Annotated in this window: 66 protein-coding genes and 1 riboswitch (2 of these 67 cut by a window edge); of the genes, 3 read left to right on the top strand and 63 right to left on the bottom strand. The window is 36.3% G+C overall.

The genetic code is table 11. The features are described from left to right. The 27 genes from ACSKT4_RS11400 to prsW all read right to left on the bottom strand — a co-directional run. Positions 1-185, bottom strand: the 5' end (the start) of a protein-coding gene (locus tag ACSKT4_RS11400; RefSeq protein WP_186869780.1) for a DUF2487 family protein. 274 nt of this gene lie to the left of the window's left edge; 185 of the gene's 459 nt are visible here — the first part of the coding sequence; it begins with the start codon at positions 183-185; its stop codon lies beyond the left edge, outside the window. An 88-nt stretch (positions 186-273) separates the two neighbouring features. Next, positions 274-849 carry a ReoY family proteolytic degradation factor gene (locus ACSKT4_RS11395; protein WP_186869781.1) on the bottom strand — a complete coding sequence of 192 codons (576 nt, stop codon included), beginning with the start codon at positions 847-849 and terminating at the stop codon, positions 274-276. 30 nt (positions 850-879) lie between these two features. Then, entirely contained in the window at positions 880-2,127 is a 1,248-nt protein-coding gene (locus ACSKT4_RS11390; protein ID WP_366481021.1) for a tetratricopeptide repeat protein, read from the bottom strand. 87 nt (positions 2,128-2,214) lie between these two features. Further along, on the bottom strand, positions 2,215-3,291 hold the full coding sequence (aroB, locus tag ACSKT4_RS11385; protein ID WP_186869782.1) for a 3-dehydroquinate synthase: 1,077 nt from the start codon (positions 3,289-3,291) through the stop codon (positions 2,215-2,217). After that, on the bottom strand, positions 3,291-4,457 hold the full coding sequence (aroC, locus tag ACSKT4_RS11380; RefSeq protein WP_186869783.1) for a chorismate synthase: 1,167 nt from the start codon (positions 4,455-4,457) through the stop codon (positions 3,291-3,293). The genes aroB and aroC overlap by 1 nt, the downstream gene beginning before the upstream one ends. 102 nt (positions 4,458-4,559) lie before the next feature. After that, positions 4,560-5,336 carry a CheR family methyltransferase gene (locus ACSKT4_RS11375; RefSeq protein ID WP_186869784.1) on the bottom strand — a complete coding sequence of 259 codons (777 nt, stop codon included), beginning with the start codon at positions 5,334-5,336 and terminating at the stop codon, positions 4,560-4,562. Between the two features lie 88 nt (positions 5,337-5,424). Further along, a complete protein-coding gene (gene ndk / locus ACSKT4_RS11370) occupies positions 5,425-5,871 on the bottom strand; it encodes a nucleoside-diphosphate kinase (RefSeq protein WP_186869785.1) in 447 nt (148 codons plus the stop codon). Positions 5,872-5,954: 83 nt separating this feature from the next. Continuing rightward, positions 5,955-6,926 carry a heptaprenyl diphosphate synthase component II gene (gene hepT / locus ACSKT4_RS11365; protein ID WP_186869786.1) on the bottom strand — a complete coding sequence of 324 codons (972 nt, stop codon included), beginning with the start codon at positions 6,924-6,926 and terminating at the stop codon, positions 5,955-5,957. A gap of 35 nt (positions 6,927-6,961) precedes the next feature. Beyond that, the gene (gene menG / locus ACSKT4_RS11360; RefSeq protein WP_425516475.1) at positions 6,962-7,669 is read right to left on the bottom strand and encodes a demethylmenaquinone methyltransferase; all 708 of its coding nucleotides are present in this window, start codon (positions 7,667-7,669) and stop codon (positions 6,962-6,964) included. Further along, complete coding sequence (locus ACSKT4_RS11355) at positions 7,669-8,379, bottom strand: heptaprenyl diphosphate synthase component 1 (protein ID WP_186869787.1); 711 nt, start codon at positions 8,377-8,379, stop codon at positions 7,669-7,671. Before ACSKT4_RS11355 ends, menG begins: the two co-directional genes overlap by 1 nt. Positions 8,380-8,506: 127 nt before the next feature. Further along, positions 8,507-8,722, bottom strand: a complete 216-nt coding sequence (mtrB, locus tag ACSKT4_RS11350; protein WP_186869788.1) for a trp RNA-binding attenuation protein MtrB — start codon at positions 8,720-8,722, stop codon at positions 8,507-8,509. 104 nt (positions 8,723-8,826) lie between these two features. Continuing rightward, complete coding sequence (locus tag ACSKT4_RS11345) at positions 8,827-9,099, bottom strand: HU family DNA-binding protein (protein ID WP_010095921.1); 273 nt, start codon at positions 9,097-9,099, stop codon at positions 8,827-8,829. 342 nt (positions 9,100-9,441) lie between these two features. Next, positions 9,442-10,920 carry a stage IV sporulation protein A gene (gene spoIVA, locus ACSKT4_RS11340; protein WP_186869789.1) on the bottom strand — a complete coding sequence of 493 codons (1,479 nt, stop codon included), beginning with the start codon at positions 10,918-10,920 and terminating at the stop codon, positions 9,442-9,444. Between the two features lie 337 nt (positions 10,921-11,257). Next, on the bottom strand, positions 11,258-11,980 hold the full coding sequence (locus tag ACSKT4_RS11335; protein ID WP_186869790.1) for a hypothetical protein: 723 nt from the start codon (positions 11,978-11,980) through the stop codon (positions 11,258-11,260). 18 nt (positions 11,981-11,998) lie between these two features. Beyond that, the gene (locus ACSKT4_RS11330) at positions 11,999-12,196 is read right to left on the bottom strand and encodes a DUF2768 domain-containing protein (RefSeq protein WP_186869791.1); all 198 of its coding nucleotides are present in this window, start codon (positions 12,194-12,196) and stop codon (positions 11,999-12,001) included. Between the two features lie 245 nt (positions 12,197-12,441). Further along, positions 12,442-12,702, bottom strand: a complete 261-nt coding sequence (locus tag ACSKT4_RS11325; protein WP_186869792.1) for a stage VI sporulation protein F — start codon at positions 12,700-12,702, stop codon at positions 12,442-12,444. Positions 12,703-12,762: 60 nt separating this feature from the next. Continuing rightward, positions 12,763-13,800: an NAD(P)H-dependent glycerol-3-phosphate dehydrogenase gene (locus ACSKT4_RS11320; RefSeq protein WP_186869960.1), complete on the bottom strand. Its 1,038-nt coding sequence runs from the start codon at positions 13,798-13,800 to the stop codon at positions 12,763-12,765. Positions 13,801-13,815: 15 nt separating this feature from the next. After that, positions 13,816-15,126 (bottom strand): ribosome biogenesis GTPase Der, encoded by a 1,311-nt coding sequence (der, locus tag ACSKT4_RS11315; RefSeq protein ID WP_186869793.1) that lies wholly within the window; start codon positions 15,124-15,126, stop codon positions 13,816-13,818. A 196-nt stretch (positions 15,127-15,322) separates the two neighbouring features. Next, positions 15,323-15,508 carry a capping complex subunit for YIEGIA gene (locus tag ACSKT4_RS11310; protein WP_186869794.1) on the bottom strand — a complete coding sequence of 62 codons (186 nt, stop codon included), beginning with the start codon at positions 15,506-15,508 and terminating at the stop codon, positions 15,323-15,325. A 1-nt stretch (position 15,509) separates the two neighbouring features. Next, the gene (locus tag ACSKT4_RS11305; RefSeq protein ID WP_186869795.1) at positions 15,510-16,397 is read right to left on the bottom strand and encodes a YIEGIA family protein; all 888 of its coding nucleotides are present in this window, start codon (positions 16,395-16,397) and stop codon (positions 15,510-15,512) included. A gap of 9 nt (positions 16,398-16,406) precedes the next feature. Then, on the bottom strand, positions 16,407-16,991 hold the full coding sequence (locus ACSKT4_RS11300; RefSeq protein WP_186869796.1) for a YphA family membrane protein: 585 nt from the start codon (positions 16,989-16,991) through the stop codon (positions 16,407-16,409). Positions 16,992-17,239: 248 nt separating this feature from the next. Further along, on the bottom strand, positions 17,240-18,364 hold the full coding sequence (gene rpsA, locus ACSKT4_RS11295) for a 30S ribosomal protein S1 (protein WP_186869797.1): 1,125 nt from the start codon (positions 18,362-18,364) through the stop codon (positions 17,240-17,242). A gap of 137 nt (positions 18,365-18,501) precedes the next feature. After that, on the bottom strand, positions 18,502-19,176 hold the full coding sequence (gene cmk / locus ACSKT4_RS11290; RefSeq protein WP_186869798.1) for a (d)CMP kinase: 675 nt from the start codon (positions 19,174-19,176) through the stop codon (positions 18,502-18,504). Positions 19,177-19,215: 39 nt separating this feature from the next. Continuing rightward, positions 19,216-19,878, bottom strand: a complete 663-nt coding sequence (locus ACSKT4_RS11285; RefSeq protein ID WP_186869799.1) for a flagellar brake protein — start codon at positions 19,876-19,878, stop codon at positions 19,216-19,218. A 96-nt stretch (positions 19,879-19,974) separates the two neighbouring features. Then, positions 19,975-21,315: a germination protein YpeB gene (gene ypeB, locus ACSKT4_RS11280; protein ID WP_186869800.1), complete on the bottom strand. Its 1,341-nt coding sequence runs from the start codon at positions 21,313-21,315 to the stop codon at positions 19,975-19,977. An 11-nt stretch (positions 21,316-21,326) separates the two neighbouring features. Then, entirely contained in the window at positions 21,327-22,241 is a 915-nt protein-coding gene (sleB, locus tag ACSKT4_RS11275) for a spore cortex-lytic enzyme (RefSeq protein WP_186869801.1), read from the bottom strand. A 156-nt stretch (positions 22,242-22,397) separates the two neighbouring features. Further along, entirely contained in the window at positions 22,398-23,036 is a 639-nt protein-coding gene (gene prsW, locus ACSKT4_RS11270; RefSeq protein ID WP_186869802.1) for a glutamic-type intramembrane protease PrsW, read from the bottom strand. Between the two features lie 90 nt (positions 23,037-23,126). Here prsW and ACSKT4_RS11265 point away from each other — a divergent pair, with 90 nt between their 5' ends. Beyond that, positions 23,127-24,098: an asparaginase gene (locus ACSKT4_RS11265; protein WP_186869803.1), complete on the top strand. Its 972-nt coding sequence runs from the start codon at positions 23,127-23,129 to the stop codon at positions 24,096-24,098. A gap of 249 nt (positions 24,099-24,347) precedes the next feature. On the opposite strand, the gene ACSKT4_RS11260 is transcribed toward ACSKT4_RS11265, so the two are convergent. The 8 genes from ACSKT4_RS11260 to ACSKT4_RS11225 form a co-directional block, all read right to left on the bottom strand. Beyond that, positions 24,348-25,403, bottom strand: coding sequence for an LLM class flavin-dependent oxidoreductase (locus ACSKT4_RS11260; protein WP_186869804.1), 1,056 nt, complete (start codon positions 25,401-25,403; stop codon positions 24,348-24,350). Between the two features lie 20 nt (positions 25,404-25,423). Further along, on the bottom strand, positions 25,424-26,404 hold the full coding sequence (locus ACSKT4_RS11255; protein WP_186869805.1) for a YpdA family putative bacillithiol disulfide reductase: 981 nt from the start codon (positions 26,402-26,404) through the stop codon (positions 25,424-25,426). Between the two features lie 86 nt (positions 26,405-26,490). Further along, positions 26,491-27,771 (bottom strand): Glu/Leu/Phe/Val family dehydrogenase, encoded by a 1,281-nt coding sequence (locus ACSKT4_RS11250; protein WP_186869806.1) that lies wholly within the window; start codon positions 27,769-27,771, stop codon positions 26,491-26,493. A 154-nt stretch (positions 27,772-27,925) separates the two neighbouring features. Then, positions 27,926-28,504, bottom strand: coding sequence for a genetic competence negative regulator (locus ACSKT4_RS11245; protein WP_186869807.1), 579 nt, complete (start codon positions 28,502-28,504; stop codon positions 27,926-27,928). 161 nt (positions 28,505-28,665) lie between these two features. Continuing rightward, entirely contained in the window at positions 28,666-28,974 is a 309-nt protein-coding gene (locus ACSKT4_RS11240; protein WP_186869808.1) for a hypothetical protein, read from the bottom strand. 1 nt (position 28,975) lies between these two features. Beyond that, the gene (locus ACSKT4_RS11235; RefSeq protein WP_186869809.1) at positions 28,976-29,551 is read right to left on the bottom strand and encodes a CPBP family intramembrane glutamic endopeptidase; all 576 of its coding nucleotides are present in this window, start codon (positions 29,549-29,551) and stop codon (positions 28,976-28,978) included. A gap of 1 nt (position 29,552) precedes the next feature. After that, the gene (locus tag ACSKT4_RS11230; RefSeq protein ID WP_465823407.1) at positions 29,553-31,082 is read right to left on the bottom strand and encodes a RecQ family ATP-dependent DNA helicase; all 1,530 of its coding nucleotides are present in this window, start codon (positions 31,080-31,082) and stop codon (positions 29,553-29,555) included. Further along, entirely contained in the window at positions 31,075-32,142 is a 1,068-nt protein-coding gene (locus tag ACSKT4_RS11225; RefSeq protein ID WP_186869811.1) for a YpbB family protein, read from the bottom strand. Before ACSKT4_RS11225 ends, ACSKT4_RS11230 begins: the two co-directional genes overlap by 8 nt. Before the next feature lie 125 nt (positions 32,143-32,267). On the opposite strand from ACSKT4_RS11225, the gene ACSKT4_RS11220 reads away from it, so the two are divergent. Then, the gene (locus tag ACSKT4_RS11220) at positions 32,268-32,522 is read left to right on the top strand and encodes a ferredoxin (RefSeq protein WP_186869812.1); all 255 of its coding nucleotides are present in this window, start codon (positions 32,268-32,270) and stop codon (positions 32,520-32,522) included. A gap of 23 nt (positions 32,523-32,545) precedes the next feature. Here the strand turns inward: ACSKT4_RS11220 and ACSKT4_RS11215 are convergent, their stop codons facing one another. The 13 genes from ACSKT4_RS11215 to ACSKT4_RS11155 all read right to left on the bottom strand — a co-directional run bounded on the left by ACSKT4_RS11215 (position 32,546) and on the right by ACSKT4_RS11155 (position 44,720). Beyond that, positions 32,546-33,064, bottom strand: coding sequence for an ECF transporter S component (locus tag ACSKT4_RS11215; RefSeq protein WP_339214822.1), 519 nt, complete (start codon positions 33,062-33,064; stop codon positions 32,546-32,548). After that, positions 33,061-33,501 (bottom strand): DUF4430 domain-containing protein, encoded by a 441-nt coding sequence (locus tag ACSKT4_RS11210; protein WP_186869813.1) that lies wholly within the window; start codon positions 33,499-33,501, stop codon positions 33,061-33,063. Before ACSKT4_RS11210 ends, ACSKT4_RS11215 begins: the two co-directional genes overlap by 4 nt. 159 nt (positions 33,502-33,660) lie before the next feature. Next, positions 33,661-33,844, bottom strand: a riboswitch (cobalamin riboswitch). A gap of 45 nt (positions 33,845-33,889) precedes the next feature. Then, positions 33,890-35,659: an ATP-binding protein gene (locus ACSKT4_RS11205; RefSeq protein ID WP_186869814.1), complete on the bottom strand. Its 1,770-nt coding sequence runs from the start codon at positions 35,657-35,659 to the stop codon at positions 33,890-33,892. Further along, positions 35,659-36,375, bottom strand: a complete 717-nt coding sequence (locus tag ACSKT4_RS11200) for a response regulator transcription factor (protein ID WP_186869815.1) — start codon at positions 36,373-36,375, stop codon at positions 35,659-35,661. Before ACSKT4_RS11200 ends, ACSKT4_RS11205 begins: the two co-directional genes overlap by 1 nt. 107 nt (positions 36,376-36,482) lie before the next feature. Continuing rightward, positions 36,483-37,676, bottom strand: a complete 1,194-nt coding sequence (gene ccsB / locus ACSKT4_RS11195; protein ID WP_186869816.1) for a c-type cytochrome biogenesis protein CcsB — start codon at positions 37,674-37,676, stop codon at positions 36,483-36,485. Positions 37,677-37,696: 20 nt separating this feature from the next. Further along, positions 37,697-39,412, bottom strand: a complete 1,716-nt coding sequence (resB, locus tag ACSKT4_RS11190; RefSeq protein WP_186869817.1) for a cytochrome c biogenesis protein ResB — start codon at positions 39,410-39,412, stop codon at positions 37,697-37,699. Between the two features lie 18 nt (positions 39,413-39,430). Continuing rightward, positions 39,431-40,009, bottom strand: coding sequence for a thiol-disulfide oxidoreductase ResA (gene resA, locus ACSKT4_RS11185; protein ID WP_186869818.1), 579 nt, complete (start codon positions 40,007-40,009; stop codon positions 39,431-39,433). A gap of 51 nt (positions 40,010-40,060) precedes the next feature. Next, positions 40,061-40,804: a pseudouridine synthase gene (locus tag ACSKT4_RS11180; protein ID WP_186869819.1), complete on the bottom strand. Its 744-nt coding sequence runs from the start codon at positions 40,802-40,804 to the stop codon at positions 40,061-40,063. A 99-nt stretch (positions 40,805-40,903) separates the two neighbouring features. Beyond that, positions 40,904-41,434: a spore maturation protein gene (locus tag ACSKT4_RS11175; protein WP_186869820.1), complete on the bottom strand. Its 531-nt coding sequence runs from the start codon at positions 41,432-41,434 to the stop codon at positions 40,904-40,906. 1 nt (position 41,435) lies between these two features. Next, on the bottom strand, positions 41,436-42,023 hold the full coding sequence (locus ACSKT4_RS11170; RefSeq protein WP_186869821.1) for a nucleoside recognition domain-containing protein: 588 nt from the start codon (positions 42,021-42,023) through the stop codon (positions 41,436-41,438). A 1-nt stretch (position 42,024) separates the two neighbouring features. After that, complete coding sequence (locus ACSKT4_RS11165) at positions 42,025-43,122, bottom strand: D-alanyl-D-alanine carboxypeptidase family protein (protein WP_186869822.1); 1,098 nt, start codon at positions 43,120-43,122, stop codon at positions 42,025-42,027. Between the two features lie 265 nt (positions 43,123-43,387). Then, positions 43,388-43,975: an SMC-Scp complex subunit ScpB gene (gene scpB / locus ACSKT4_RS11160; RefSeq protein WP_186869823.1), complete on the bottom strand. Its 588-nt coding sequence runs from the start codon at positions 43,973-43,975 to the stop codon at positions 43,388-43,390. A 1-nt stretch (position 43,976) separates the two neighbouring features. Further along, entirely contained in the window at positions 43,977-44,720 is a 744-nt protein-coding gene (locus ACSKT4_RS11155; RefSeq protein WP_186869824.1) for a segregation/condensation protein A, read from the bottom strand. A gap of 167 nt (positions 44,721-44,887) precedes the next feature. Here ACSKT4_RS11155 and ACSKT4_RS11150 point away from each other — a divergent pair, with 167 nt between their 5' ends. Next, positions 44,888-44,977 (top strand): YjcZ family sporulation protein, encoded by a 90-nt coding sequence (locus ACSKT4_RS11150; RefSeq protein ID WP_047980004.1) that lies wholly within the window; start codon positions 44,888-44,890, stop codon positions 44,975-44,977. A 192-nt stretch (positions 44,978-45,169) separates the two neighbouring features. Here ACSKT4_RS11150 and ACSKT4_RS11145 read toward each other — a convergent pair whose 3' ends face one another. The 15 genes from ACSKT4_RS11145 to xerD all read right to left on the bottom strand — a co-directional run. Then, complete coding sequence (locus ACSKT4_RS11145; protein ID WP_186869825.1) at positions 45,170-45,538, bottom strand: GNAT family N-acetyltransferase; 369 nt, start codon at positions 45,536-45,538, stop codon at positions 45,170-45,172. A gap of 238 nt (positions 45,539-45,776) precedes the next feature. After that, positions 45,777-46,238, bottom strand: coding sequence for a site-2 protease family protein (locus ACSKT4_RS11140; RefSeq protein WP_186869826.1), 462 nt, complete (start codon positions 46,236-46,238; stop codon positions 45,777-45,779). A gap of 20 nt (positions 46,239-46,258) precedes the next feature. After that, on the bottom strand, positions 46,259-46,696 hold the full coding sequence (locus ACSKT4_RS11135) for a peptidylprolyl isomerase (RefSeq protein WP_186869827.1): 438 nt from the start codon (positions 46,694-46,696) through the stop codon (positions 46,259-46,261). Between the two features lie 151 nt (positions 46,697-46,847). Beyond that, positions 46,848-48,158, bottom strand: a complete 1,311-nt coding sequence (gene lysA, locus ACSKT4_RS11130) for a diaminopimelate decarboxylase (RefSeq protein ID WP_186869828.1) — start codon at positions 48,156-48,158, stop codon at positions 46,848-46,850. Between the two features lie 130 nt (positions 48,159-48,288). Next, positions 48,289-49,707 carry a spore germination protein gene (locus ACSKT4_RS11125; protein WP_186869962.1) on the bottom strand — a complete coding sequence of 473 codons (1,419 nt, stop codon included), beginning with the start codon at positions 49,705-49,707 and terminating at the stop codon, positions 48,289-48,291. Positions 49,708-49,771: 64 nt separating this feature from the next. Then, entirely contained in the window at positions 49,772-50,200 is a 429-nt protein-coding gene (locus ACSKT4_RS11120) for a stage V sporulation protein AB (protein WP_465823401.1), read from the bottom strand. Beyond that, positions 50,178-50,798: a stage V sporulation protein AA gene (locus ACSKT4_RS11115; RefSeq protein ID WP_211741586.1), complete on the bottom strand. Its 621-nt coding sequence runs from the start codon at positions 50,796-50,798 to the stop codon at positions 50,178-50,180. The genes ACSKT4_RS11120 and ACSKT4_RS11115 overlap by 23 nt, the downstream gene beginning before the upstream one ends. Positions 50,799-51,001: 203 nt before the next feature. Continuing rightward, positions 51,002-51,754, bottom strand: a complete 753-nt coding sequence (gene sigF / locus ACSKT4_RS11110; protein ID WP_186869830.1) for an RNA polymerase sporulation sigma factor SigF — start codon at positions 51,752-51,754, stop codon at positions 51,002-51,004. Positions 51,755-51,766: 12 nt separating this feature from the next. Further along, positions 51,767-52,210: an anti-sigma F factor gene (gene spoIIAB / locus ACSKT4_RS11105; RefSeq protein WP_465823399.1), complete on the bottom strand. Its 444-nt coding sequence runs from the start codon at positions 52,208-52,210 to the stop codon at positions 51,767-51,769. Further along, positions 52,207-52,560, bottom strand: coding sequence for an anti-sigma F factor antagonist (spoIIAA, locus tag ACSKT4_RS11100; protein WP_186869832.1), 354 nt, complete (start codon positions 52,558-52,560; stop codon positions 52,207-52,209). The genes spoIIAB and spoIIAA overlap by 4 nt, the downstream gene beginning before the upstream one ends. 105 nt (positions 52,561-52,665) lie before the next feature. Then, positions 52,666-53,847 carry a D-alanyl-D-alanine carboxypeptidase family protein gene (locus ACSKT4_RS11095; RefSeq protein ID WP_186869833.1) on the bottom strand — a complete coding sequence of 394 codons (1,182 nt, stop codon included), beginning with the start codon at positions 53,845-53,847 and terminating at the stop codon, positions 52,666-52,668. 126 nt (positions 53,848-53,973) lie between these two features. After that, a complete protein-coding gene (locus ACSKT4_RS11090) occupies positions 53,974-55,278 on the bottom strand; it encodes a pyrimidine-nucleoside phosphorylase (protein WP_465823397.1) in 1,305 nt (434 codons plus the stop codon). Positions 55,279-55,296: 18 nt separating this feature from the next. Further along, positions 55,297-56,121: a purine-nucleoside phosphorylase gene (locus ACSKT4_RS11085; protein ID WP_465823396.1), complete on the bottom strand. Its 825-nt coding sequence runs from the start codon at positions 56,119-56,121 to the stop codon at positions 55,297-55,299. A 19-nt stretch (positions 56,122-56,140) separates the two neighbouring features. Further along, positions 56,141-57,316: a phosphopentomutase gene (gene deoB / locus ACSKT4_RS11080; RefSeq protein ID WP_339214779.1), complete on the bottom strand. Its 1,176-nt coding sequence runs from the start codon at positions 57,314-57,316 to the stop codon at positions 56,141-56,143. Between the two features lie 97 nt (positions 57,317-57,413). Beyond that, positions 57,414-57,671, bottom strand: partial view of a site-specific tyrosine recombinase XerD gene (gene xerD / locus ACSKT4_RS11075; RefSeq protein ID WP_339214778.1) — the 3' portion only. The gene runs 633 nt beyond the window's last position; only the last 258 of its 891 coding nucleotides appear in the window; the start codon falls outside the window, past its right edge; it ends in the stop codon at positions 57,414-57,416.

Raw genomic sequence — 57,671 nt, 5'->3', positions numbered from 1 at the left:
AGAACTCTACCCGACAGCTCTTTTTCAATTTCCGTCGCAAAGATAGATAAGCTCTCTCTTTTGGAAGTACTTTTTCCAAATGATGCTTCTTGTGATACTTGGAACGGAATTATTGGAATGATAGCAGTATCAATATATTCTTTTGAGCCAACATAGAGCTCCATATCCTTTTTTGTCCATTGCATGTATGTAGCCACCTTTTTTAGTATTTACTAAATTTAATATTTTTATGATTCCCAAGTTAATATACTGGTGCAAACAAAAAAAATCAACCTATTGCTCTTGCAAAGTAGGTTGACTAAGCATTTTCAATTCAAGGATTCTAAGTTCCTTCACTAATTTGTTGAATTGGTCTTTATCTTGTTCATCTAAGCTCCGATCAATTTTCTCTAACAACTGTTTCTTACGAAACTCAAATAGTGAGTGTTCCAGCAGTAACTTGGCATTATCTTTGTCTTGCTGGGTAATTAAATATTCATCCGGTACAAAAGGATTTTCTTCTAATACGGAAGCATATAGATGATTTTGATTTGACTGATTAAAATTTAATTGAATATATAATGACTCATGTTGATTGAGACGAATATCGTGAAATGCCTTTTCAGCGTCTGTGGTTACTAAATGATTTTTGTAAAAGCGGAATGGGACTTCTTTGGAACATTGACTGGTAATAATAACACTTCTTACACAAAATTTAGCGTCATGAACAAAGTGAACATTTTCTAATATTTCTTGATGATTAATTAAGTAGTTCAGAATCCATACACTTTCCCGTTTTTTTAATTGATAATTATTGAGGAACCATTGTAAAAACTTCTTTTTATCCTTTACTGAAACAGGTGCTTGCATAGCGTTTATTACCTCCTCCCCTTCACCATATTACATTTGCTTCAAACGATTAACGTATTCCATGATTTCATCGTCCTGTGGGTCTTGCTCTAAATAGGTAGTGAATACCTTAATCGCCTCTAAAGATTTCCCTTCTTCAACTAAGAAGTATCCGTATTCTTTTAAGAAGTCATTATCATGTTGTAAGCTATTATATGCTTCCTTGTAGTGATTTAATGCATCATTATAGGATTCAATTTCAATATAGGCACGTGCAATTTCCCAGTCATATAAAGGATCGTCACCACCATATTCTTTGACCATACGAATTAACTCGATAATTTCTTCCGGCTTGGCCTTCAATTTTAACAGTTCTATTAAAAACAGAACTGCTTCCTTATAATCCATATCGAGATTAACTGCTTCTCGAATGTGTTTTTCACTTTCCACATCTAAATTACATTTATGAGCCAAGGTCCCCGCTAAGTAGTATAGTTCCTTATTAAACTCATCTAATTTTAGACCCTTTAATGTCGTCTCGTAAGCATCATTTAGTAACTCCTCGTCCTCATAAGCCTTCGCTAACTGCATATAAGCAGTATGGTAATAAGGATCTTCTTCAATTAACTCCTCCCATACATGAATAGCAATATCCTTACGATCTGCTTGATATGCTGTAACCCCATATTTAAATAACACATCTGGATTTTTGCTATCTGTTTTTTCGTAATAGGTTAATGCAACCTCATACTCTCCAACGTTGGCATAAGATTCTGCTAATCTTTCATGAATTGGGATATCGTGCACATCGGATTTTAAGGCTTTTTCATAAAAGGTGATGGCTCGCTTGAAATCTCCGAAAGAATAATAGAGCTCTCCTAAACCTAAATCAATGATTGGCTCAGACGGATTTAACTCTTTCGCTTGTAGAAGCTTTTGCTCTGCTACCTCAAATAACCCTTGGGATTGATAAAGATCTGCAAGTGCTACTAAAGCTTGCAAATAAGCGTCATCTCCTTTTGGAATAGAGTTAAGTAGGTCTATAGCCTTTTCATCATTATCTTGTTCGATATAAATATCCGTGAGGTATAATTTTAATTCACTTTCTTCTGGATAGTTTATAAGTAATCTAGACAGAATCTCTTCAGCTTCCACTAAAAATCCCCAATGCAAATAAAATTCCGCATACCAATATAGCTCTTCATCAGATGCTTTTGTCATTTGCTTACGTATAAGCTTTAGCGCCTCGTCTACCTTATCCATCTCCATTAAGTTGTTTGCTTTTACAATAATATTCACTTTAAAATCCCTTCCATCTACCGTTAAGTTATCTCTACTAAAAAACTAGATTACGGTGGTGATTATTTACAATCACCATGACTGTTTTTATCCATTTATTATTTCTCTCTCTACAAATGATGTTAAATAATTCTTTAGTTTGTTTTCTTCTACAATATGGGTAACGGGGTCTCCAATTTTATTTAATAATACCATCTGGATTTGATTATGCTCTGTTTTTTTATCACGTTTCATTAAATCGATTAATTCGTCTATTCTATCCGTATTCACCAAAAATGGATATTCATTTCGTTTTAACCAATCTCTGAGCTCTTGTATCGGCAATACTGCTTGTAATTCTTGTTCACTTACGTAAAATGCAAATAGTAGTCCAATTGCCACTGCCTCACCATGGGTTAGTACACCATACCCTAAATCGGCTTCTATTGCATGACCTAATGTATGCCCGAGATTTAAAAACTTCCGCACCCCTGATTCTCTTTCATCCTGTTGAACGATTTCTGCTTTAATTTTAATTCCCATTTCTAGAAACTGTTCTAAATCAGCTGGGGTAATCCTATCTAAATGCTGCGATAAGAGCTTGTTCCATAATCCACTATCGGAAAGCATAGCTTCTTTTATTAGCTCAGCATACCCTGATCGAATTTCTTTTGGTGGTAGAGTTTGTAATGTATCCGTATCATATAGTACTAGTACAGGTGGATAAAAACTACCAATCAAATTCTTTCCTTTATCATGATTGATAGCAACTTTCCCTCCAACACTACTGTCATGCGCTAGTAATGTAGTAGGTACTTGAATAAAATCAATTCCGCGCATATAGGTTGCTGCTACAAATCCCGCTAAATCTCCTATTACCCCTCCACCTAAAGCAATAATGAGAGATTGACGATCTAAGCCATATTCAATTGCTTTCGTATGAAGGTTATAAAATGTTTCAATATTTTTCGATTGCTCCCCTGCATCGACAATTTCTATAAAGATGTTCTTTTGATTTAGTCCATCGTGAATGTCTTGAGCATATAGTTTTCCAACATTAGAATCTGTAATAATAAGAATCGACGAATAATTCTTATCCAGCTGGTCCTTGATATGATGGCGTATATGGTTACCAATTACAATATCATAGGATTGAATGGTTGAACGCACATGAATGTTTTTCATTAGAATCTCCTTATTTCTTCACGATAGTTTTCTACTGCTTCTTTTAATTTATAGAAGTTATCACGCGGAAATTGCTCCAGCATCGCTTTTGCTAACTCAAATGCTACCACATGCTCCATTACTACTGCGGCTGCAGGTACTGCGCAAGCATCAGAGCGCTCCACACTAGCTTGAAAAGGTTGCTTTGTTTCCATGTCAATGCTTTGTAGTGGCTTCATTAAGGTAGGAATCGGCTTCATAACACCTTTAACTACAATGGGCATTCCAGTTGTCATTCCACCTTCAAATCCCCCAAGATTATTCGAGTTTCTGTAATACCCCTTTTCCTGATTCCAATTGATTTCGTCATGAACCTCACTACCATTTCTTCTTGCGGCTTCAAAACCGATTCCAAATTCAACTCCTTTGTATGCATTGATACTGACTACCGCTCCTGCAATACGTGAATCTAGCTTTCGGTCATAATGTACATAGGAACCGACACCAGCAGGCATCCCTTCTACGTAAACCTCTGTAACACCTCCTAAGGTATCACCATTCTTTTTAGCCAAATCTATTCTCTCCATCATTTGTTGCTCGACATTCTTATCTATCGTTCTTACTGGAGAAGCTTCCGAAATCCGCTGTCTTTCTTCCATTGATACGTTAGGCATATCTTCTGCTTGAATTCCGCCTATTTCTTTTACATACCCACACACACTAATCCCAAGTTGTTTTAGCATTGTTTTCGCAACGGCACCAGCAGCCACTCTTGCTGCAGTCTCCCGAGCAGAGGAGCGCTCTAATACGTTACGAATATCACGATGTCCATATTTTAATGCCCCGTTTAAATCTGCATGACCCGGCCTAGGTCTTGTTACTACTCGCCTTAACGTCACATCCTTATCTAACGGATCCTCCCCCATAATATCGGTCCAATGCTTATAATCATCATTGTTTATCACTAGTGAAATAGGAGATCCTAGTGTATAACCATGGCGAACACCACTTGTAATCTCAACTAAATCTTTCTCTATTTGCATCCGTTTACCCCGTCCATAACCTTTTTGTCTACGAAGTAACGACTCATTTATCTGATCTTTTTGTAAAGGCATTTGTGCAGGAATACCTTCTATGATTGTTGTCAATTGTTTTCCATGTGATTCACCTGCAGTTAAATAACGCATGCTTTACCTCCTTGTTTTACTTATCCTATTATCTAGTATAAACTAATAGGTCCTTATAATAGAAAAAAATGCTCCCTATCATCTGATATGAGCATTTGATAATTAATTTAATTTTTGATAAAAGAAAGTATCCAATAATTGCAGATTATACTTGTTTGGACTAAATATTTGTTCGGTACTACCAACAAATAGAACGCCATTAGTTGTAAGTGATTCAGAAAAGTTATGATAGATTTTATCCTTAGCGGTATCCGTAAAATATATAAGTACATTTCTACATATAATTAAATCAACTTGCTCAGGATAGTCATCCTCTAATAGATTGTGCTTCTTAAACGTAATTTGACGCTTAATAGAAGGGTCTACTTCATATGTGTTATCACGATACGTAAAGTACTTTTTCTTTAATTCTTCCGGTAATTCCTTAAGCGCCTGTTCAGCATAAACACCTTGTTTGGCTCTTTCTAGTACCTTTTCATCAATATCGGTTGCTAGGATTTTAGCATTTACATTAGGGAAGAATTCTTTTAGTAAAATGGCTATACTATAAGGCTCTTCTCCTGTAGAACAAGCTGCACTCCAAACGAAAAATGATTTATTATTTGTTTGGAGTGTTGGTATGACGGTATCACGCAATACTTCCCATCGCTTAGGATTTCGGTAGAATTCCGATACGTTTATGGTAATTCTATCGATAAATTCATTAAGTAATCCTTTGTCTTGATGAATCGCGTCAAAATAGGACATAAAATCCTGGTAACCTCTTTTATCACGTAATGAGGTTAATCTTCGCTTCATCTGTGCTTCTTTATACTGCTTTAGATCAATTCGAAACTTAGCATACACTTTCTCTATAAATAGTTGATAATCATCCCTCATAGCCTCTGCGCCTCTTTTTGCTTATGTATGTATACTTGCTTATCTAGTAAAATGCCTCCATTAAAGAAACGGAGGCATTTTGTTTAACTTAATAAATCCAATTACTATCTTGTTTTGAATATGAAATTAATTCATTTTGATTGAAGAATAAATTAATTTCTCTCTCAGCGCTTTCTGGTGAGTCAGAACCATGAATGACGTTCTTACCTACTGTCACCCCAAAGTCACCTCTTACTGTACCAGGTAAAGCTTCAGCTGGGTTCGTTTTACCCATCATTTCACGAGCTGTACTAATGACTTTTTCACCTTCCCATACCATTGCAAAAACTGGTCCAGAAGTAATGAATTCTACTAGTTCTCCGAAGAAAGGTCTTTCTTTGTGCTCTCCATAATGCTCACTCGCTAGCTCCTCAGAGATTTGCATTAATTTTGCACCTACTAATTTAAAGCCTTTTCTCTCAAATCGGTTTACAATTTCGCCTACTAAATTTCGTTGTACCCCATCTGGTTTAACCATTAAAAAAGTTTTCTCCATGTTTACACCTCATTTAAGTATGTCATTAGGAATTATGTAACCGTTTAAATTCTATCAAACTTTTATAAAAATAACAATATTTACTATTGCTTTCTTTTTCCTATATATTTGGCAATTTGTTCAAGGGTTATCTTTGCCTTATTATGAGGGAAACCATTCAATGCACGAAACGCCTTTTTTAAGTAACGTTCGCTTAGCTGGTAAGACATGTCAATTGCATCCGTTTCTTTTAGTCTGCTAATGATGCATTCCATCTTTTCTTTAGAAACCTCATCCGGATTTGCGAAGGTTTCTCTAACTAACCGATTAAAGTTCTCATCACGCATAGCATAAAGAACTGGTAACGTGACATTCCCTTGATACAAATCATTCCCAGATGGTTTACCTAATTCTTCAGCAGAAGAAGTAAAGTCAAGAATATCATCGATGATCTGATAGCTCATTCCAATATAATATCCATATTCATAAAGTTTCTTAACTTCACTAGGTGTAATTCCTGATGTCATCGCGCCAAGCTTACAGCTTAAAGCGAGGAGTAAGGCAGTCTTCCGCTTAATTCTTCTTAAATAAGATCGTATATTTTGATCCCAGTTGTACTTATCTTTGATTTGTTGAATTTCTCCTAAACTAACCTCGACTAATGCCTCTGCCAATGTTTTATGTAATTCTGCATTATCAATCTGTGTGATGGTTTCTAGAGCTCGAGCTAAAATGTAGTCACCAGTATACATGGCGACACGGTTACCATATTGTTTCTTAATTGTCGGCATCCCTCTTCTTAGCTCCGCGTCATCTATAACATCATCATGGACTAAGGTTGCCATATGGATTAGTTCCAATGAAACTGCCACTTTGGTTATTTGTTCGATACTAACCGTACCGAATTGACTTGATAACAAAACAAAGACAGGCCGAATACGCTTCCCTCCTGCCTTCAATAGCTGTGTAGATGCTTCTCGTAGTACGGGATGATTGGCCTGAATTGCCTCCATTAAGGATGATTCTATTACGTCGAGATCTTTCTTTAGGTAGGTATATGTTTTTGGTAATTTCATGTAATTCACCTTTTGTCTGTCAAAACTAATGATTTTTATTTAACACCCATGTGCATAGCTGCAACCCCACCGGTATAACTCTTCACCTGTACTGTCGAAAATCCAGCATCTAAAAACATTTGCTTTAATGTCTTTTTATCAGGGAAATTCCTAGTAGATTCATTTAACCATGCATATTCCTCGTAGCTCTTTGCAAAAATTCTACCAAATAATGGCATAATAAAACGGAAATAGAAGAAATATAGTTGTTTAAAACCAATCATCGTAGGCTGTGATGTTTCTAGACATGCTACAACACCACCTGGTTTTACAACTCGATACATTTCCTTGAGAACAGTCATATAATCCGGAACATTTCTTAACCCAAATCCAATCGTTACAAAATCAAAAGAATTATCCTCATATGGTAATTCCATTGCATTACCATGGACGAACTCTAGATTATCATAGTTTAGTTCTTCATTCTTCTCTTTTGCTACCGATAACATATTTTGGCTAAAATCTAGACCGATTACGTTTCCTTTACTACCTACTGCTTCAGCTAGTGAGAAAGACCAATCTCCAGTTCCACAACAAACATCTAATGCACTTGCTCCATTTGGAACATTCATTTGCTTCATGACATCTTTTCGCCAGGCTTTATGTCGCTGGAATGAGATGATAGAGTTCATCGTATCATACTTATCATATATTTTTTCAAACACATGATGTACGCGTTCTTCTTTTGATTTACCTTGCATCATTAATCCATCTCCAAAGCGGTATGTTGGTATACGATGGTGTGAAGTATTTTTACAAGATTTTGCTTATACCCATCTTCCACCTGTAAACCCTCTAGCATACCTTTTGTTTTGTTTACTTGAGCCTCAAGTACTGATTGCTTGTCTATTTCAACAAATATATCATTTGTATGTATCATATAGTTTAGTAATAATAATTCTGCCATAACTGGGAGCTCTTCTGTCACTCGAACATGATCAGCTATATATTTGATTAATGTTATCTGAATTTCTTTTTTGATATTTAAATAGTTCTCTATTGTATAGTCGTTAAGATAATATAATTCCATCTTTAATTCATTAATGTGTTTGATTGCTGTGGCAAGTACGGTTATATACTCACGTTCTTCTATTTCAGCGAGTAGATAATAATAAAGGCCACTATAGTAATCCCCAGCTAATATGGATAATTGGCTCTCAACATTAATTGATGGACCTTGTTCCCCTTTATAGTCCGGAATTTGCTCATGTATATCTAAAGCAATTTGTACAAGCATTGTCGTTATAATTAGCTGTTCTTTTACTTTTGGGGCTAATGTTGTTTTATTCAATATTTGTTGAAGAAAGTATAGTTTGTATTCATCAATTTCAGGGTTGTCAATATGTTGTAAAAGGAAAGAATGTCTTACTTTCTCTTTAATTTGCTGTTTTAAATGTTGTAATTCCCTCTCCATTGTATGCAAATTTATCACCTTAGCCCTTCAAGCCTTTTTGTTGCCTTAGTTATTATAACACATTTATCTATGTCAGGTAGTTCAAAAGTTGTAATATGTATGCTATATAACCTGTAACATATTTCCTTTAGTTATTCGTTATCTCGCCATGGCTTGTTTGGATAATAGCTTTACCTCTAACTTTTACCGCAGAAGTATGCTCGGTAAACTGAGCAATCATAATTTCTCCTTTATCCAGTTTCTCTGAATGGTGAAATTTTGTATCTGATCCTCTAGTTAATCCAATTACATTAACACCATCTTCAAGGGCTTTAATTACAAAAAAATCATTGTTATTATTCATACGATACACTCCTTCATATTTTACAATTAGTATAATCCCTTTAGGAAGTAATATGAAAAGAAAAAAGGGTGCGTATGAACGCACCCTTTAACCCTATGTACGTATTATTTTACGCTGTCTTTAAGGGCTTTACCTGGTTTGAAAGCAGGAACTTTGCTTGCAGGGATTTCGATTTCTTCTCCAGTTTGAGGGTTACGACCTTTACGTGCAGAACGCTCACGTACTTCGAAGTTACCGAAACCGATTAATTGTACTTTTTCACCTTTTTTAAGTGAATCCATGACAGCTTCGAAAACTGCATCAACAGCTTTTGTAGCATCTTTTTTAGAAAGTTCGCTTTTTTCAGCAACAGCATTTACTAAATCTGTTTTATTCATGACATTCACCTCCTCCCAAAAAAGATTTCGGGTCACATTGGTACAAATATTTCTCTCTCATCATTTGTTTACCAATTTACCAACTTTTATACTTAAATGCCCCTATATCAATAGGGACAACGCTAATAATAAACGAGATTTCTTTAAAATTCAACAAAAACCTATTATTTTTTCTTATTTTGTTTGATATTTTATAGATTAGCGGCTACTTCTATCCAAATATTGGTAATAAATCCCCTTCTTAAATGCCCTATGTAACATATTCGCTAGTTGCTCGCAAAATCCTTCTAAAATTTAAAAATAAACAAAAAAATAAACAGCAGCTAACTGCTGCTGTTTATTTTATAGGATTATCGCTATTAATCCTCCAGAGCCTTCATTAATAATTCGCTCTAGTGTTTCTTTTAGTTTATATCGAGCATTTTCAGGCATTAGTGAAATTTTAGCTTGAATGCCTTCTCTTACAATAGAACTTAGTGATCTACCAAATATGTCAGATTCCCAAATCGATAATGGGTCTTCTTCAAAGTCTTGCATTAAGTATCTCACCAATTCTTCACTCTGTTTTTCCGTACCAATAATTGGCGCGAATTCGGACTCTACCTCTACTTTTATCATATGAATAGATGGTGCAACTGCCTTTAGTCTTACACCAAATCTTGACCCTTGGCGAATAATTTCAGGCTCGTCAAGCTCCATATCCTCTAGCGTCGGAGCAGCAATACCATATCCTGTCTGCTTAACCATTTGTAAAGCACTCGCAACTTGGTCATACTGTCTTTTCGCATAAGCAAAGTCTTGCATAAGCTCTAGCAAATGATCCTTACCTCTAATTTCAACACCGACAATTTCTTTTAATACTTGATCATATAAATAATCTGGAGCATGTAAATCAATTTCAGCTATTCCTTCTCCCATCTCCATGCCGGCTAGATTTGCTTTGTCAATATAATCATAGTCTGCGAAATCACCAACAATATGATCGACATCACGTAGTCTTCTAATATTTTTTACAGTAGATTGAATTGCTTCTTGATAGCTTTCACGTAACCAATGATCTTCCTTTAATACCATTACCCAGCTTGGAAGATTCACATTAACCTCAAGTACAGGGAACTCATATAACGCCTCACGAAGGACATTATATACGTCATGTTCTGTCATGGACTCGACACTCATCGCAAGTACCGGTATATCATATTTTTCAGACAGCTCTTGTCTAAGCAATTCGGTTTCACCACTTGTTGGATGAACTGAGTTAACAACCATAATGAATGGTTTCCCAACTTCTTTCAATTCTTCCACAACTTTAGACTCGGCCTCAACATAGCCTCCTCTTTCGATATCACCGATAGACCCGTCAGTTGTAATGACCACACCAATTGTAGAATGTTCCTGAATTACTTTTCTAGTTCCAATTTCAGCAGCATCATGAAATGGAATGGGTTCTTCATACCAAGGAGTATTGATCATTCTTGGTCCGTTCTCATCTTCAAATCCTTTCGCTCCTTCTACTGCATAACCAACACAATCTACTAGTCTAATATTTACATCTAGACCTTCCTCAACGGTTACATTTACTGCTTGATTCGGAATAAACTTTGGTTCAGTTGTCATAATAGTCTTTCCAGCTGCGCTTTGAGGTAGTTCATCTTGTGCCCTAACCTTCTCACTTTCATCTTCAATATTCGGAAGAACAACTAGCTCCATAAATTTCTTGATGAAAGTTGATTTTCCTGTTCGAACAGCTCCAACAATACCAAGGTATATATCGCCATTCGTACGTTTCGAAATATCTTTAAAAATGTCTACCTTTTTCAAACGATCCCCTCCCGATCACTACAATATTAAATGAACAAACTACGAATAATTGACATTACAATTCTATGATGTTGTCCTATCAAATTATGACTTAATATATGCAAAAGAATTAAAATAAATGATAAAGTTTCTTTAGACGAACCAGAATTATTCTAAGCCAATTACTAGATGTACGTATTAGGACAGTTCTAGGAGGCTCCCTACCTGACATTATTTAATTTAATAAGCTTTTAAAGGATGCATTTATTCGTAGCTCGGTAATTTCAAATAACACCGGGTTATAGCAATAAAAAACCCCTGCAACAAATATATGCTGCAAGGGCGTATTTATGAAAATTTATTCCGTCATAAAAACAGGCTCATTGTCTTTAACTGTATAAGGTAAGGAATACACGGGTAAGAATGGGGTGTTCTCCGCTAATAGAAAGCGAATATCCTCTCCTTCTTTATAGCTACTGTTATACTCTTTTAAAGCGTTATTTAAATCTATCCGATAATCAATATAGATATTACCATCCGTATCCATGACAATTGGTAATACAGCATCAGAATAAGGACTTTCTATTGTGGGTGGAGTCTCTAATCCTAATTTCTCATGATCAATAGTAAAGATGCCGTTTTCAACTACTTCACCAAAAGGTGGATATAGATTTTTATCACGATATAGATTAATTTTCAGATTAATACTTCTCAGTGCATCGGTGATACGTAAATCAATTAATTTTACTTCTGGATTGGTGTCTGGATTAATAATAGCATATTGGTATATTCCGCCATTCTCATAAGCGTTACCTGGCACCTCTGCTAGGCTACCTTGTTCTTTTAGCTGATTAAAATCAATGATATATTTTTCAAAAATAGGAGTTTCGTTTGGCTTTGTACGAATAGGTAATAATCCATTCGTTTTCTCCTGATAATCATTTAATGCAGATTGAACCATATCAAGCTGTGCCTGGTTTGGTGTTTGATTCTTTTCTAGTTGGCTACTAGGATATAAACAACCGCTTAAAATAAATAGTATTAGGAGCATCATTGCAATAATTTTATATGTATGTTTCATACATTAACCTCCATTAGCTTATATTGTTGGCCCACTAAAGACGATATAAAGTATTATGATACCTCCTAAAATTAGGCAAACATATGCTAAAAACGATACAATAATGGATAAAAACCCTTTCAGTTTATGTCTTGCTAATACAATTAGGCCGATAGCTATAATTAAAAGCCCCATACCCGCTAAAGATATCCACATATTCATCATTGATTGTGACATTTTTTCACCTCTATATCTGTTTGTCCGTTTACTGCAACCGTTATTATACCATACCGTGCCAAATAGAGCATGCATAATAGGGGAATCGAAGTGTGTTTTTCCATATAAAAAATCCAGGATAAAGAGGGGCTATCTTCATCCTGGCTTGACTAAATAATACCCACAGCAACTCTATCTATGAATGCTTGTGCGTTCTATTTTATGCGAGCTGACTCGAGGTTGTATCCTCACATGCCCAAGTCTCGTTACTTTTTAAATAACTGATTCAGCGAGTTAAGATCTCCAGGAACTTTATTATTCGTTATGGACTTAACAAGTTTATCTTCTTTTTCTCTCGAGATGGGTTTGTTCGCCATTTTCGCTAATTGCCGAACGAGCCTTCGAACGGTTTTCTCATCCGAAAAATCGGCGTTTTTAACTGAATCAGCAACTTTGTAGATTTCACTTGGACTAATACCCGCGCTTTGCTGAATTTTGTCAAAGGGATTGTTACTTTTATTGCTCACATGCTCGCCTCCTTGCTGCTATACTTCAACATAGTATATGCAAGGGAATTTATCAGTGTGTTAGCGAGCGTAACGGTTCTTTAACAATGTCGCTAAATCATCCATTTCTTCTCGTTTACTTCGATTCATTAATTGCTCCACAACTTCTTTAGGTTTCTTCTGATGGTGGATAATTTCATAAATACCATGAGTAATCGGCATTTCTATATCCTCTTGCTCTGCGAATTGGTACGCTGCTTCCGCAGTACGAACACCTTCCACTACCATACCCATTTGATTTAAAACCTCTTCTAAGCTTTTACCTTTTCCTAGGAGATTGCCTGCTCGCCAATTCCGACTATGAACACTTGTACAGGTTACAATAAGATCGCCAACACCTGGTAATCCCAAAAAGCTTAGAGGATTAGCACCTAAATATGTTCCTAGCCTCGTAATCTCAGCAAGTCCTCTTGTAATTAATGCTGCCTTAGCATTATCTCCATACCCCAGTCCATCTGAAATACCAGCACCTAGAGCAATAATGTTTTTTAGGGCACCACCTAATTCAATGCCAATTACATCATTACTTGTGTATACACGAAATACTTCATTAAAGAAAGTGTCCTGGGCAATTTTAGCTTGTTCTTCATTGATAGATGCAACCGTTACGGTTGTAGGTTGTCTAAGTCCAACCTCTTCCGCATGGCTAGGCCCTGATAAAACAACGATATCCTCGTATTTCACTTTATCCATCTCTTCGTCCATCATCTGGGATACGCGTTTCAGAGTACCTGGTTCAATCCCTTTTGTTGCATGAATTATGGTTGGGTTCCCTGTTAAAATAGTATTTAATTGTTGCGAAACCTCTCGTATAGCCTTTGTCGGTACAACTAACAAAATAACATCCGTATCTTGAATCGCTTCCTGCATATCAGCATAAGCTCTGATTCTCTCTGGGATCATAATTTCTAAATAATGTTCATTTTTATGCGTTGTGTTAATTTTATCTGCTTGTTCCTTACGGTGAGTCCATAACCTAACATCATGCCCATTATCAGCAAGAACGATACTCAATGCAGTACCCCAGCTACCTGCTCCTAAAACAGCTACTTTTTTCACCAAAAATCCCTCCCCCTAAGATCTTCTGCGAGCAATTATCTTTATCGGTGTTCCCACAAAACCAAATGCGTCACGGATTTTATTCTCCAAGAAACGTTGGTATGAAAAGTGCATTAGCTCTGGATCGTTCACAAAGACGACAAATGCAGGAGGCTTAGCAGCTACTTGTGTTGCATACAATACCTTCAAGCGCTGTCCTTTAACTGTCGGTGTTGGATTCATTGCAATGGCATCCATAATGACATCATTTAACACATTTGTCGGAATTCTTTTCGCGTGATTTTCACTTGCTACTTGAACCATTGGTAGTAACGTATGGATACGTTTCTTTGTTCTAGCAGATAAAAATACGACTGGTGCATAATCTAAAAATTGGAAATGAGCGCGAATTTTTTCCTCATATTCCTTCATTGTTTTCTCATCTGTTTCGACTGTATCCCATTTGTTCACTACAATTACAATTCCTCGTCCAGCATCATGTGCATAGCCAGCAATTTTTTTATCCTGTTCCCTAATACCCGTCTCAGCATCGATTAAAACTAGGACAACATCGGAACGTTCAATAGCTCTTAGTGCACGTAATACACTATATTTTTCTGTTGATTCATACACTTTCCCACGTTTTCTCATTCCGGCAGTGTCAATAATGACATAATCTTGTCCATCACGGTGTAAATGTGTATCAACCGCATCACGTGTAGTACCTTCTATATCACTTACGATTACACGTTCTTCATTCAGTAATGCATTGACTAAAGAAGACTTACCTACATTTGGTCTACCAATTAAACTAAAGTAGATGGTATCCTCATCTACCTCTTCTTGTTCAAATTGTGGAAAATGTCCAACCACTTCATCTAATAAATCTCCTAGTCCCAAACCATGGGCACCAGATATAGGGAACGGTTCACCGAAACCTAACGAATAGTACTCATAAATCTCGTCACGCATTTCTGGATTATCTATTTTATTTACTGCTAGAACAACTGGTTTATTCGACTTGAATAAAAGCTTAGCCACTTCTTCATCAGCAGCAGTGATCCCTTCTTTGGCATTTACAATGAAAATAATGACATCAGCTTCATCTATCGCAATTTCAGCTTGCTGACGCATTTGAATTAAAAGAGGTTCATCCCCAATTTCTATACCACCCGTATCAATTAGATTAAATTTCGTATTTAACCATTCCGCTTGGGAATAGATACGGTCTCTTGTTACCCCTGGTATGTCTTCTACAATTGATATTCTTTCACCTACTAATCGGTTAAAAATAGTAGATTTTCCAACATTTGGTCTCCCTACTATGGCTACTACAGCTTTCCTCATTGAAAGGAACATCCTCTCTCTATGTAAAATACATTTTTTAGTTTTTTTAATAGTCTAATGTAAAATTGGATTGATTTTTTACTTATACTTCGCGTAATTACGTTTATATTTGATACTATTCTAATCAACCTAACAAATAATACCACATATCATAACTTTATTCATTCTAGCAAAAGAAATTAATCTTAACAATATTTTAATGTTTTACAATGATAAAAACCTCGTCACTTAATGCATGTGCAATCCCATCTAATATGGCCTCTAAATTGGCAGCTGTTTTTTGTAATTCATCAAAATCCTGACAATTGAAAATCGGTGCTCCTCCCGCCACCTTCTCATTATTAGTTGTAATGATAGCCAAAATAGATTTTTCTATCACCATGCTAATGGACCTCCCTCTGTGTATTAGATTTTGAAGGCATTCGAATCGCCGTTTCCAATACAGGGACCGCACCGATTATTTGTATTGCTTTATCAACGTCTCTAATTTGCGGTAATATGAAAACACCAATTCTACCATCATCTAAATCTCGTTTAATAAGCGGCACTAATGCCGGCGTCCCGGAATCACGAAACACACCTAACGAAACCGATACATCATGTAATATTGCTTGTCTTTGGCCAAGATGAGCAATCGTATTCACCACATTTATATTTTTAGGCTTTAAAATAAAGCCCATACCATACTTGAGAATCTCCTTTTGCCTTTCCGGTAGACCTATATTCATAATATAGATATTATCTATATATAATCCAGCCCCTTCAAAATGTGGTTCCACATATTCGATTTGAACAAGATCTTTGATTGTACTTCCACTTTGCATGATTTTACTAATAATAAAACAAATAATCGCTCCAATAATAGCGGCATATATATTCCAAATAATATAAAATAACGTAGTAATAAAGGCTGTTAAAATAACTAAATAATTCCTGCTTTCAAACGAAATTGCGATCCCTTCTATATAAGCCTTTCCCCTAGAAACAAGCTCATGATCATCAATTTCACTTAGTGTATTCCGTTCCATGTTTCGTACCTCACGAAATTGTGTAGCGGCAACAGTTAAAAACGTAACCGCAGTAAAATCCATCTCCATCATCGCGGGTACTGCAACTGCACCAAGAGATGCTGCAATAAACCCTAATGAGACATGGATTATTTTTCCGTGTAAATATGTTGGATATTGACGGTAATCCGTACGAAGCATGATTATCCTAGTAATTGTACCTAATACTACACCTAAAACAATAGGCATCATATACTCATTCATTTTGCCACCTCAAATGTTGTTCGTTTTATGGAGTAATAAAAACAGTTTATCTTTTCCTTGATGTATAGCTTCCATAAGGACAAGCAGGAATACCATAACAGAGAGTGTATCTAGAAAACGCAAACTACCAATAGATTGTATAATGGAATAATTATATAATAGAGCACTATATAAAAACTCACCGCTACAAATACCAATGACACTTATCGTAAACCTAGCATAAAGTTCCTTTGTTAACACCATTGCCAAGCATACACATAAAACAGGTATCATGATGATTCTTGGCATAAATAGCCATACTGGAGCATTTACTTCCCATATTAATAAACTTGTATAACCAATCATCATGGTAAATGCCGAAAAAAGGAGGATTCCTTTTCTATTTAATGTTGAAAGGAGGATAAAAGCTCCTAATATAAGGGTTAAATAGGACATAGATAACGCTATTGAATCAAAGGATAGATATAGATTTGAAAAACCGATAATCAGTAATATCCACATCGCATAAATAGTCCGTATTTTATTCTTGGGAACTATAAAGGTAAAAATCACCCAAAAGAACCAACCAAACCAGTAAAAAAAGATACCATCCATCAATCATCACCCACCATTTTTAGTATTGCTTTGATGGGTTGTTTTTAAACAAGAAAGAGGATGTCTCCTATATTTGTCATAATAAAAAAGACCCAAACCAATAAAAATTAGTTCGGGTCTTATTTATCGAATTTAATACTACGACGTTATGTGGGTTCCTATTGAGCACAACAAGGGAAAACAGGCTCATAGAAATTATCATCACATATACTTTTAGTTGATATAAACCAAGTATTCCTTAAAGAATGTTATTGCTTAAATTTATTTAATTTATCTCCAATAAGGTCACCAAATTGGAAGCTAGATTGCTCTTCAACCTTTTCGTATTGTTTGTAGTCTTTTGCTTCTTCTTCAGCCTCTAATTCTCGAATACTTAATGACATTCTTTCTTCCGATTCATTAATATCTAGAACTTTCACCCTTACCTGCTGACCAACTTCTAATATCTCTTGTGGTGTACCAATGTGGCGATTGGCAATTTGTGAAATGTGCACTAGACCTTCTACACTTGGAAGTACTTCGATAAATGCTCCAAAATTAACTAAGCGTTTAACCGTTCCTTCTACTACTTGACCTGGTTTAATTTTACTTTCAATATCTGCCCATGGCCCAGGAAGAACTTTCTTTCTGGAAAGTGCAATACGTTCATTATCACGGTCAACGGAAAGTACTTCTACTTTCATTTTGTCCCCGACAGATACCACTTCTTCGGCATTATTGACATGATCATGTGATAGTTGAGAAATATGTACTAACCCATCAATACCACCGATATCAACAAACACACCAAAATCAGTAATGCGTTGTACTGTCCCCTCTATCACTTGTCCAACCTCTAAAGTTTGAATAATCTCAGACTTTTTATTTGCTAGTTCCTCTTCTACAACCGCACGGTGAGATAGGATAACTCGGTTTTGTTCCTTATCTAATTCGACGATTTTCACTGTTAGAATACGATCTTGGTATTCGGAAAAGTCTTCTACATAATGTGCTTCTACTAATGAAGCAGGGATAAAGCCACGTATGCCAATATCAGCAACTAGGCCGCCTTTTACTACTTCTTTTATTTGTACCTCAAAAACTTCACCAGATTGGAATTTTGTTTCTAGGTCACCCCAAGCCAATTCCTGGTCAACTACTTTCTTAGAAAGAACTACTCCATCATCCTCTATTTTCTTTATAGATAATGATAGCGTATCGCCTTCCTTCACAACCTCATTAGGCGTCTCGATATGTAGATTAGATAATTCACTAATGGGAATAATACCCTCCGTTTTATAACCAATATCAACAAGAACATGTTTATCTTCAATCTTCACAACCGTTCCTGTTACCTTATCCCCTACTTGTAAATTTAAATTTTCTTCGCTCATTCCAATTCCTCCTTAGCCAATACAACTATATAACAACATATTTTCAGAAAAAATCTTCCTTTTAATAACTTCTAATATTTGACTTTATTTGTCAAGCAAATATTACCTTCATGATTGTAGTTAGTATTTACCCTTGTTTATTTTAGGATTTTTTGGACCTGATGTAAGATTTGATCAGCGACATCCTGAATAGATAGTGAAGTTGTATCTATTTCCACAGCATCTTCCGCTTTTACTAGTGGTGAAGCCTCACGCTCCGAATCAATTAAATCACGCTTCTCGATTTCTTTCTTCAATTGCTCCAAGTCAGATGGAAATCCTTTATTTATATTCTCTACATGTCTTCGTTTAGCCCGTTCCTCGACTGAGGCAATTAAGAAAATCTTAACCTCTGCATCTGGGATAACCTTCGTACCAATATCACGGCCGTCCATAACTACCCCACGCGCTTCTGCTAGTTGCTGTTGTCTCGCTACCATATCCTCTCGTACCTTCGGGTGCTGTGCAACATAGGACACATTATTCGTAACTTCACTTGTACGTATATCTAATGTTACATCTCGATCATCAAGTAAAACCCGTTGTCCTTCTTCACTCTGAACTAGTTTGATACTTGTTGTTTCAAGTATTTCCACTAGCTCCTGTTCATTATTTACATCAACAGAATTCTCTAGTGCCTTTAATGTTATCGCTCGATACATTGCACCTGTATCAATGTAAATATAGGATAATTTATTCGCAACAATTTTAGCTACTGTACTTTTTCCTGCTGCCGCAGGACCGTCAATCGCAATCGCAATTTTTTTTGTCATTACATTATTCATTCCTCTCATGGTCAATCCCTATGCTAGCTATTGAATTTCTTTTTGTCTTGCTTCTCGTTGCTTTTCAAAACAGTAACGAACAATACTCTGTTTATCCTGTTCACTGAGTGCATTTAATTTAATTGAGGCTATATTGGCAGTATGTTCTTGATGTATAATTCTTACAACCTCACCGGATAGTTCAAGATATGAATACTCCCCAGAATACATATGAAGAACCAAATATATCGTAACCTTCTCCTGTTCCATTATACTAGTTCCTTTAGGTATAATGACAGATATCCCACCACCACTAATATCTACTGTCACCGTAGTAAAAGGAGGAAATTTCTCTTCTATACTATGAATGGCAACATCAGTAGCCGCTTCTACTCTTACATATTGCCTTCTTTGAATTCTCTCTACTTGGTCTTTTTCAGGTATTACAAGTGCCAGAGTGGGTATTTTTCCTCTTTGTTTATCTTTGACTTCAGTTTTGAATCGATAAACAGATTGGTCTTCCCCATTATACTCAGCATACATTATATCACCTATTTGAAATCCTGCATTCGTTCTTTTCGTTTGTATGTGAACTGGATAATCAACGTATAGATAGTTACTATTTTTGTCAACTATTTTACAACGATATTTCTCCATAGAGTTCGTTTTTATACTGAACGCCTCAATTGTTAAAAAAACCCCAATCTTCATGTTACTCCCCCACATTATCTATTCGATAAAACAATAGCTCCCCATTTATTATCACAAAAAAATAAAAAAAGGGAAAGGACAAAAGCCTCTCCCGAACTAAATTCCTGCATAATTTATTTCTTTGCCGTTTAATTTTTCTACTTTTTCTTCATGACCATCTGTCGCATTTATAAAGATACGATACGTGTCATTACCTAATAGACCAAGGAACTCATACACCAGTACCTCTTCTCCAAGATCATTCGTTATGACGGCTAAAAACTCTTCTTGTATATCGACATTTGGATTTACGAAATCTCGTGCTTCCTCATAGCTTAATTTAGGGTCTGGAATGTCTCTTTCATGGTGATTTAGAAAATAATTATTTGCAGTCAATCCAATTATATCTCCATTATCAAGCGCCACTTTTACCTCTATTGCATCTGCAAAAACGCGGACACCATCTTGATTATAAATAAAGGAGTAAATACCTATGTTTTCATATTGACTACTATTGAACATTTCCATCTCTTCAAAATCATGATCTTGAATATATTTCTCAGCTATTTTAAACCCGTCATTTAAGCTAATACTTTGTTCTCCAACTGGTCTATCGACAAGTAACGTAATAGGGTGGCCACCTTTTTGCGTTAAATCAAGGTATGCACTCTTGTTTCCTTCAGAATACGATACACTATATAAGGCTACGTCTGCCCCATCTCCTGTTTCTGTTAAGTTTAAATCTCTTGTTTCTTTTATATTAAATAGGTCTTTACTATATTGCAGTGCTTCCTGTTCACTAATTTGTTTACCTTGAATATTTTCATAGCTATGATTTTCTGAGGAAGTACCAGAAAGAGCTGAATCGACATTTCCTTCTGAATATCCTTCAATCTTCTTTTCGACAGTCTTAAAACCATCGATAATCGTGTTATCTGCTTGTTCATCCTCTGTAGCTAAGGCTAATTGGACGTCCATCCAACGAAGGTTGTTTTCCATTGCTGTATGTTGTACTTGACGAAGTTCATCCTTAATTTCACCAGCTTGCGAATATAAATTCTCTAATGTTTCTAGCTCTTTATCAGATAATGGATCTTTATCTAAATCTCGAATGGCGGTTCGATACGTAAAATCTCCAATATTCGATAAGAATTCTTCCGTCTTATTAAATGGTATTAACGTAAGTGGCAGTTGCCCAACATTTGATAATGAATCCGATGTAAGTCTCCAAATTTCCGCAAGCTGTGGTGATAATCGTTCTCTGGAGTTCATAGCAATTGCCGTACCAATCTTATCATGCAAAAGATCCATATTATAAGTCAGTTCATGAAATGCCCTCTGATACGTATTTTCTGCTTGTATTAAGATGGCATTTTTTTCTTGATGTTCTTTATAGCCCCATGCAGCAGTTCCTATAACTGCTACTGCTAGGACAACTATCGATATCCAACGCAACATTTTTCACACCCCTATTTACAAAAGATATGCTTACCTATCCGCTTAATTTGTGGTCTACCCCAAATCCAACTTGATGTAGCCGTATCTGGGTTAAAGTAATAAATTGCTTCCCCTGTAGGGTCCCAACCATTGATAGCATCTAAAACTGCTTGTCTAGCTTTTTCATTCGGTGTTAACCAAATTTGTCCATCTGCTACTGCCGTAAATGCTCTAGGTTCAAAAATAACCCCTGCTACAGTATTAGGAAACGTTGCACTCTCTACACGGTTTAAAATAACTGCGGCAACGGCAACCTGCCCCTCATATGGCTCTCCTCTTGCCTCTCCATAAACAGCATTTGCCATTAAGCTGATATCATTTTGTGAAAAGCCTTGTGGCACATTAACAGCTGGTGTATCCGTTGTATCACCTGTGTTTGTAGCATCGCCTGTTTCACCTTCTGCTGGAGCTTGTTGTTCCGTACCACCTTGGTTTTGTGCTGGTTGTTTTGGCTGTGTTTTAGCTGTTCCACCACCACCAGCTTTTTTCCTCGGTTTTGTCTGTTTGGCAAGATCAGTTCCACCATAGTAAGTAAATTCATTTCCTTTAGCCAATTGTTCATGAACCCATTTTCCATTAAATTCTGATGCATCGACTAACTTTTGCCTAGTCTTTAATCCTGCAAGACCATCAACATCTAATCCGAATTCTTTTTGAAAATTACGTAACGCCCAGTATGTTTCCCAACCAAATACACCATCAATTTTGCCATTATAAAAACCAATATACTGGAGCCTTGCCTGAAGCTCAATGACATCATCACCAACTGCCCCTTTCTGTATTACCTGATTCGTAAAGGCTTCTACTTGTTTGGGGTTATAAGTTTCTTGAAGTCCAATTGCAAATAGACATATAATAACTAAAAGGATGTATTTTCTCAATGTCATATTGATACCTCTCACTTTCATTTTTGTCTAGTAGTATCTATTTTCTGATGAAACTGCTAATTTATGCATACGAATCTAGATTTTAAATTTACCTAGGATAATGGGAAACAAAAAAAGAGACTGTAAAAGTCCCTTTCTATTCATCATATTTAGTTATTATGAGCTTGCTCTAGCTATTTTCACCCGATGTAAACCAAAGAACCATAGCAATATCATAAATGGAATGACATACAAGGCCCAGTTTTTCGTAACATAACCTAAAATAAAATTATAAATTCCGTGTAAAGCGATAGGTATAACCAATGCTAAAATAATATTGACCGCTCGATTCACAGGGTACATCTTGGCTTTCCCAAAATAATAACCCATGATGACACCAAATAATGCATGGGAGGAAACAGGGAACAATGCTCTAGTAAAAGCATACTCAATCCCATTTACTAGTAGATAAAGAATATTTTCAACTGTAGCAAATCCTAAGCTTATTGAAACAGCGTACACAATCCCATCGTAATGAGCACTAAATTGTGTATGCTGATAAATAATGTACATAAAAACAAACCATTTAAAAAATTCTTCTAAAAAAGCAACAACAAAAAAAGATTGTACAAATAAGTTACCGATTTGATCACTTTCAAACGCATATTGGAGAAACATGATTGGAAATACAAGTAAACCACCAAAAATGAACGTACGCAGAATCAGCGGGATTGGTTCTGTGATTTTATCTTTTAAATAAAAAAAAGACATTAAAGCAAGTGCAGGTGCAACCCCAGCAGATATAATTCCTAGCATTTGTAACCTTCCCCTTCCAAACTAATTCAATCGTACCATGTTCCGAAACGATTGAAAATACATAATTTATGAGAAAAGTAGGTGTATCTTTTGAAAAAAATTATCATCATTCACACCGGTGGTACTATTTCCATGCTTGAAAATAGAGAAACGGGTGAAGTAAATACGACAAACGAACATCCATTAACAAATGTCCCATACAATTTCAGTGATGATGTCATGATAGATGAGTATATTGCGTACTCTTTACCATCTCCACATATAACACCGAAGCATATGTTGGAATTAGCCAAAACAATCGAACAGTTTTTATTAGAATATGATGGGATTGTTGTTACCCACGGAACTGATACTTTAGAAGAAACCGCTTATTTATTAGAATTGGTATTAGATACAGAAAAGCCTGTAATCCTAACAGGAGCAATGAGATCCAGCAATGAGATTGGTTCTGATGCATTATACAATTTAATTAGTTCTGTTCGTGTTGTATTATCTCCTGCTGCCTATTCTAAAGGAGTATTAGTTGTCATGAACGATGAGATTCATAGTGCGAAGAATGTTACGAAAACATCGACCAGTAATATTGCAACCTTCCAAAGTCCTCAATTCGGGCCAATTGGAATTATTACGAAAGAATCCATACTCTTTCATCATCAATTAACATCAAGAACGGCTTACCCTGTGGAAAATATTTCAAAAAATGTACCTTTGTTAAAGGCTTATGCGGGAATGGATAGCAACATTATTGAATTAGTATATGGTGGAAAACCAGATGGATTAGTTATTGAGGGGCTGGGACAAGGCAACCTTCCTAAGGAGACGATCCCTGCCATTAAACAGATTTTAGCAGACCAAATTCCAATTGTATTAGTTTCGAGAAGCTTTCGAGGTGCTGTACAACCTACCTATGCTTATGAAGGTGGAGGAAAACAATTGAAGGAAATGGGCGTAATTTTCACCAATGGATTAACTGGTCCAAAAGCGCGTTTGAAATTACTTATTGCATTAGAAAACACATCTGATATACAAGTCATACGTGATATTTTTGAAAAAGACTTTTAAGCGATTAATTGGTACCTGTTGTCATCAACCTGTTTGACTAAAGAAATACCTATTCACTAACTACCAATATAGCGAGGTCCCCCACTTATGGGAGTACCTCGCTATATTCTTTCTACTCAGTAGTTCATTACTACCAGAGGCATATTAGCTAAAAACAAGAATATGACACAGATTATCTTTCCTACTGACGATGACTACACATAATTCCTGGGCCAATATTTTTTTATCTAGAGCATATATCCCTTCAAACTATCGGCTATTCTCTAATTCCCACTGTTTAATCTCTTTACGTACCATTGGAGCCACTTCTTTCCCTAGTAACTTAATAGCATGCATCACATCTTCATGTGGCATAGATCCTACTGGTACATGTAGCATAAACCGCGTAATTCCGACTTCTTTACGTAAGAGGATTATTTTTTCTGCAACAGTCTTTACATCCCCAACATAAAGTGCTCCTTCTAACTGTCTAGCATGATCAAAGGATTTCTTAGTATAAGGTGCCCAGCCACGTTCCTTCGCTAACACATTCATTGCTTGTTCTGTAGGTGGAAAAAACTTATCCACTGCTTCCTCTACAGTATCCGCTACAAATCCATGGGAATGTGATGCGACAGTCAGTTGCGATGGGTCATGGCCTGCTTGAGCGGCAGCACGATAGTACAAATCCACCAAAGGGGCGAATTGTAAAGGACTACCGCCGATAATAGCAAGTGCAAGAGGGAGCCCTAAAATTCCAGCACGTATAACAGATTCAGGTGTTCCACCACTAGCAATCCATACTGGAATAGGCTCTTGAACCGGTCGAGGGTATACACCACGATTATTGATGCTTGCTCTATGCTTCCCATTCCAAGATACGAATTCCGTTTCTCTTATGTTTAACAATAGCTCTAATTTTTCATCGAATAATTCATTATAATCCTTTAAATCATAACCAAATAAAGGAAAGGATTCGATAAATGAACCCCGTCCAGCCATTATCTCTGCTCTACCATTAGAAATCGCATCAACCGTTGCAAAATCTTGAAAAACGCGAACTGGATCTGCCGACGATAATACGGTAACTGCACTGGTTAAACGAATGTTTTTCGTTTGGGATGCAGCCGCCGCAAGTATTACTGCAGGAGCAGAGCTAGCATAATCTTTTCGATGATGCTCACCTACTCCATATACATCAAGACCTACCTCATCAGCTAACACAATTTCTTCTACGACTTCGCGTATTCTCTCTGCATGACTGATCACTTTTCCTGTATTCACATCAGGGGTTGTTTCCACAAATGACGTAAGACCTATTTCCATTCTATATACTCCTTTACCCTCTATTTCAAACGGGTTGCAATTAGTCTTGCTATCTTCTCACCATGAAATCGTCCATTTTCAATGAATATCTCATTATTGTTATTTCCAGCAGCTACAACCCCCGCTATAAATACACCCTCTACATTAGTTTCATACGTTTCTTCATCATATAACGGTTTTCCGTTTTCAGAATTAAATTTCACACCTATTTCTTTTATTAATTTCACATCAGGACGATATCCAGTCATTGCAAAAACAAAATCATTATCTATTCGATATTCCTTATCAAACACTTTATAATATACAGAATCATTCGTAATCTTCAAAACTTCAGCTTGGAATACCATGTTAATCATGTCTTTTCTTACAAGTGAATCGAAGTCGGGAAGAATCCATGGTTTAATACTTTTAGAATACGTTTCTCCTCGATAAAGAACCGTAATATTCGCTCCTGCTTTATGAAGCTCCAGTGCAGCATCAACTGCTGAGTTCTTCCCTCCAATTACAACAACATTCTTATTATAATATGGATGTCCTTCCTTGAAATAATGACTAACCTTTGCTAAGGTCTCCCCTGGAATATTCATATAATTCGGCTGATCGTAATAGCCTGTTGCAATGATAATTTGGTCCGCTACATATTCTAACGGCTTGCCATGAAATGTCTCCGTAAAAACAGAGAAGTAGTCACCCTCATTCTTCAGTGACGTTACCGTTTCATACGTATTGATTCGTAAATTTTGTCTCTCTGCTACATTTCGGTAATACGCTAATGCTTGGTTTCTTCTCGGTTTTTGTTTCTCTGTTATGAACGGTATCCCACCTATTTCAAGCTTTTCACTGGAACTAAAAAACGTTTGATGTGTTGGATAGTTGTATATGGAATTCACAACGTTACCCTTTTCTATTATTAACGAATCTATACCTTGTTCTTTTAACGCAATGGCACAAGCGAGTCCACAAGGCCCTGCACCAATTATAATGACTTTTTCTTTTCTCATGTTATTACCCCGCACTTCCTTAGTCAAAATCAAAAAACTCTTATCCATACGATGATAAGAGCTTTTTGTAATTCATGTTCTATCGATTATACCCAGCCTCGGAAACGAGATGCTTCCGCCATTTTTCTTACACCAACCATATAGGCAGCTAGTCTCATATCGATTCTTCTAGTTTCTGCCGTATTATAGATTGTGTTAAATGCTTTCGTCATAGTTTGGTAAAGCTTTTCTTCTATTTCCTCTTCTGTCCAGTAGAATCCTTGATTATTTTGTACCCATTCAAAGTATGAAACTGTAACTCCACCTGCGGATGCAAGTACGTCTGGAACGAGTAGTATACCTCTTTCCGTAAGAATTTTCGTCGCTTCCATCGTAGTTGGACCATTTGCTGCTTCGACAACAATTTTAGCCTTGATATTATGAGCATTTTCCTCTGTGATTTGGTTTTCTACTGCTGCTGGTACAAGGATATCGCATTCTCTTTCTAATAACTCTTTGTTCGAAATGGTATTATTAAATAATTTTGTAACGGTACCAAAGCTATCTCTGCGATCTAGCAGATAATCAATATCTAATCCTTCTGGATCATATAATCCGCCATATGCATCTGAAATACCAACAACAATTGCACCTGCATCATGTAAGAACTTAGATAAAAAGCTACCCGCATTTCCAAATCCTTGAACAATTACTTTTGCGCCTTTTACCTCAATATTGCGTTTCCTCGCTGCTTCATCAATACAGATTGTAACACCTTTTGCCGTAGCAGATTCTCTACCATGTGAACCGCCTAGAACAATTGGTTTTCCTGTAATAAACCCAGGACTATTAAACTCATCAATTCTACTATATTCATCCATCATCCATGCCATAATTTGGGAATTAGTAAACACATCTGGAGCAGGAATATCTTTTGTAGGGCCAACAATTTGGCTGACCGCTCTTACATAACCACGACTTAACGATTCTAACTCGCGGAATGACATTTCTCGAGGATCACAAATAATGCCACCTTTACCACCACCATACGGTAAATCAACAATACCTGCTTTTAAACTCATCCATATTGATAATGCTTTCACTTCTCTTTCTGTTACGTTAGGATGGAATCTAATTCCTCCCTTTGTAGGTCCTACCGCATCATTATGTTGTGCACGATATCCAGTGAAGATTTTAGTTGAGCCATCATCCATACGAACAGGAATTCTAACTGTCATCATACGAAGTGGTTCTTTTAACAACTCATAAACTTCATCAGGGTAACCCAGTTTCTCCAGTGCATTTTTTACAACAGTTTGTGTTGAGCTCAGTACATCCAATTGCTTATTATTCTCTTTGGTAGAATCTGCTGCTTTTTCGGCTACCATGAATTTACCTCCTAAGGAACATATAAATATTAATAATAGCTATTCTCAGAGATTAGTATACACGTTAGTCACAAATATGCAATATAAAACCCCTCTTTTTCTCTTAAATTTCAATAAAAATGTAAACGTTTTCTCTTATATACTATTATACAAATTAAGTAAAGGTCTGCACAATCGTTTCTATGGCGTTGGAAGGGATAATAACTTTTCCATATTCTTTAAGCCTATAGGAAGTAACGATACTTGGATTAGAGAACTCTGACATTAATGCAATAACATTTTCTTTATTATTACCACCTAGTTCGTTTCGCTTTAAAAGCATATAATACCGATTTTCCATAAAAAACACTTGCCCTCCGCTAACTGATAAGGAATTTAAATAGGAGGAAACCTGTATGATATTCTCGAAATCATCAAATGAAAAAATTAATTCTTTGCTCTCGTCAAGTGTCACTTTCATTTCAATGAAATCCTCATCCCAATCTATATTATCGCGATTTTGCGTAACAATAACATGCATTCCTTGTGCCTGCATGATATACACCTGCACATATAACTTTCCTTCAAGCTCAAAACCTAGTTCTGAACTTGCTTCATACATAACATCTGTAAAGAGGTTCTGGATGCTTGTGGCATCTTGAAATAACTCCTCCTTGTTAAATCCCCGTTCTACCAAGTCATCAAACGTTAAAAATATTGTAAATTGACTACTGGACACCCTTTCAATACGCACATAGCATCCTCCTCAAATGAACAAAATATCCCGCTTCTAAAACAAACGACCTATATTCGGCCAAAACGGCTAGATTCTTTTTATTATTATATGCTGCTAAACAAATTGTTGAACGATATACAAGTTAACTTTTAACTTCGGGCGATATAATCAATAAGGTTCTAAAAAAATTCCAGTCCATCCCCTAGAATAAACAGGATTACCAAAACAGCTAAAAGTAAAACAACCAATGCTAATCTAATAAATGGTTTTGTTATTTTGAAATGGGTTCTTTTCTTCTTAACTCCGTGAACTTCTTTTCTAGGGGGAAGATTTAATACACTCATATCATGAAAGCTTTCAGCATCAAAATTAGACGGATCCTTTTCAGGTTGTGACAGAGCTCCTGCTATCTGTTGTTGGTTTACTTCATTCAATATAGATCTTAATTCTTCTGCTTGATCATGATGATCTTTTTTCTTCGTTTCCACACTAATCCCCCCAAATCTTATAACGGATGATTAATCCCAATAAAAAATCAATTACAAAATGCGTTGTTATCGATACCAATAAATTATTCGTAACCTCATACATATATCCAATGAATAAACTTATCAATAAGACTGATAAGAGAAGTACCGGCTTCCTCAAGTATCGAACGTGTACTAACGCAAAAATAATACTTGCCGTCAAATATCCAAAAGTCGTTTGAATAACCCCGCGGAATAGCATTTCCTCGGAAACAGCAATAAATAGTGTTAGAACAAATATCCTAGGAACAGAGAGGTTGGTAAAGATTCGTTTATTAATTCCTCCATCATCATAATAATTACTGGGCAGGATGGATATTAAAACAAGATCCATAAGTACAATAATAATTCCCGGCATAATGCCGAAATAAACCATTTCACTCATGTTGAAAGTGAATAAGGTTATCCAATCAGCTAAGCTATCAAACAAGAAAAAGCTTAGCACAATGGAAATGAATAAAAATAACCCTTGAGAATATACTACCACTCTTCTTAATTGTTCATTTGTCAGTTGATCAGCCAGTTCAGCTTGTCTCATTTTATTCTCCTAGTAGTATACGTTTTAATTTCTTTTCCCATGATGAAATAGAAGGTTTATTTATCGTTTGCACAGGGGTGAAGCTTTGTATATTCATACCACAGTAACTACAACAAAACGTTTCTAGCTTTGTATAGCTATCCTGAAATTTTGCGTACAGATTTTTCCTAAGGCATTCATTGGATTGAATCCAATTTAACATATCATATAATTTAGATTGTTTTAGTATAAATCGTTCGTCACGTATTTTTTTTACGTGTTGAAATGCTTCATCGATTTTACTTTGCTCATATTTTAAACCATTTTCTATGAACATGCCATTTTTTTCTAATTGGGAGGAAATAAACCGCCATTGAACCTCACTAATCTCCATCAAAGACTGCATTTCTTCTAATTCTTTTGGTAGGGACAGGTTCTCTTCGCGGTAAGATTTTATAATTCGGTATACCCGCATTAAGTCTTCATCTGAAGGTAATTCACTGTCTATCATTTGTTTAGGAAGAAATACATCCTGCCTACTATATAAAAGTACACTAATACTCTGCTCCCCATCTCTCCCAGCTCTACCAATCTCTTGAATATAAGATTCTATTTGACCAGGAAAATGATAATGAAAGACAAAGCGAATATTATTTTTATTTATCCCCATGCCAAATGCGCTTGTACAACAAATAATATCAATTTGATCGTTCATGAACTGTTGCTGTATCGCAATACGGTCCATTTGTTCCATACCACCATGATAAAAAGCCACTCGATGATTGGGAAGCTTTTCAGAAAGTAAAAGCGAAACACTTTCTGCTGCAGTCTTACTAGAAAAATATATAAGAGAAGGAACCTTTTTCTCCTTTAGCAGCTGGGTAATCACTTCAATCTTCTCTTCATTATTTTGCACTTCCATAACAGAGAGTGCAATATTCGTTCTGTCCATCGGAAAAATATGCTTAACCATAGCAGGGCGATTTAATGAAGAAATAATATCTTTTTGAACCTCCCTTGTTGCTGTGGCACTTAAAGCAAGGACTGGTGGTTCTCCTAAAATCTTAAGTACTTGTCTTAATTTTTGATAATCCGGTCTAAATTCATGACCCCATTGGGAAATACAATGGGCCTCATCTACAACAAATAGTGAGATAGTAAGTTTTTTTAAATAGAATTGTAGTTCTTTTTGCTGCAAAATTTCAGGAGAGACATAGATTAATTTGTATTGATGTAGATTTCGATATAATCTCTTCCTTTTTTCATAATCTAAAAAGCTATTAATTGCGATGGCATCTTTAAAATTTGTTGCCTTCAATTCTTTTACTTGATCCATCATCAATGAAATAAGTGGTGAAACGACAAGTGTAACACCTTCAAGAAGACGGGCTGGTAACTGGTAGCAAATGGATTTCCCCGTACCAGTAGGCAATATCCCTAATACATCATTTCCTTTCATGACATCTTCCACTATTTCCTTTTGGCCTGTTCTGAAGGCAGAGTAACCAAAGTACTGTTCTAGCTCTTTTTCTAATGACAATGTGTTAGACATGGAAATCTTCCTCCGGTAAAAGTTCCTTCAACCTAGTTAGGACTAGTCTAATTTGAAAATAATCAATGGAAGGACTACAATTTTCTTTAATAATCTTCAGCTTAAGTGTTTGATTGTTTTTTACTGCTTGCACAATTTGTACTTGCTCCTCCTGCGAAACAAACGATTGAATGTCAAAATCTGGGTCATACAAAGCAATCTCAACAATATGATCATAAATCGTGCTTAGCTTTAGATCTCTTTTTTGGGCGATGTCTTCCAGGCTAAAGTTATTCATATATAATTGATAGGTAAGATTCGCGGTATTCGTAATGAATTTATTCTCGTTTGGCTTATCAATTAATTGCAATAAAATAGGGTAGTTCTCTTGATTTCTATCCATAATCGTAAGGAATTTATGTGTTATTGCAATTAATATAATTTTCATATCGTCATGAGAAGATTGGTATTTTGCCGCTAACTGATCGATACTCATCCCATAGTGCTGATATCCACTTAATCGGTCCACAAATATTACTGCTTCTTTATTCGAAAGTTGGCTTAAAACGTGATGTAGCTCATGATACAACTTCTCCGCCACCCGCTCTTTACCGTTGTGATGATAGAATTGTTTTACCCAATATGTAACACTCGGATTATCTATTATTGGGATAAACGAATAATGATTTGCTTGTAGATTAGAATACGTTTGAACTAATAAATAGAGTCTTTCTAAGAAGGAAATATCCTTCCCAGAAAGCATCAGCCCATTTAAATTGGTATATACAGATGAATCATAATACTCCTGCAAGAGCTCTTTAGCAGCTGATGAAATCATATAATAGTCATCTGGACCTTGCTCAATGATCCATCCTTTCTTCTTCATGTCACGAATAATTTGTATAAAATGCTGACGTGACAATGATGCATATATCCCATAATATTTTTCCAATTGAAAAATTCTGGCATCGTGAACAGATTGTATCGATTTCTTTCCCGTTATGAGATGATATATTCCAAATATGGATCGATTGGTTCTAATACGATCGATACAATCTAATAAAATTCCTTCAACATACATATTTTTTTAACTCCTCATTGGACTTAGTTCTATCATATCATTTATCGTTTAGTTGAATAATACTAATTTACATTTTAAAATAGAAAAAGTACTAGATATAACTGTATCGTGAGGGGTAACCATTGATGAGAGCTAAATATACCATAGTGGATAAAGAAACGTGTATTGCCTGCGGTTCCTGCGGGGTGGCTTGTCCATTACTTTTTGATTATGATGATGAAGGTCTAGCCTTTGTTACAATAGATGACAATACGGGAAACAAGGAAATACCTGAGGAATTAGAAGACGATGTATTGGATGCTTATGAAGGTTGTCCAAGTGACTCCATTAAAATAGCAGAACATCCTTTCCATAACAATCCACTTCGATATGAGAGATAATAGACGAACACCAACAAAGTAGGTTAGTTGGTGTTCAAATGTTTTTGTATATAGTTTTGGAAAATAAATGACACCGTCGGATAGAGTAGTAGCATGATGACAGCATTACCAATTGCATGATACGTATCGAACGGTAAACCAGCTATATAATAAGCCCAAAATCCATGTCCAGTAATTTGGTAGTTAGTCAACGAAACAATGAATCCGTATAAGTATCCACTAAATACAGCCAATATTAGAATGAGATAAAAAGGAATCTGTTTCATTGTTTTACCTAAGATACCGCTCATAACCCCAATAAGTCCCCAGGATAGGATTTGCCAAATCGTCCATAATCCAGTCCCAAGAACCATATTCGATAAAAAGGTAATTAAAAACGCCAATATAATACCAGCAACTGGCCCTAAAAAAATGCCACTTATAATAATAACTGAAGTTACGGGTTGAACATTTGGGATAGAACTTAACATAATTCGTCCAACTACAGCTAATGCTGCAAGAAAAGCTAATAGCGTTAATTTATAAATATTCAACGATCTCATTCCCAAGATTGATAATCGAAATTAACTACGTCCCCATCTTTCAGTTCCACTTCCCCTGCTCCTACCAGTGAACTTTCACCATTGATAGAAAACATCCAGGACATTGAATTTTCTTCATCATAATCTAGCCCCTCAAGAGAGGTAATAAAGCCGTCTTTATCTTCAGCGTTAAAATTTTCCTTCATCACGTCTAATAGAATATCGCCTTCGTTGATTTCTACTTCTTTTTCTTCTAAAATCTCAGCTTCTTTATCCTTAGAAAGTACAATTTTAACAGTTGCTTCCTCTTGTTGTTCACTTGTTTCAGTGGTATTAGCTTGGTTTTCGTTTGGCGTTTGATTTTGAGTTGCATTATCAGAAGACTCATCATTGCCACAAGCTGCAAGAACTACTAATGCTACAAGTACTGTAAACAGTTTTAATAATAGTGATTTCATATTTTCCCCTCCACTTTAGTAATTTTAAAAATCAGGTAAATAAAAAAAGAGCTAACCCCGTAACTAGTTAACTCCTGTGACAGTCTATCGACCATAAAAAAGCATAAAAATACTGTTTTTATGTACTAGATTGTCTCAATTGTCCTATCCTCGGGATCATTGATACAGTTGATACTGGCAGGTCTACTGGCTTGTGACTACTTACCTACTTTAAGCCCTTCCCATAGAATAATCTACAGTGGTCATTGCTTATTTCGTCATCACTTACAGTTGCGAGGACAGCTCTAGCTTTTCACTAGATTCCCTTTTAAGTAACACATACACCAATATCAAATTCTTGTATTCAATTCTACTACATATAGTACCATACAACAGCTAAATTACAAGATTAAATATCTTCTTCCTTGGGAATCATGAAGTTAAATGTTGTTCCGATATCTAATTTACTTTTCACCGTAATGGTACCTCTATGTGATTTGACGATATTTTTGGCAATAGATAACCCTAGCCCGGTACCTTTAACATGCTTATTCCGAGTTCTCGATTTATCAGCCTTATAGAATCGTTCAAACACAAATGGCAAATCTTCTTCCGGTATTCCACTACCACTGTCTTCAACAGACACCGATAATCCATTATCATCATTTGTGACCGAAACCTTCACAAAGCCACCTTCACTCGTATGGCGAATCGCATTATCAATCAAATTTGTAAATACTTGTTCAATACGATCCGGATCAAAATAAGCCTGAGCTTCTTGTATATCTTTCGCTAAACTCATTTCAATTTGATTCTCTGCAGCAATTCCTTGGAATTTACGGAATATCCGTTCAATATAAGGAGTGATATCCACCTTCTCCTTTTTCAAGGTTAAATGTCCTGCTTCCATACTAGCCATATCGAGTAATTCATTTACGAGACGACTCAACCGTAATGATTCTTCATAGATAATTTGTGCAAGTTCATTTTTCTCTTCTTTCGTCTCGGCAATATCATCAACAATTGCTTCACTATATCCTTGCAACATCGAAATAGGGGTTCGCAATTCATGGGATACATTCGCAATAAAGTCTTTACGCAATTTATCTAGCCTACGTTCCTCAGTCATATCGCGAATTACAGCTACTGCACCACGTATATAAGCTTGATCATATAAAGGTGTCATGATCATTACCCAGGTTCGGCCTTGTAATGTGATTTCTTCTATTACTTCCTTTTCCCCTTCAATGACTTGCTGTAACGTATCCAGCAATTCTTTTGGAAGCTTACGTGATTCGGTATCACTTTGTAGATTTTTTTCGAAATACCAGTCTTCTATAAACCGTTCCGCAGGCTGATTGGTAGCAATAATTTCCCCGCTACGGCTTAATGTAATCACACCATCTGCCATCGAATTAACAATACTAGATAATTGTTCTTTCTCCTGTCTTAACGCATTAATATGAAATTTTAACTGTCTTCCCATATGATTAAATGCCATCGCCAGTTCCCCAATTTCATCATGCGTCAAGATGGGAACCTTTGTATTAAATTCTCCTCTTGTTAAATCAAAGGCTGCCTCTCTCATTTTAATTAATGGTGATGTAATACGTGTTGATAAGAAAAAGGCAAATATCGTTGTAAGAATAATCGCGACAGCAGCAGCACCTAATATGATCTTAGTTGTTTCTGCTTTGGTACGGTCGACAATAGCTAATGATTGATATACTAGTACAACATCATCGGTGTTCGGAACAGTTTTTCCAACGAGCATAATACCAGGCTCATCTTCTGAAACTTCAATTTCATCGTTGTTGTTGTCATCATCCGCCATAATTCCAGCTACATCGGATTGCTCGATAAGCCACTCATCCCGTAAACTGGACAAATGAATATCATCGGTTTCTGAACTCCAATAATCCCCTTCTGAAAATAAAATAATCACTTTACTTGATGGGTCTTTTACTCGTTCCGTTGTTTCATAAATTAATGATTTATCCTCGTGATTTTCCACCATAACCGAAACCTTTGTCGCGGTCTGTAATAATGCTTCTTCTGCTTCTTGAATATGAAAGTTCTCAAAGAACTCTAATAAAAATATCGTTAATACAAATAATACAAAAGAAACTAGCAATAATATAGTTACTGCTAGTTTCCCCACTACACTACGCCAAAACATTATTCATCATCTACCTCGAATTTGTATCCAACTCCCCAAACCGTAACAATCATCTTTGCAGCTTTTTTGGATACTGTATTTAATTTCTCACGAAGACGTTTTACATGGGTATCGACAGTTCGTAGGTCACCAAAGAATTCATATTGCCAAACATCCTTTAACAGCTGCTCACGGTTAAATACCTTATCCGGTGATTTAGCTAGATAGCATAGTAATTCATACTCTTTCGGTGTCAGTGCAACTTCTTGTCCATCAGCTGTAACACGATGGGCATCATGATCTATGGTTAAATGTGGAAATACTAATAAATCTTTTGTTGATGCATTCATTTCCTGATTTCCACCTGAACCGGTACGACGTAGTAATGCTTTCACCCGAAGTACTACTTCCCTAGGACTGAAAGGCTTCACAATATAATCATCGGTACCTACTTCAAATCCCTGTACGCGATTGGCTTCTTCACCCTTTGCCGTTAACATGATAACAGGTGTATTCTTTTCTTTTCTTAATTCTTGGCAAACTTCAATTCCATCCATCTCCGGCATCATAATATCTAATAGGATCACATCATAATCATTTTCTAATGCCAAGCTTAATCCTTCTGGGCCATTTTCCGCTTCTTCTACAATTAAATCTTCCCGTTCCAAATACATACGAATTAGGCGGCGGATTCTTTCTTCATCATCAACCACAAGTACTCTAGTACTATTATTCATGGAATGCTCCCCCTTACATACTATCTACCAACAGTATAAACTAAGCACATATAAATGTATAAGAAAACATGACATTTGTACGAAAAATGTCATGTTTTCAAGGTGATTTATGCGTATGAGTGTAAACCTGCTAAAACAAGATTTACAACGATTAAGTTAAACATGATAATGCCAAATCCAATAACGGCTAACCATGCTGATTTTTCCCCGTGCCAACCACGAGAAAGTCTTAAATGTAAGTAAGCTGCATAGAAGAACCAGGTCACTAAGGCCCATACTTCTTTTGGATCCCAGCCCCAGAATCGTCCCCATGCAATCTCAGCCCAGATAGATGCGAAAATCAAACCACCTAATGTAAACACTGGGAAGCCAATAGCAACAGAACGATAATTTATTTCATCTACTAAGTCTGGTTTAACATTCTTCAGAAGTGGTTGAAGCAATGCACCAACACGTTTTCTAAATATTAAGCGCACTAATCCATAAAGAAGCGTACCTGCAATAAAGGACCATATTACCGTGTTAAACTTACTGCCTGCATCCGCACCGTGCATCCATGCAGGCGTCTCAAATAACGGATTCATCACATCTTCTGTAATCAGTACACCTTCATTAGGTGCTGCAATTGCTGGTAACGTATATTCCGTAGTGACGGTTTTTCCATTTAAAGGATATTCGAATGTTGCACTATAATTCATTGCATTAAACACAGACGAAACCACAATAAAACCAATTACTAAAAAGATAGTATAAAGCACTACCTCAAGTGATATAGTACGACCGGAACGCTTACTTTGGTCAATTCCATGAATTAAATAGATAAGCCCGGCAACAAAGCTAATAAATAAAATCCCTTGTCCTAAGGCGACTGTCGTTACATGGATATGCAACCAGTGACTTTGTAATGATGGAACAAGTGGTGCAATTTCTGTAGGGAACATACTTGCGTAAGCAATGAATATTAACGCTATTGGTAAAGCAAATAAGCCTAAAATACTCAATTTGTACATAAAATAAATGATAATAAACGCTAACACTAGGCACATTCCTAAGAAAGTGACAAACTCAAACATATTACTTACCGGAGCATGACCAGACGCCATCCATCTCGTAATAAAATAGACTAGCTGTGCTAGAAAGCCTAAAATCGTTAATGAAATTGCAAGCTTTCCAGCAAATCCCTGCTTTTTGTGATCAACATGTTTATCACGAATGGTTGCCCCAAAAAATAACGTTGCAACTAAGTACAAAATAAATGCTATAAATAGCATTGTACTGCTCGTATTTAATAAACTCTCCATGAGTTTCCTCCTTGTACCTATTAATCTTCTTTTTGATCATCCACCATTTGAATAGAGGTACCGTCAATTGCTTTTTCAATATCTTTTTTCAGTCCAAACCAGTTCTTATTCGTATGGGCCGCTAATAGTATGCCATTTTCTTTAGGGTGAATCCATACTCGGCGATGCTGCCAGTACATGCCTTGAATAACCCCAATCATAAAGATGAGCGCACCAATTATAAATAAAGGAATCGTATTGTCTCGCTTAACACTTATACCACTCTTACGATCAAAATCAATTGCATCAATGATGATGCGGTATTGATTTTCCCCAGTTGGATCAACAGTAGGTGCAAAAGTTCCGACTACATGTCCCATAGGCTCGAGATCAACTACTTTAGGGTCTATTCCAAGTTCTTCTACAGCCCCAATAACATCCCCTATAAAACTAGTCTCTGCTTCTTCACTTTCAGGTGGATATAAATTAAAGACAAATGCTGGGTTATTCGTTTCATTCGTTTCAGACTTAACACCATCACTGGTTAACTCAAAATCAGGATAAAATTCAGCTACTTCAACCGTAAAACCATTATCTAGTTCATAGTGGCTTTGTGGATGATACAAGTCAATAGTAAACTCACCTAACGCTTCTGCATCCGGATCGTTCATTTCATAGATTTTAAAGGTCATCTTTGAAAAAGCATTCAATTGATAGCCCTGTTGATAAAGTGTATAACCGCCAACCTTAGCTGGATTATTCATCGTAATGTTATAATCATCTACTTTAACAAGCTCTTCCTCAGCACCTAATACTTCTGCTTCTTCCGCATGATAAACGGTTGCATTTGTTTGGAAGTTACTAGGGATAATTCTCCCTTCTTGTTGAAGAGCATCTTTAAATCGTTCATCATTTTCATCATATGTATCCAGGACAAACTCATGATTCTCAATGTAATATTCACTATTCGTCCCTGGGATTACAACGGTTTCACCTTCACGGACCCACATATAATCCGATAGATAGAAAAAGGGGGTTGTCCGAAGCAGTGCAGCAACTAATATAATAATAAGACCGATATGATTGACATAAGGACCCCATCTAGAAAATCTACCTTTTTCAGCTACAATATGGCCATCTTCTTCCTTAATACGATAATGTTGCTTCTGTAACCGTTCTTTCACTATGTTTACATCTTCAGTTGATACTGTTTCTGTTTGACTATAAAAGCGTTGTCTATTTATAAATGATTCATGTCGCTTTGCTCGTTGTCTCTTAAGTGCTCGATACAACGGAACAAATCTGTCAATACTACAAATTACTAACGACACACCAATCAAAGCGATTAAAATTAAATACCACCAAGAGCTATATAAGTTATGAAATCCTAGTTGATAATAAATCTGCCCAAATATGCCGTACGTTTCAGGATAAAAAACTGCTGGATCCCGAGACACTGCATCAGCAGGAATATATTGTTCCAGAGGAAAAATTGTACCAATTCCAGACGCTATTAATGCCAAAACAATTAGCCAAACAGCAACTTTTACCGAGGAGAAGAAGTTCCAAATTTTATCAATGATAGTTTTGTTATATGTAGTAGATCGTCTTGCACTTCCCTCATAGCGCATATTCAGCAATTTCCGCTTATCATTACCATCAATATGCTGGTTCGCCTGAACAGGTTTACCACAGGCTTCACAAAGGACTGTTCCCTCTGGATTTACATGTCCACATTCACACTTAATATGATTCATAGATATCCCTCTTTTGTCTTATGATTCAGAAGGTTGAATTTGCTTTAAATACCCCTCTAATCGTTCAAGAGTAAGGGCACCCTCCACAACATCAACTATCTCACCCTCAGGACTAATAAAAAATGTACTAGGAATTGGACCTATTTTGTAAAGATCTCTTACCTGTCCTTTCGTGTCATGAGGTATAGGGAAAGTCAAGTTATGCTTCTCAGCAAATTTGTCTATTACAAATTCCGTTGCATCTAGACTAACCGCTATAATTTCTACTCCCTTTTCTTTGTATTCTGGATATAATGATTGCATATATGGCATCTCTGCTTCACAAGGCGCACACCACGTACCCCAGAAATTCAGCATAACCCCTTTGCCTTCATAATCACTTAGACGAACTGTTTCCACTTCATTATGATCATTGACTTGCTTTAATTGAAAATCAGGGGCTTTATCGCCAGCTCTATAAACCGTCCTGTCTGCTGTAATATTGGTCACGAGTGCATAGACTACCGCCAATAGGAGTAAAGCTAAAATAACAGAACGAAATATTAATCTATTTCTTCGCTTATTTTTTTTCTTCAATTTTGCTTGCTCAATACTCATAGTCAACACTCCCCGACCAATTATACCATTATTTGGACAATGAAATTATGTCTAATCTTCAACAATTTGTGTGGCTAGGTTAACCATCTGCTTTACTTCTTTAGGAGTTAATTTCCGATACTCTCCTACACTTAACCCATCTAGAGTCAGTAACCCGTATTGTTCACGTTTCAGCTTCATAACAGGGTACCCTAATTGCTCCATCATACGACGGACATGTCGGTTTTTCCCTTCGCGCAACGTTAATTCCAGAATCATCGTATTTTTCTTCTTATCGGTAGACAGAATCCGGTAACGTATTGCTTTAAGTATTTCTCCTTTATCCCGTACACCCTTCCTTAGTCTACCTAGCTCTATCTTTGATGGAATCCCTTTAATCTTAGCAACGTATACTTTCTCAACACCATGCTTTGGATGCATGACAAGATTGGCAAATTCCCCATCATTCGTTAAAAGAAGAATCCCCGATGTATCATAATCTAATCTACCGACTGGATAAATCCTTTCTTCAATCTCTGGGAAAAAGTCAGTTACAACCTTTCTACCTTTTTCATCCTTTACACTAGAAATAACACCTCTAGGTTTATAAAAAAGATAATAAACCGGAACTTCTTTCTCAAGTTGAACACCATTTACTTCTATTTTGTCATCAGGACTCACCTTTGTACCTAGCTCTGTTATGACTTTATTATTCACCTTCACTTTTCCTTCTATAATTAGTTGCTCTGCTTTTCTTCTAGAGGTTACACCACTTTGTGCAATCACTTTTTGTAAACGTTCATATGTATTTGACATTTCATCACCAATTTCTATTCTTTTTTAACATAATAATAGCGTTAACCATATGTTAACGCTATATAAATGATTTTATCCAAAATGTGCATGATTATAAAATCATCCAAACACCAAGGTAACAATAACAATCGCTGCTATTATACCAATTATATCGGCTAAAAGTCCAACTTTTAGGGCATAGCCCATCTTACGAATACCAACAGCACCAAAGTATACAGTTAGAATATATAAAGTTGTATCCGTGCTTCCCTGCATAGTGGATGCCAGTCTTCCTATAAAGGAGTCCGGACCATGTGTTGCAATTAATTCAGTTGTAACCCCAAGAGCGGCAGAGCCAGAGATTGGTTTAACCAATGCAAGTGGTACAATCTCTGGGGGCACACCAAAAAATAATAAAATCGGTGAAATCATACCGATAATAGCATCTAAAGCACCAGAGCTTCTAAAGATAGCAATTGCTACAATCATCCCTACTAAAAAAGGAAGTAAAGAAAAGGCCATCTTAACCCCTTCTTTCCCTCCCTCGACGAATAATTCATAGGATGGTACCTTTTTCCAGGTAGCAACCAACAAGACGAACATAATAAATAACGGGATAATCCATATACTTACCTGTGAAATAAATACCATATCACTTCTTCCTCCAAGTACTTCTATAATAAAATAGCCGATCAATCATAATAGCACTAGTAGTAGAGATTAAGGTTGCTAGTATCGTAGTCCCTACGATTTCTGTTGGGGAAATAGAATCATATTGCATTCTAATAGCAATAACGGTTGTAGGAATAAGTGTTAAGCTGGAAGTATTAATCGCTAAGAACGTTATCATCGATCTGGACGCCTCATCCGAACCACTTATTTTTTTCATCTCTTCCATTGCTTTGATTCCCATAGGTGTAGCAGCATTACCAAGCCCGAATATATTAGCGGTAACATTGGAAAGTATGTAGCCTATTGCAGGATGATCCTTTGGAATCTCTGGAAAAAGCCTCACCACTATTGGTCTAAATAACTTTGCTAGTCCTTTCAAGATCCCTGCCTCTTCAGCAATCTTCATAATACCTAGCCAAAATACTAGTACACTAATAAGACCGATTGATAACGTAACGGCTTCATTTGCACTTTCAAAAACGGCTTTATTAACCTCATCCATCGTTCCGTTAAACATAGCATATAGAATGCCTATAATTGCTAAGAAAGCCCAGATTAAATTAACCATGTTATCCCATCCTAAATACTTGCTTAAATATCGAAATTACATTGGCAAAAAAGCTATTTTCATCTTCTGGTTTTCCATCTTTAAAAATAGCAACCTCTAATATTGGTTCATCATGTAACGAGAATAATTGCTTCCCGACAATTTGTTCTGTGCCAAGTTCTTTCTCAAAAGGCAACCATTCCGAGCTTACCGCTTCTCTTTCTCCATCTTTTAAAGGAAACAATGTATCATCATGAATATGGCCTTCGATCCTTTTTTCAGGTCCTATTTGAAGATCAATCATTCCTTTATCTCCGATAGATTCCATTTTATAGTTCTCATACCCCCATTCAAACATGTTGATATGATCTCGCCAATCATCTGGAGCGTTTAACGTAACAGCAATTAAGTCCATTCCATCCTTCGATGCAGTGGATACTAATGTTCTACCTGTTTGTTTCGTAAAGCCTGTCTTTCCACCGGTACAATATTTATAGAAAACGGTTAATAATTTATTTTTATTTTTCCAGCTATATTCTCTATTATCGGACTTATAGAATTTAGCACCAGTTATTTCTTGGAATGTTTCATTCTCCATGGCATACCGCATTAGTAATGCCATATCATAAGCAGAGGAATAATGGGTTTCAGAATCCAGTCCATGTGGATTATCGAAATGCGTATTTGTCATTCCTAGCCACTGGGCTTTTTCATTCATAAGATAGACAAAGCCTTCTTCACTACCACCAACATGCTCAGCAATTGTAACCGCAGCATCATTCCCAGACCGTAACATTAATCCATATACTAAATCCTCCAATTTCATTTTCTCGCCTTCCTTTAAGTAAATGGAGGATCCTTCCGTATAAACTGCTTTTTTACTGGCTTTTGCCATTTCATTCATTTTTCCTGATTCAATGGCAATTATTGCTGTCATGATTTTCGTTATACTGGCAATATTTTGTTTTTCATGTGCTTTCTTTTCAAACAATATTCGGCCGGTCGACTGTTCAATTAAGACGGCATTATTCGCAGACACACCCGGCTCAGCATGTCCAATAATCGGAAATGAAAATGTAAAGAGAATGATCGTTAACACTATCATTGCAATAAAACGCATAGTTTGTCCCCCCAGAATCATGTCTATACATTTTATGCGAAAGCTGCTTTGATATGATTAAAAATGTACAACCTCTGAGCATAATTTCTAACCATACTACAAATAAAAGGAGTTAGCCTTAGTTTTCACTTATGATAAAAGATAAAAAAACCTGAGCAAATTCTTTGAGTTCGAATTTGTTTAGGTTTTTACATGAATTATTTATTTTCTGGATCTAAGATAATGGAATAGTTTCATCTTAAGTACAAATTTGCTATAGTACATTCTAATTATTATTTGCTTCTTCTAAATCGTTAAATCGGTCAAAGAATAAATCTGCCTCATCCTCAAATTCTTCCGGATCAAAGTTGTCTGGTAATGGTGGCAGCTCTTCTAATGAGGTTAATCCGAAGTAAGTTAGAAAATCTTTACTCGTACCGAATAAGGTGGGTCTACCGATTCCCTCTTTTCTACCTACTTCTTCAATTAACGATCTTGCAAGTAAGGTTTGAACCGGTCGATCACTTTTCACCCCACGTATCTCATCAATTTCTGACCGTGTAATTGGTTGACGATAGGCGATAATCGCAAGTGTTTCTAAAGCAGCCTGAGACATTCTACTAGATTGAGGAGCTTCTACCAATCTTTTGTAATACTCACTATGCTCTGGTTTTGTCGTTAAATGGAACACATGATGCGATTCCATTATCATAATACCTCTACTCGCATGCTCATAATCATATTTTAACTCTTCGATTAAGTGTTCTACAGCTTTTTCGGAGATTTGCATAATCTTACCTAATTCTTTTATCGTAATTCCTTCATCTCCACTTGCAAATAGTAACCCTTCTAGAATTGCTTTTACATTTTTCATCTTATATTTCATCCCCTGCATAGTATACATATAATGGTTCAAAATGCTGTGTTTGTTTACACGTTACTTGATTAATTTTCATTAATTCTAACAAGGCCATAAACGTAACAACTATATGGGATTTGGTACGTACAGTAAATAATTCATCAAACGTAATTCCACTTCTTGCTTTCCTCTTTACTATATCCAATACTTCTTCCATCCGTTGTTCAATTGGTATTTCTGCCTTTTGAATACGCGTATCTAGTGGCTCTTTCCACTTCTTTCTTTCTAGCATTCTACCTAATGCACCTAGCATATCATAAATCGAGATTTCACCTTGAACGACTGTTTTCTCGATATTTAAATTGTCGAATATAACGGGAGGTCGCGTATAGGTTTGATGTGCTTCTAGTTCTTTTTCTTTGAACGTTTCCGCAGCCTCTTTGTACTTCCTGTATTCGATTAACCGTTGCATTAATTCTTCTCTAGGGTCCTCCATATACTCTTCATCTGTCTCTTCAATCTCAGGTTTAGGAAGAAGCATTTGGCTCTTAATTGCTAGAAGCGTTGCTGCCATTACTAAATATTCGCTTGCGATATTTAGCTCTAAATGCTGCATCGTATGTATGTAATTCATATACTGTTCCGTGATTTGGGCAACTGGAATGTCATAAATATCGATCTCGTATTGATTAATTAAATGTAGCAGTAAATCAAGCGGACCTTCAAATGTATCTAATTTCACCTGATATGCTTGATTCATATATGTCGCCCTTTCTAAAATTAATTCCAAGACATTAAGAGATTTATTTTACTAAAACTCGTTTCAAATGCCTATACACAGGATTGGGTATCTACATAAGTTATTAACGTAAGATAAATGTTACCCAAAAAACATTTATTCATGATTAAAAAAAGGAGGAATTTTAAATGGGTGCAGGATACAATTATGGCGGAGGCTTTGCTTTAATCGTAGTATTATTCATTCTTTTAATTATTGTTGGTGCTGCTTGGTTCTAAGATAAGCTACGATTAGCTTCGTCAACATTAACTAATACTCCTAACAAAAATCAGCCCTATACATGTGTAGGGCTGGTTTTTTTAGAAAAACTCACATTTACTTTGTCGAATATCCTGCTATTCTTATGTAGGCTAAAAACAATATCCTACTTCCCGTTCTGTCAGAAAAACATTATATTCTATAAGTGTTCCCTAGTTATTAGGGTTCTCCTCTTGCTCCATACAATGATCGTAATATACACGTATTTGATCTACTGAACTAACTTGGTGTGAGGAACCATACAGCTTCCTTGCTTCCTGAATCATCTTTTTACCAATACCAACGTTTCTGTGTGAAGGATTTACGGAAATATGTTGAATAATTGCTTGTTCACCGTCAACTCGTAATCCGATTGCACCGACAATATCATCATCTTCTTTCCAAAGATAAAGATGCCAATCTGGATTGGTTTCATACTCTTTTATAGTTTGTTGCAACTTCTTTACATCTTTTTCTTCAGGCATAAAAGACAATAAACCCATTGCAATCTTTTCCGAATTTTTTTTATAGCGATTTAACATAGATACCCCTCACTATGTAATATAACATTTAATCTAATTACTTTAATTAAATTGGAGTTCGTTATATATATTGACCTATTAATCTATATTTGTCAATTATTGTTCTAAAATACAAATATATACCAATAAGCAAATCCCCAGATAATACCCAGCACAAGTAACACCACAAATAGAAGGATATTTTTCTTGCGTTGATTCAAATAACTCATCCCTTATCATTATTGACAATTTTTATTAATTAATATACATTTTTTTGAAATAAGGCCCTCACCATGATTAACCCGTCTGATTCTTGTTTCCCTACTTTATATGGAATAGCGTTCATCACAAACAACCAACAATTATACAGCATAAATATGAGTAAATATGTATTTGGTACGCTTTGATAAAAGAGGTAACAGATGAATACAATTATTGCATTGAGAAGTGGCCCAAATAACGTAATGTAAAAAACTTCAACGTTGCTATACGGTTTTATTCGTTTACTTCCTGTGTATCCGGAACTAATAAACATTCTACCTATCTGCAACTCCATATTATAAAACACCAATCTAAAAAGCTTCTTTCCTCTACCTATCACCAGTGTAATCTCATCTGCTTTTGCAAGCTTGGCACCTAACAGATGTCCAATCTCATGGACAAAATTACTGAGTGGTGCCACGACCAAAATAAGGAAAATCAACAATAAAGCTGTATTCATCTATACCGTCCTAAAATGTTTTATTCAGAAAAAACTTTAACTTCTTTCATTACATCTCCATTACGCATAGCCTTCGCATGTTCAATACCAGATGTAACCTTACCAAAAACCGTATGCACACCATTAAGATGTGGTTGTGGTTCATGTACAATAAAGAATTGAGAACTTCCTGTGTCTCTTCCCGCATGGGCCATAGAAAGTGAGCCTTCTTCATGCTTATGTGGGTTATTATCGGTTTCACATTTAATCGTATATCCAGCGCCACCAGTACCATTACCGATAGGACATCCTCCTTGGCTTACAAAGCCTGGGATAACACGGTGAAATGTTAAACCATCATAGAAGTTTTCATTTGCTAATTTTTCAAAGTTAGCTACTGTTCCTGGTGCTTCATTTGGGTATAATTCAAATTCAATTTTATTTCCATTTTCCATTAAAATATAGCCTTTTTTAGACATCTATTCCATCTCCATTCATTTCGAAAACTATTATTACTTCATCATAATACCATTTCTATACGTTAAATTAAAGTTTTGACTCGGTTTAGGACCCAGTAGCTTAGCTAAGTCAACTTTTGGATAGTTGTTGTTTTCTATTAACACGATACAATCATGATTCATAAGAAAGGTCATGACTAATAATGTCCTCATATGTCTCTCTTTTAATAACTAATTTATCTTGACCATTTTCCACAAATACTACCGCTGCACGTTGGATTCGATTGTAATTACTTGCCATCGAGTAGCCATATGCTCCAGTTGATAGAATAGCTAATATATCTCCACTATTAACTTTAGGAATTGGTAGATCCCAAATTAGCATATCCCCTGATTCACAGCATTTTCCTGCGACAGAAACCACCGTATCGTTGGCGTCATTTGCCCGATTAGCAAGTAATCCATGGTACTTCGCTTGGTATAGTGCTGGGCGAATATTATCTGTCATTCCACCGTCCACTGAAATATAATCACGAACACCAGGTATGTGCTTCTGAGAACCGACGGTATATAAAGTAATTCCCGCATCGCCTACAATAGAGCGACCAGGTTCAATCCAAATTTCTGGTAATGGGATATCTAGTTGTTCACTATGCTCCTTCACTGTTTCAACTAGCTTCTCAACATAATGGTGGAGTGGAATTGGTTGATCCTCTTCTGTATAGCGAATACCAAATCCCCCACCTAAGTTAAGCACCTTCGGAATAAATCCATGAGAATCTTTCCATTCTACTAGTTTATTAAATAGGATATTTGTTGCTGTAACAAATCTTTCTGTATCAAATATTTGCGAACCGATGTGACAATGTAGCCCTTTAAAATTCACATGTGGATTCTCAAGCAATAAATGAAATGCTTCATCAGCTTGTCCATTATGTAGATCAAATCCAAACTTAGAATCTTCATTACCCGTCATGATATACTGATGTGTTTTAGACTTAATTCCTGGTGTTACACGAATAATTACGTCCATTTTCTTATTATGGTGCTTCAGTATGCTCGTTAGTAATTCGATCTCAAAGAAGTTGTCCACCACCACACAACCAATATGATTCTCAACAGCCATTTCTAATTCGCGGGAACTTTTATTATTACCGTGTAAATGTATCTTTTCTGGGTTAATTCCAGCTTGTAATGCTGTATAAAGCTCCCCCTCAGAAACTACATCTACTGATAATCCCTCTTGTTTAATTACCTGTAAAATTGCAATAGAAGAGAAGGCTTTACTTGCATACGCCACTTGTGCACGTACCCCTAATTGTTTAAACGTATCAACAAATGATCTACAACGCTCCCGTATCACTGCAACATCATAAACATACAGTGGTGTACCGTATTTATTAGCTAACTCCACCGTGTCTACCCCACCAATTTCTATATGACCCAGACTATTTATCTGATATGGATATTGATCCATGAACATTTCCCATCACCTATTCATCTTTATTTGTTTGATAAGTAAAAATACTTATAAAAAATTTATCATAACCAGTCAAAAAACAAAAGGAATAAAATCAATTCACAGTAGCGAATCGTTTTATTCCTTACTCTAATTACTTATCAACTGGTTGTCGATATATATTTTTTGGATGGACTATACTAGGTCTAGTATTGGCAAAAGGAGTTGGAAACCTTAATATTGTTGTAAGCATTGCTTTTGGATTGAATGGAAGCAATGGCCAAAGATACGGCGTTCGCATAGACCGTAAACTCGCCAGGAACAGGATGAACAATGTTGTTCCGATTACATAGCCATATAATCCAAAGATTGCAGTAACTAGTAATAAGACGACTGTTGCTACCTTATTGGCAACACTCAATTCGTAACTTGGTGTTACATATGAACCAATAGCACTTAGCGATATATAGAGAATAACCTCAGGACCTAACAGCCCTACATCTATAGCAATCTGACCAATTAATACAGCAGCAATTAATCCCATCGCGGTGGACAGGGCAGTTGGCGTGTGAATGGCAGCCATCCTTAAAAACTCTATTCCAATTACTCCTAAAATAAGCTGTATTACAATTGGTATATTTCCATCCTCATTTGGTCCAATAAAGGAGAGTTCTCCAGGTAGAAGCGTTGGGTCAAGTACAAATAATAACCATGTCGGTACTAGGAAAATGGATAAAAAAATCGCTAAAAATCGAAGCCATCTAATGCAAGAGCCTATAAGTGGTGCCTGTCTGTGTTCCTCGGCATGCTGCGAATGATGAAAGAAGGTGGTCGGCACAATGATCACACTAGGAGAAGTATCCACGATAATGATTACATGCCCTTCTAACAGATGGTTTGCCGCTACATCTGGTCGTTCCGTGAACCGGACCAATGGGTATGGATTCCATCTCCGTTCGACAATATACTCTTCTAATGACTTTTCAGCCATTGTGATACCATCTATATCGATTTTTTCAATTTTTTTCCTTATTAAATCAACTAATCCATCATCTGCAATATCTTTAATATAGGATAAGCAAACATCCGTTTTTGATCTTTCTCCTACTTTTAACATTTCATTTCGCAATCGCTCGTCTCGTATTCTTCTTCTCGTTAATGCTGTATTTTCGATGATATTTTCCGTAAAGCCATCACGAGAACCTCGGATTACCCTTTCCGTGTCTGGTTCTTCCGGTGAGCGGCCAGGATAGTTACGAACATCAATTGCATATCCGAATCGCTCCCCATTCATTAACACAACGATTAATCCGGAAAGAACCTGGTCCACCACTTCATCCATCGTTTTAATTTCGGAAACTTGTTGATGAAGCAAGCGATTTTTAACAATCTCGGCTATTTTTCTCCGTTCTCTTTCCGTTTCATTTAAGTGGAGTAGTTCTTCAATAAGATCTTGTATGATCATACTGTCGATTAAACCAGTAACATAGTACAATTGAATTTCTGTTTTTAACACGGTTATTTCTCGAAACCCTACATCAAAAGAAGTCCCTACTCCAACTCTCTCTTTCATGTATCGATTGTTTTCTTTAATATTTGCTGAAACTGGTTGTTGACTCAATTGTAATCCTCCAATCTTATCTTACTAAGATTATCCATTGAAATAAGGAACCAACTATTTTTCCTAATACAACAGCCATCATGAGGGTAATAATTTTCTTATCCAGCCCTATGCGCTTAGATAATAATGGAAAAACATTCAAAACTTCTGTCAATGCAGCTGCTAGCATACCGTTAAAAACGCCATGGAATGCCCCCCATATAACGAGCAAAATAACTGGATGGCTCCACGATATAGTAGCAAACGATAAATAAGTCCCAAACAAAGTTCCTAATATGACACAACCTGTATATACCTTTACTAGATGTAATGTTTTCGTAAGCTGAATTAATCTGGGAATAATACCTAGTACGGTTAGAAAAGCCACGAACCCACACCCAACAGCAAGTCCACTTGAAAAGCCAATTATGACCTCCATTGCATTAATGAGGATACTTTGGGTCATTTAATCTGTTCTCATAGTAATTGACATAATCATCAAGTGACTGCTGATATTTAAAGATTTCTACCTCTAAAGGGCTTGGCTCTTCATTAAAGCGCTTCTTAAACCAGTGATTAAAAAATAAAATCATCCCAATACCTAAACCAAATGAGTAAGGAATCTGAATCCATAATGGAAATTCATTCTCCTCTCCTGTTAGTAAATAATGTATTTTCTGCTGGACTGCCTGCATGCTTACATCATAATGAAAATTAATTATGGTCATGGCAGTTCCAATAAATAGTAGCAGCCATACTAAACAAACGACTATCATATTGGGATTCTTTTTGTATTTACTGATTCGAATGATGGTCTGTTCTGGACCAATTAATTGAATCTCTATATTTGGATAGTTTTCCGTTAAATGCTTTATAATCAAAAAACTATCGATAATAACAATTTCCTTATCTTTTTCCGTAACTCGATATATCCTTAATTCTTGTAATTTTTTAATTGCTTCATTTGAATTTGAGGATATATATGCTACATCTTTTAGCTTTAGTTCGATTGGATTCTTTATTTCTAATTTCTTTTTCATTCGTAAATAAACAATTCCATCCATTTCCTTCACCTCTGGGGAATCATTGAAGATACAAGTTAGTATTTGTTTAAACATGAAATATTATTAAATGGAAGTACAAATAGCTGAATATCCTTCACGATAATCTCATAAAGTATACAATTGTTTTAACGCTATCTGCTCTATTCCTTATTAAAAAGTAAAATTCAACTAAAAAAGCTGTGGGGTTTAGCCCCTCACAGCTTTTAAGGATCAATTTTACTTTTCATTTCAAACAATATTTTCTTTTCCAGTCTCGAAACTTGGACTTGCGATATGCCAAGCCTTTCAGCAACCTCTGATTGCGTCTTATCCTTATAATACCTTAGATACAGGATTAATCGTTCTCGTTCACTTAAACCGCGTATCGCTTCTTCTAACGATAATTTATCGAACCAATTGGAGTCTTGGTCAGCTATTTGATCTAATAAGGTAATCGGGTCACCATCGTTTTCAAAAACAGTCTCATGTATGGAATGAGGTGACTTCGCAGCTTCCTGGGCATGAACAACTTCCTCAGGAGAAATCTCTAATGCCTCAGCAATTTCGTTGATTGTTGGTGATCTTCCGAGTTGTTTCGTTAGATCATCTTTTTTCTTACGGATTTTATTACCAATCTCCTTTAATGAACGACTCACTTTCACACTACCATCATCACGAAGGAAACGTTGAATTTCACCGATAATCATCGGTACTGCATAGGTTGAAAAACGCACATCATAGGAAAGATCAAACTTATCAATCGATTTAATCAATCCAATACTTCCAATTTGAAATAGATCATCCGGATCGTATCCTCTATTCATGAAACGTTGAACAACGGACCATACTAATCGAATATTTTTTTCAACTAAATAATCACGAGCTTCTTTGTCACCCTGTTGACTTTTCAGAATATACGCTTTGACTTGTTCATCCGTTAATGCTTCATTCCGTTTATCCTGCTTTACATTAACCATAGGCATACATCCTTAATTATAAACCGTTTTACTTTTCGTTAACTGCTTTCTCATATGAACAGTGGTACCTTCACCTTGCTTGGATATAACTTCAACAGAATCCATAAAGTTCTCGATAATAGTAAAACCCATACCGGAACGTTCTAGTTCCGGCTTTGATGTATACAATGGTTGCCTTGCCTCATCGATATCATCAATTCCAATACCATAGTCGCGTATCGTTAATTCTATTTCACCATCATCATATACCTTACACGTAATGGATACTTTATGATTAGGGTCGTTATTATATCCATGGATAATCGCATTCGTCACTGCCTCAGAGACTACCGTTTTAATTTCAGTTAATTCCTCCATTGTGGGATCGAGCTGAGCCACAAATGCAGCAACGGTCACACGGGCAAACGATTCATTTTGACTAACACTAGAAAACTCTACATGCATTTCATTTCTCATGAAGCCACCCCCAACGTTTCTAATGCAAACATCTCATTCTCCTCTAAACGAATAATTTTGAACATACCAGACATTTCAAACAAGCGTTTGATAGAATGTGGTATCGAGCAAACAACCATTTGCCCTCCTAATTGCAGTACTTCCTTATATCTACCTAGAATAACACCTAGTCCAGAGCTATCCATAAAACTAACTAGTTCAAGATTTAAAATTACATGCTTAACCGGGCTATGGTAAAGCATGTCCTTCCATTGATCACGTAGGCCCTCTGCTTCATGATGATCCAGTTCGCCAGCTAAGCGAACAATAAGTACATCTTCTTTTACCTCAAATGTATAATCTAGACCCATTTTAATCCTCCTTACATTCCTTATGTAAGTACACATTCGTTGTGAAATGGGTAAATTCCTTCCTTATAGACAAAAGAAGAAATATTTCTCCTAAACTAGAAGTAATTAGTCATATTTCGACAGCTTCTGAATGGAGCGTTTAAACAAGGTGAATAATGACGCCTTCTCGACATTCTCTTCAACAACAAGAGGTGTTTCAGAGATGACCGTTTCACCATTTTTAACTTGGAGCGTACCAACCTTATCGCCTTTCTTTAAAGGTAATGTAATAGCATCAAGCTTGACAGAGGTAGATAATTCGTCTACAGATTCTCCTTTTTTAAATAAGGTGCTAATGGATTGTGAGGCCACAACCGGAGTATTTCTATTCTCTGCTTTGAATAAATTTAGCTTTGTAATAGATTCTCCCTTTTCAAAGAGCTTTTTCGTTTCATATGTGTTAAATGCATAGTCTAACATCTTAGATACGCTTGCATTTCTTTCTTTTGGAGTCCCGGCCCCCATTACAACAGCAATAACCCGCATGTCACCTTTTTTCGCCGTAGCGGTTAAGCAGTACTTTGCTTCATTGGTAAAGCCCGTTTTTAATCCGTCAACACCAGGATAAAAGCGAACCAGCTTATTCGTATTAACAAGCCAGAATTCGTTTTCAGTCCCTTTCCGTAAATAGTCTTCATATATAGATGTATATTCCGTAACGGACTCATGACTTAATAATTCTTTCGCCATCATTGCCATATCATATGCTGTACTATAATGATTTTCTGCAGGTAATCCAGTCACATTTTGAAACTGTGTATTCTCTAACCCTAGCTCTTTTACTTTATCATTCATCATTTTTACAAATGCTTCTTCACTTCCAGCAATTCTTTCGGCTAATGCCACACTTGCATCATTACCAGAAGCAATCGCAATACCTTTTAACAGGTCATTAACGGTCATCTCTTCGCCAGCTTCAAGGAAGATTTGTGATCCCCCCATTGATGCTGCATTTTCACTGACTCTTATGAGTTCATCTTTTTTCAATGTACCTTTTTCTATTTCCTCCATGATTAACAGTAATGTCATCACCTTCGTCATACTTGCAGGTGGTAATTTTTCATGGGCTTGTTTTTCAAACATAATCTTTCCTGTATCTCGTTCGATTAAAATGCCGGATTTAGCATCAGGAGCTAGATCAAATGACTCTTGTTTTTGTGAATCCCCTTTTTCTTCTGCTGCTACTGTAATCGTATAAAAAGAAAGGGTGAAAAATAGTAAACTAATCATTAGAACAAATTTTTTCATCGTGTTTAACCTCCAGCAATCAATATAACTCTAGGATTACCAAAATTAAACAGATTTATAATCAGGAAAAGATAAAATCTTAACAATAAATACGGGAAGTCCCATAAGCGAGACTTCCCGATTAAACTATTCTGTAATCATTTCATAAATTAGCTTTGGTGCTTTCACATTTTCATCTGTAATGATGATACTAGACTTAATTAGTTCCACAACCGATGCTACATTGTCGATATTACAATGCATAGTAAGAAGTGGCTCTCCCTTACGTACGGGATCACCTACTTTTTTATGGAGCATAATGCCAGCAGCTAGATCAATCTCAGATTCCTTCGTTGCTCTCCCAGCTCCTAGCATCATAGCAGCAGTTCCAAGTTGGTCCGCAACGATTGTTTGCACTGTTCCAGACTGCTCTGCCGTTACCTCAATTTGCTTACGTGCTTTCGGTAGTAATTCTGGATTGTCCACAACAGTTGGATCTCCACCTTGTGATGCAAGGAATGTCTTAAATTGTTCAAGTGCTTTACCATTAGATAGATTGTCTTCAAGCATTTGTCTTGCTTCCTCAATATTGCTTGCTTTCTCTGCTAGTACAACCATTTGACTACCTAATACTAAACATAATTCAGTTAAGTCCTTTGGTCCTTTCCCGCTTAAGGTATCAATAGCTTCTTTTACTTCTAATGCATTACCAATAGCAAGGCCTAGCGGTTGACTCATATCAGAAATAACCGCCATCGTATTTCTGCCAACATTTTTTCCAATTGAAACCATTGCTTGAGCTAATTCCTTCGCATCTTCAATTTCCTTCATAAATGCCCCTGCACCGGTTTTGACATCTAATACAATGGCATCTGCACCAGAAGCAATCTTTTTACTCATGATGGAGCTTGCAATTAGCGGAATCGAGTTCACCGTAGCTGTCACATCTCGTAAACTGTACAGCTTTTTATCTGCAGGAGTTAAGTTTCCTGTTTGCCCAATAACCGCAACTTTATTTTTATTGACTAAATCGATAAATTCTTTATTCGTAATCTCTGTATGGAATCCAGGCACGGACTCTAACTTATCAATTGTACCACCTGTATGGCCTAGCCCACGGCCACTCATTTTAGCTACTGGAGCACCAACAGAAGCAACAAGAGGTGCTAGTACTAGTGTTGTCGTATCTCCAACACCACCAGTGGAATGTTTGTCTACCTTAATTCCTGCTATATCAGAAAGGTCAATCTGATCACCAGATTCAACCATAGCTTTTGTTAAAAGTGCTCTTTCTGTTTCCGTCATATCCTGAAAATAAATCGCCATCATTAATGCACTGACTTGATAATCAGGAATGTCACCGCTTGTATAACCATTTACAAAGAAGTAGATTTCTTCTTCTGTAAGTTCTATTCCGTCCCGTTTCTTTTCGATGATATCGTACATCCGCATAGAATGTTCTACCTCCTGTTAGTTCAATGGTAATGTCTGAACAATTTTCTTCACGAATTGAAGAAAGTCTTGTTTCACTTTATCTGTAGTTTCAATAACCTCATGATGGGTTAAAGGTTGATCTAAAATGCCTGCTGCCATGTTCGAAATACAAGAAATTCCTAGTACCTTCATATTAGCATGATTTGCCACCATTACTTCCGGTACAGTTGACATACCAACTGCATCTCCACCCCAAGTTCTTAGCATACGCACTTCTGCTGGGGTCTCATACGCAGGTCCAGTATTTCCTACGTATACTCCTGTTTGAACCTTTAAGTCTAGTTCTTTAGCCGCTTCAAGTGCAAACTCGACATACTTTTTATTATAAGCGGAAGACATGTCTGGGAATCTCGCACCTAGTTGTTCATCATTCGGACCAATCAGTGGACTAGTTCCCATATTATTGATTTGGTCGGTAATGACCATTAAATCACCAGGCTCAAAGCTTTCATTAATTCCACCAGCTGCATTTGTTACAATTAATGAGGTAATGCCAAGCTCTTTCATTACTCGAATCGGAAAGGTAACTTGCTGCATAGTATAACCTTCATAAAAATGAAAACGACCTTGCATTGCAAGAACTTGTCTTCCTTCTAACTGACCAATTACTAATTGTCCTTTATGACCTGAAACCGTTGATTCTGGAAAATATGGAATTTGGTTATACGGAATAATGACAGGATTTTCAATCTCGTCTGCTAAAACTCCTAGTCCAGACCCTAAAACTAAACCAATTTCTGGTGTAGTGGATAATTGACTTTTAATAAATTCATTCGCTTCTTTTATCTTTGAATACTCCATCTATTATACCTCTCCCTAATTAAATCTCTTTCAAAAAGCTCTTACCGTGCTCTGGTAATGTAACATTAAAATTATCAGCAATCGTTGCACCAATATCGGCAAAGGTTTTTCTAATTGGTAATTCCCTACCAACATCAATCCCTTTATGATGAACAAGCAATGGCACATACTCACGTGTATGATCTGTTCCATGATGTACAGGGTCATTACCATGATCTGCAGTAATAATTAATAAGTCATCATCCTTCAGTTTGCTCAATACTTCAGGAAGTCTAGCATCATATGCCTCTAGTGCTTCTCCATAGCCTTGTGGGTCTCTACGATGACCAAATTTCGCATCAAAATCAACCAGGTTTAAAAAGCTAATACCATGAAAATCCATGCTCATGGATTCTACTAATTTGGTCATACCGTCATCATTATCTACAGTTCGAATTGCTTTCGTTACGCCTTCACCATCGTAAATATCAGATATTTTCCCAATGGCAATCACATCGTAGTTTTCATCCTTTAATGTATTCATAACGGTCTTACCGAAAGGCTTCAATGCATAATCATGCCGGTTAGAAGTACGTTCAAATGCTCCAGGATTCCCAACAAATGGACGTGCAATAACTCTACCTACCATATACTTTTCATCTAATGTGAGTTCCCGAGCAATTTCACAAATGCGGTACTGCTCATCGATTGGAATAATATCCTCATGGGCAGCAATTTGTAATACAGAATCAGCAGATGTATAAACAATTAATGCACCCGTATCCATATGCTCTTTTCCAAGCTCATCTAATATTTCGGTCCCTGATGCAGGCTTATTACCAATAATTTTTCTTCCGGTTCTGCTTTCTAATTCATTTATTAACTCCGCTGGAAAACCATTCGGGAATGTTTGAAATGGTTGTTCAATATGTAATCCCATAATCTCCCAATGTCCGGTCATTGTATCCTTACCATTGGATGCTTCTTCCATTTTAGTGAAATGGGCTTTAGGCTTTACAGCTTTTTCAATTCCTTTAATTTCCCTTATATTACTTAGTCCTAATTCCGCCATATTCGGCATATGTAATCCATTCATATGCTCTGCAATATGTCCAAGTGTATCTGCACCTTTATCATTAAATTTTTCCGCATCTGGTGCTTCACCAATACCAACGGAATCCATTACTACTAAAAAAATACGATTAAATTTACTCATATTCTATAACCTCCCAATCTTATGTTGTCTTATTTTTGAATTTATATGTTTTTCTATTGGTTGTATGATGTCAGACAACTTCCGTAAAAAGGCAGTCCTATGCTCGAGGGTGAAACGATTTATACATGTCTTTTAATCTTGTTTTCGTTACATGGGTATAAATTTGTGTTGTCGAGATATCAGAGTGCCCAAGCATCTCCTGTACCGCACGCAAATCAGCACCATTTTCTAATAGATGCGTAGCAAAGGAATGTCTTAACGTATGTGGTGTTATATCCTTCGTGATATTTGCATCTTTTGCTAGCTTTTTAAGTATTTTCCAAAATCCCTGTCGCGTCATTGGTCTACCATGCTG

The sequence above is a fragment of the Ornithinibacillus liuyingii genome (assembly GCF_055550225.1).
Note: the sequence above shows the minus strand (reverse complement) of the source record. Positions and strands in the feature narration are given on the sequence as shown.

What these genes read in the sequence shown, in the direction of transcription:
- ACSKT4_RS11145 (WP_186869825.1), bottom strand. Translation starts at nt 45,538, where the DNA reads ATGTTAAATCGCTATAAAAAAAATTCGGAAAAGATTGCAATGGGTTTA.
- ACSKT4_RS11305 (WP_186869795.1), bottom strand. Translation starts at nt 16,397, where the DNA reads ATGAATGAGTATATGATGCCTATTGTTTTAGGTGTAGTATTAGGTACA.
- ACSKT4_RS11215 (WP_339214822.1), bottom strand. Translation starts at nt 33,064, where the DNA reads ATGAGATCGTTGAATATTTATAAATTAACGCTATTAGCTTTTCTTGCA.
- der (WP_186869793.1), bottom strand. Translation starts at nt 15,126, where the DNA reads ATGAGGAAAGCTGTAGTAGCCATAGTAGGGAGACCAAATGTTGGAAAA.
- ACSKT4_RS11155 (WP_186869824.1), bottom strand. Translation starts at nt 44,720, where the DNA reads ATGAATCAAGCATATCAGGTGAAATTAGATACATTTGAAGGTCCGCTT.
- ACSKT4_RS11220 (WP_186869812.1), top strand. Translation starts at nt 32,268, where the DNA reads ATGAGAGCTAAATATACCATAGTGGATAAAGAAACGTGTATTGCCTGC.
- ypeB (WP_186869800.1), bottom strand. Translation starts at nt 21,315, where the DNA reads ATGTTGCGTTGGATATCGATAGTTGTCCTAGCAGTAGCAGTTATAGGA.
- spoIIAB (WP_465823399.1), bottom strand. Translation starts at nt 52,210, where the DNA reads ATGAGAAATGAAATGCATGTAGAGTTTTCTAGTGTTAGTCAAAATGAA.
- ACSKT4_RS11255 (WP_186869805.1), bottom strand. Translation starts at nt 26,404, where the DNA reads ATGAGAAAAGAAAAAGTCATTATAATTGGTGCAGGGCCTTGTGGACTC.
- lysA (WP_186869828.1), bottom strand. Translation starts at nt 48,158, where the DNA reads ATGTTCATGGATCAATATCCATATCAGATAAATAGTCTGGGTCATATA.
- ACSKT4_RS11235 (WP_186869809.1), bottom strand. Translation starts at nt 29,551, where the DNA reads ATGAGACAAGCTGAACTGGCTGATCAACTGACAAATGAACAATTAAGA.
- ACSKT4_RS11375 (WP_186869784.1), bottom strand. Translation starts at nt 5,336, where the DNA reads ATGAGGGATGATTATCAACTATTTATAGAGAAAGTGTATGCTAAGTTT.
- ACSKT4_RS11200 (WP_186869815.1), bottom strand. Translation starts at nt 36,375, where the DNA reads ATGAATAATAGTACTAGAGTACTTGTGGTTGATGATGAAGAAAGAATC.
- ACSKT4_RS11330 (WP_186869791.1), bottom strand. Translation starts at nt 12,196, where the DNA reads ATGTCACAATCAATGATGAATATGTGGATATCTTTAGCGGGTATGGGG.
- sigF (WP_186869830.1), bottom strand. Translation starts at nt 51,754, where the DNA reads ATGGTTAATGTAAAGCAGGATAAACGGAATGAAGCATTAACGGATGAA.
- ACSKT4_RS11225 (WP_186869811.1), bottom strand. Translation starts at nt 32,142, where the DNA reads ATGTATGTTGAAGGAATTTTATTAGATTGTATCGATCGTATTAGAACC.
- rpsA (WP_186869797.1), bottom strand. Translation starts at nt 18,364, where the DNA reads ATGAGCGAAGAAAATTTAAATTTACAAGTAGGGGATAAGGTAACAGGA.
- ACSKT4_RS11250 (WP_186869806.1), bottom strand. Translation starts at nt 27,771, where the DNA reads ATGGTAGCCGAAAAAGCAGCAGATTCTACCAAAGAGAATAATAAGCAA.
- ACSKT4_RS11120 (WP_465823401.1), bottom strand. Translation starts at nt 50,200, where the DNA reads ATGACCCAAAGTATCCTCATTAATGCAATGGAGGTCATAATTGGCTTT.
- spoIIAA (WP_186869832.1), bottom strand. Translation starts at nt 52,560, where the DNA reads ATGGGTCTAGATTATACATTTGAGGTAAAAGAAGATGTACTTATTGTT.
- ACSKT4_RS11180 (WP_186869819.1), bottom strand. Translation starts at nt 40,804, where the DNA reads ATGTCAAATACATATGAACGTTTACAAAAAGTGATTGCACAAAGTGGT.
- ACSKT4_RS11170 (WP_186869821.1), bottom strand. Translation starts at nt 42,023, where the DNA reads ATGGTTAATTTAATCTGGGCTTTCTTAGCAATTATAGGCATTCTATAT.
- ACSKT4_RS11210 (WP_186869813.1), bottom strand. Translation starts at nt 33,501, where the DNA reads ATGAAATCACTATTATTAAAACTGTTTACAGTACTTGTAGCATTAGTA.
- ACSKT4_RS11355 (WP_186869787.1), bottom strand. Translation starts at nt 8,379, where the DNA reads ATGGAGAGGGAATTACAACATTTAAAACAGCAAATTAAAGAGAAAGTA.
- ACSKT4_RS11285 (WP_186869799.1), bottom strand. Translation starts at nt 19,878, where the DNA reads ATGAAGATTGGGGTTTTTTTAACAATTGAGGCGTTCAGTATAAAAACG.
- aroC (WP_186869783.1), bottom strand. Translation starts at nt 4,457, where the DNA reads ATGCGTTATTTAACTGCAGGTGAATCACATGGAAAACAATTGACAACA.
- ACSKT4_RS11395 (WP_186869781.1), bottom strand. Translation starts at nt 849, where the DNA reads ATGCAAGCACCTGTTTCAGTAAAGGATAAAAAGAAGTTTTTACAATGG.
- ACSKT4_RS11205 (WP_186869814.1), bottom strand. Translation starts at nt 35,659, where the DNA reads ATGTTTTGGCGTAGTGTAGTGGGGAAACTAGCAGTAACTATATTATTG.
- ACSKT4_RS11335 (WP_186869790.1), bottom strand. Translation starts at nt 11,980, where the DNA reads ATGAAACATACATATAAAATTATTGCAATGATGCTCCTAATACTATTT.
- ACSKT4_RS11115 (WP_211741586.1), bottom strand. Translation starts at nt 50,798, where the DNA reads ATGGATGGAATTGTTTATTTACGAATGAAAAAGAAATTAGAAATAAAG.
- sleB (WP_186869801.1), bottom strand. Translation starts at nt 22,241, where the DNA reads ATGACATTGAGAAAATACATCCTTTTAGTTATTATATGTCTATTTGCA.
- ACSKT4_RS11125 (WP_186869962.1), bottom strand. Translation starts at nt 49,707, where the DNA reads ATGAAAGAGAGAGTTGGAGTAGGGACTTCTTTTGATGTAGGGTTTCGA.
- ACSKT4_RS11090 (WP_465823397.1), bottom strand. Translation starts at nt 55,278, where the DNA reads ATGCGGATGTACGATATCATCGAAAAGAAACGGGACGGAATAGAACTT.
- ACSKT4_RS11300 (WP_186869796.1), bottom strand. Translation starts at nt 16,991, where the DNA reads ATGGATGGTATCTTTTTTTACTGGTTTGGTTGGTTCTTTTGGGTGATT.
- menG (WP_425516475.1), bottom strand. Translation starts at nt 7,669, where the DNA reads ATGATGCAAGGTAAATCAAAAGAAGAACGCGTACATCATGTGTTTGAA.
- mtrB (WP_186869788.1), bottom strand. Translation starts at nt 8,722, where the DNA reads ATGAATAATAACAATGATTTTTTTGTAATTAAAGCCCTTGAAGATGGT.
- ACSKT4_RS11230 (WP_465823407.1), bottom strand. Translation starts at nt 31,082, where the DNA reads ATGTCTAACACATTGTCATTAGAAAAAGAGCTAGAACAGTACTTTGGT.
- deoB (WP_339214779.1), bottom strand. Translation starts at nt 57,316, where the DNA reads ATGAGTAAATTTAATCGTATTTTTTTAGTAGTAATGGATTCCGTTGGT.
- ACSKT4_RS11150 (WP_047980004.1), top strand. Translation starts at nt 44,888, where the DNA reads ATGGGTGCAGGATACAATTATGGCGGAGGCTTTGCTTTAATCGTAGTA.
- ndk (WP_186869785.1), bottom strand. Translation starts at nt 5,871, where the DNA reads ATGGAGAAAACTTTTTTAATGGTTAAACCAGATGGGGTACAACGAAAT.
- ACSKT4_RS11260 (WP_186869804.1), bottom strand. Translation starts at nt 25,403, where the DNA reads ATGGAAATAGGTCTTACGTCATTTGTGGAAACAACCCCTGATGTGAAT.
- hepT (WP_186869786.1), bottom strand. Translation starts at nt 6,926, where the DNA reads ATGAAATTACCAAAAACATATACCTACCTAAAGAAAGATCTCGACGTA.
- cmk (WP_186869798.1), bottom strand. Translation starts at nt 19,176, where the DNA reads ATGACAAAAAAAATTGCGATTGCGATTGACGGTCCTGCGGCAGCAGGA.
- ACSKT4_RS11085 (WP_465823396.1), bottom strand. Translation starts at nt 56,121, where the DNA reads ATGGAGTATTCAAAGATAAAAGAAGCGAATGAATTTATTAAAAGTCAA.
- ACSKT4_RS11165 (WP_186869822.1), bottom strand. Translation starts at nt 43,122, where the DNA reads ATGCGTTTTATTGCAATGATAGTGTTAACGATCATTCTCTTTACATTT.
- resB (WP_186869817.1), bottom strand. Translation starts at nt 39,412, where the DNA reads ATGAATCATATTAAGTGTGAATGTGGACATGTAAATCCAGAGGGAACA.
- ACSKT4_RS11095 (WP_186869833.1), bottom strand. Translation starts at nt 53,847, where the DNA reads ATGAAAAAATTTGTTCTAATGATTAGTTTACTATTTTTCACCCTTTCT.
- scpB (WP_186869823.1), bottom strand. Translation starts at nt 43,975, where the DNA reads ATGAAAAATGTAAAAGCAATTCTAGAAGGGTTACTATTTGCAAGTGGA.
- resA (WP_186869818.1), bottom strand. Translation starts at nt 40,009, where the DNA reads ATGAGTATTGAGCAAGCAAAATTGAAGAAAAAAAATAAGCGAAGAAAT.
- ACSKT4_RS11135 (WP_186869827.1), bottom strand. Translation starts at nt 46,696, where the DNA reads ATGTCTAAAAAAGGCTATATTTTAATGGAAAATGGAAATAAAATTGAA.
- ccsB (WP_186869816.1), bottom strand. Translation starts at nt 37,676, where the DNA reads ATGGAGAGTTTATTAAATACGAGCAGTACAATGCTATTTATAGCATTT.
- prsW (WP_186869802.1), bottom strand. Translation starts at nt 23,036, where the DNA reads ATGCTAGGAATTATATCTGCTGGGGTTGCACCTGCACTTGCTTTAATG.
- aroB (WP_186869782.1), bottom strand. Translation starts at nt 3,291, where the DNA reads ATGAAAAACATTCATGTGCGTTCAACCATTCAATCCTATGATATTGTA.
- ACSKT4_RS11175 (WP_186869820.1), bottom strand. Translation starts at nt 41,434, where the DNA reads ATGGTATTTATTTCACAGGTAAGTATATGGATTATCCCGTTATTTATT.
- ACSKT4_RS11310 (WP_186869794.1), bottom strand. Translation starts at nt 15,508, where the DNA reads ATGGTGATAGAAAAATCTATTTTGGCTATCATTACAACTAATAATGAG.
- ACSKT4_RS11345 (WP_010095921.1), bottom strand. Translation starts at nt 9,099, where the DNA reads ATGAATAAAACAGATTTAGTAAATGCTGTTGCTGAAAAAAGCGAACTT.
- ACSKT4_RS11140 (WP_186869826.1), bottom strand. Translation starts at nt 46,238, where the DNA reads ATGAATACAGCTTTATTGTTGATTTTCCTTATTTTGGTCGTGGCACCA.